This is a genomic window from Vreelandella songnenensis (genome assembly GCF_003002925.1).
Lineage (GTDB): Bacteria > Pseudomonadota > Gammaproteobacteria > Pseudomonadales > Halomonadaceae > Vreelandella > Vreelandella songnenensis.
In genome coordinates, this window is sequence record NZ_PVTK01000002.1 from 346,029 (window position 1) to 403,699 (window position 57,671).

Annotated in this window: 48 protein-coding genes (2 of these 48 cut by a window edge); 25 read left to right on the forward strand and 23 right to left on the reverse strand. The window is 58.9% G+C overall.

The window, feature by feature from the left end; translation table 11 throughout:
* The 5 genes from B0H98_RS06155 to B0H98_RS06175 form a co-directional block, all read left to right on the forward strand.
* Window positions 1-1,539, forward strand: the 3' portion of a protein-coding gene (locus B0H98_RS06155) for a proline--tRNA ligase (protein WP_106374179.1). 180 nt of this gene lie to the left of the window's left edge; 1,539 of the gene's 1,719 nt are visible here — the last part of the coding sequence; the start codon falls outside the window, past its left edge; the stop codon is at window positions 1,537-1,539.
* A gap of 322 nt (window positions 1,540-1,861) precedes the next feature.
* The gene (locus B0H98_RS06160) at window positions 1,862-2,488 is read left to right on the forward strand and encodes a methylamine utilization protein (protein ID WP_244182978.1); all 627 of its coding nucleotides are present in this window, start codon (window positions 1,862-1,864) and stop codon (window positions 2,486-2,488) included.
* A gap of 46 nt (window positions 2,489-2,534) precedes the next feature.
* Window positions 2,535-4,904, forward strand: coding sequence for a putative bifunctional diguanylate cyclase/phosphodiesterase (locus tag B0H98_RS06165; protein ID WP_106374181.1), 2,370 nt, complete (start codon window positions 2,535-2,537; stop codon window positions 4,902-4,904).
* Complete coding sequence (locus B0H98_RS06170) at window positions 4,901-5,797, forward strand: DUF3034 family protein (protein WP_244182979.1); 897 nt, start codon at window positions 4,901-4,903, stop codon at window positions 5,795-5,797. Before B0H98_RS06165 ends, B0H98_RS06170 begins: the two co-directional genes overlap by 4 nt.
* Before the next feature lie 53 nt (window positions 5,798-5,850).
* On the forward strand, window positions 5,851-6,279 hold the full coding sequence (locus B0H98_RS06175) for a group I truncated hemoglobin (protein WP_244182981.1): 429 nt from the start codon (window positions 5,851-5,853) through the stop codon (window positions 6,277-6,279).
* Window positions 6,280-6,534: 255 nt separating this feature from the next.
* On the opposite strand, the gene B0H98_RS06180 is transcribed toward B0H98_RS06175, so the two are convergent.
* Complete coding sequence (locus B0H98_RS06180; protein ID WP_106374183.1) at window positions 6,535-7,053, reverse strand: FKBP-type peptidyl-prolyl cis-trans isomerase; 519 nt, start codon at window positions 7,051-7,053, stop codon at window positions 6,535-6,537.
* 95 nt (window positions 7,054-7,148) lie between these two features.
* On the opposite strand from B0H98_RS06180, the gene B0H98_RS06185 reads away from it, so the two are divergent.
* Complete coding sequence (locus B0H98_RS06185) at window positions 7,149-8,510, forward strand: AmpG family muropeptide MFS transporter (RefSeq protein WP_106374184.1); 1,362 nt, start codon at window positions 7,149-7,151, stop codon at window positions 8,508-8,510.
* 19 nt (window positions 8,511-8,529) lie between these two features.
* On the opposite strand, the gene B0H98_RS06190 is transcribed toward B0H98_RS06185, so the two are convergent.
* Together B0H98_RS06190 and B0H98_RS06195 are read right to left on the reverse strand one after the other, a co-directional pair.
* Entirely contained in the window at window positions 8,530-10,347 is a 1,818-nt protein-coding gene (locus B0H98_RS06190) for an SEC-C domain-containing protein (RefSeq protein WP_106374185.1), read from the reverse strand.
* Window positions 10,348-10,459: 112 nt separating this feature from the next.
* Window positions 10,460-11,692, reverse strand: coding sequence for an ABC1 kinase family protein (locus B0H98_RS06195; RefSeq protein WP_106374186.1), 1,233 nt, complete (start codon window positions 11,690-11,692; stop codon window positions 10,460-10,462).
* A gap of 308 nt (window positions 11,693-12,000) precedes the next feature.
* Here B0H98_RS06195 and B0H98_RS06200 point away from each other — a divergent pair, with 308 nt between their 5' ends.
* The 9 genes from B0H98_RS06200 (at window position 12,001) to B0H98_RS06240 (ending at window position 23,217) form a co-directional block, all read left to right on the forward strand.
* Entirely contained in the window at window positions 12,001-13,806 is a 1,806-nt protein-coding gene (locus B0H98_RS06200; RefSeq protein ID WP_106374187.1) for an ABC transporter permease, read from the forward strand.
* A 2-nt stretch (window positions 13,807-13,808) separates the two neighbouring features.
* Entirely contained in the window at window positions 13,809-14,900 is a 1,092-nt protein-coding gene (locus tag B0H98_RS06205; RefSeq protein WP_106374188.1) for an ABC transporter ATP-binding protein, read from the forward strand.
* A gap of 12 nt (window positions 14,901-14,912) precedes the next feature.
* The gene (locus tag B0H98_RS06210) at window positions 14,913-16,016 is read left to right on the forward strand and encodes an ABC transporter substrate-binding protein (RefSeq protein ID WP_106374189.1); all 1,104 of its coding nucleotides are present in this window, start codon (window positions 14,913-14,915) and stop codon (window positions 16,014-16,016) included.
* An 81-nt stretch (window positions 16,017-16,097) separates the two neighbouring features.
* Window positions 16,098-16,922 (forward strand): inositol monophosphatase family protein, encoded by an 825-nt coding sequence (locus tag B0H98_RS06215; protein ID WP_106374190.1) that lies wholly within the window; start codon window positions 16,098-16,100, stop codon window positions 16,920-16,922.
* On the forward strand, window positions 16,919-17,542 hold the full coding sequence (locus B0H98_RS06220) for a dual specificity protein phosphatase family protein (RefSeq protein ID WP_106374191.1): 624 nt from the start codon (window positions 16,919-16,921) through the stop codon (window positions 17,540-17,542). Before B0H98_RS06215 ends, B0H98_RS06220 begins: the two co-directional genes overlap by 4 nt.
* Window positions 17,517-18,518, forward strand: coding sequence for a LacI family DNA-binding transcriptional regulator (locus B0H98_RS06225; protein ID WP_106374192.1), 1,002 nt, complete (start codon window positions 17,517-17,519; stop codon window positions 18,516-18,518). Before B0H98_RS06220 ends, B0H98_RS06225 begins: the two co-directional genes overlap by 26 nt.
* A gap of 135 nt (window positions 18,519-18,653) precedes the next feature.
* Complete coding sequence (locus B0H98_RS06230; RefSeq protein WP_106374193.1) at window positions 18,654-20,066, forward strand: histidine-type phosphatase; 1,413 nt, start codon at window positions 18,654-18,656, stop codon at window positions 20,064-20,066.
* Window positions 20,067-20,175: 109 nt separating this feature from the next.
* A complete protein-coding gene (locus B0H98_RS06235; protein WP_106374194.1) occupies window positions 20,176-21,216 on the forward strand; it encodes a porin in 1,041 nt (346 codons plus the stop codon).
* Window positions 21,217-21,300: 84 nt separating this feature from the next.
* Window positions 21,301-23,217: a DNA topoisomerase III gene (locus tag B0H98_RS06240; RefSeq protein WP_106374195.1), complete on the forward strand. Its 1,917-nt coding sequence runs from the start codon at window positions 21,301-21,303 to the stop codon at window positions 23,215-23,217.
* Window positions 23,218-23,328: 111 nt separating this feature from the next.
* On the opposite strand, the gene B0H98_RS06245 is transcribed toward B0H98_RS06240, so the two are convergent.
* On the reverse strand, window positions 23,329-24,234 hold the full coding sequence (locus B0H98_RS06245; RefSeq protein WP_106374196.1) for a LysR substrate-binding domain-containing protein: 906 nt from the start codon (window positions 24,232-24,234) through the stop codon (window positions 23,329-23,331).
* A gap of 115 nt (window positions 24,235-24,349) precedes the next feature.
* On the opposite strand from B0H98_RS06245, the gene B0H98_RS06250 reads away from it, so the two are divergent.
* A complete protein-coding gene (locus B0H98_RS06250) occupies window positions 24,350-25,048 on the forward strand; it encodes an FMN-dependent NADH-azoreductase (RefSeq protein WP_106374197.1) in 699 nt (232 codons plus the stop codon).
* Window positions 25,049-25,201: 153 nt separating this feature from the next.
* Here the strand turns inward: B0H98_RS06250 and B0H98_RS06255 are convergent, their stop codons facing one another.
* The 5 genes from B0H98_RS06255 to B0H98_RS06275 form a co-directional block, all read right to left on the reverse strand.
* Window positions 25,202-27,139 (reverse strand): M48 family metallopeptidase, encoded by a 1,938-nt coding sequence (locus tag B0H98_RS06255; protein WP_106374198.1) that lies wholly within the window; start codon window positions 27,137-27,139, stop codon window positions 25,202-25,204.
* 29 nt (window positions 27,140-27,168) lie between these two features.
* A complete protein-coding gene (locus B0H98_RS06260) occupies window positions 27,169-27,762 on the reverse strand; it encodes a LemA family protein (protein WP_106374199.1) in 594 nt (197 codons plus the stop codon).
* A gap of 108 nt (window positions 27,763-27,870) precedes the next feature.
* On the reverse strand, window positions 27,871-28,566 hold the full coding sequence (locus tag B0H98_RS06265; protein WP_106374200.1) for a DUF3592 domain-containing protein: 696 nt from the start codon (window positions 28,564-28,566) through the stop codon (window positions 27,871-27,873).
* Between the two features lie 97 nt (window positions 28,567-28,663).
* Window positions 28,664-29,950: a DUF945 family protein gene (locus B0H98_RS06270; protein WP_167392648.1), complete on the reverse strand. Its 1,287-nt coding sequence runs from the start codon at window positions 29,948-29,950 to the stop codon at window positions 28,664-28,666.
* A 151-nt stretch (window positions 29,951-30,101) separates the two neighbouring features.
* Window positions 30,102-30,617, reverse strand: coding sequence for an MgtC/SapB family protein (locus B0H98_RS06275; RefSeq protein ID WP_106374202.1), 516 nt, complete (start codon window positions 30,615-30,617; stop codon window positions 30,102-30,104).
* A 368-nt stretch (window positions 30,618-30,985) separates the two neighbouring features.
* Here B0H98_RS06275 and B0H98_RS06280 point away from each other — a divergent pair, with 368 nt between their 5' ends.
* Complete coding sequence (locus B0H98_RS06280) at window positions 30,986-32,419, forward strand: YfcC family protein (protein WP_106374203.1); 1,434 nt, start codon at window positions 30,986-30,988, stop codon at window positions 32,417-32,419.
* A 25-nt stretch (window positions 32,420-32,444) separates the two neighbouring features.
* On the opposite strand, the gene B0H98_RS06285 is transcribed toward B0H98_RS06280, so the two are convergent.
* Window positions 32,445-33,347 carry a LysR family transcriptional regulator gene (locus B0H98_RS06285; RefSeq protein ID WP_106374204.1) on the reverse strand — a complete coding sequence of 301 codons (903 nt, stop codon included), beginning with the start codon at window positions 33,345-33,347 and terminating at the stop codon, window positions 32,445-32,447.
* 182 nt (window positions 33,348-33,529) lie between these two features.
* On the opposite strand from B0H98_RS06285, the gene B0H98_RS06290 reads away from it, so the two are divergent.
* From B0H98_RS06290 to B0H98_RS06305, 4 genes are read left to right on the forward strand one after another with little or no spacing between them, the layout of a single operon-like run.
* On the forward strand, window positions 33,530-34,951 hold the full coding sequence (locus B0H98_RS06290) for a M20 family metallopeptidase (protein WP_106374205.1): 1,422 nt from the start codon (window positions 33,530-33,532) through the stop codon (window positions 34,949-34,951).
* Window position 34,952: 1 nt separating this feature from the next.
* Window positions 34,953-35,783, forward strand: a complete 831-nt coding sequence (gene kynA, locus B0H98_RS06295; RefSeq protein WP_106374206.1) for a tryptophan 2,3-dioxygenase — start codon at window positions 34,953-34,955, stop codon at window positions 35,781-35,783.
* 51 nt (window positions 35,784-35,834) lie between these two features.
* Window positions 35,835-37,079, forward strand: coding sequence for a kynureninase (gene kynU / locus B0H98_RS06300; protein WP_106374207.1), 1,245 nt, complete (start codon window positions 35,835-35,837; stop codon window positions 37,077-37,079).
* Window positions 37,080-37,088: 9 nt separating this feature from the next.
* Entirely contained in the window at window positions 37,089-37,844 is a 756-nt protein-coding gene (locus B0H98_RS06305) for an alpha/beta hydrolase (protein ID WP_106374208.1), read from the forward strand.
* Window positions 37,845-37,893: 49 nt separating this feature from the next.
* On the opposite strand, the gene B0H98_RS06310 is transcribed toward B0H98_RS06305, so the two are convergent.
* Together B0H98_RS06310 and B0H98_RS06315 are read right to left on the reverse strand one after the other, a co-directional pair.
* Window positions 37,894-38,133, reverse strand: a complete 240-nt coding sequence (locus tag B0H98_RS06310; RefSeq protein WP_106374209.1) for a hypothetical protein — start codon at window positions 38,131-38,133, stop codon at window positions 37,894-37,896.
* A 63-nt stretch (window positions 38,134-38,196) separates the two neighbouring features.
* Window positions 38,197-39,510 (reverse strand): S8 family serine peptidase, encoded by a 1,314-nt coding sequence (locus tag B0H98_RS06315; RefSeq protein ID WP_106374250.1) that lies wholly within the window; start codon window positions 39,508-39,510, stop codon window positions 38,197-38,199.
* A 402-nt stretch (window positions 39,511-39,912) separates the two neighbouring features.
* Here B0H98_RS06315 and B0H98_RS06320 point away from each other — a divergent pair, with 402 nt between their 5' ends.
* Window positions 39,913-41,667, forward strand: coding sequence for a putative bifunctional diguanylate cyclase/phosphodiesterase (locus B0H98_RS06320; protein WP_106374210.1), 1,755 nt, complete (start codon window positions 39,913-39,915; stop codon window positions 41,665-41,667).
* A 76-nt stretch (window positions 41,668-41,743) separates the two neighbouring features.
* On the opposite strand, the gene B0H98_RS06325 is transcribed toward B0H98_RS06320, so the two are convergent.
* The 11 genes from B0H98_RS06325 to B0H98_RS06375 all read right to left on the reverse strand — a co-directional run bounded on the left by B0H98_RS06325 (window position 41,744) and on the right by B0H98_RS06375 (window position 55,148).
* Window positions 41,744-42,457 (reverse strand): hypothetical protein, encoded by a 714-nt coding sequence (locus B0H98_RS06325; RefSeq protein WP_106374211.1) that lies wholly within the window; start codon window positions 42,455-42,457, stop codon window positions 41,744-41,746.
* A 600-nt stretch (window positions 42,458-43,057) separates the two neighbouring features.
* Window positions 43,058-45,304 (reverse strand): sensor domain-containing protein, encoded by a 2,247-nt coding sequence (locus B0H98_RS06330; RefSeq protein ID WP_106374212.1) that lies wholly within the window; start codon window positions 45,302-45,304, stop codon window positions 43,058-43,060.
* A gap of 707 nt (window positions 45,305-46,011) precedes the next feature.
* Window positions 46,012-46,638, reverse strand: coding sequence for a glutathione S-transferase family protein (locus B0H98_RS06335; RefSeq protein ID WP_106374213.1), 627 nt, complete (start codon window positions 46,636-46,638; stop codon window positions 46,012-46,014).
* A 105-nt stretch (window positions 46,639-46,743) separates the two neighbouring features.
* A complete protein-coding gene (gene mmsB / locus B0H98_RS06340; protein WP_106374214.1) occupies window positions 46,744-47,643 on the reverse strand; it encodes a 3-hydroxyisobutyrate dehydrogenase in 900 nt (299 codons plus the stop codon).
* Window positions 47,644-47,708: 65 nt separating this feature from the next.
* Entirely contained in the window at window positions 47,709-48,827 is a 1,119-nt protein-coding gene (locus B0H98_RS06345; RefSeq protein WP_106374215.1) for an enoyl-CoA hydratase/isomerase family protein, read from the reverse strand.
* A 70-nt stretch (window positions 48,828-48,897) separates the two neighbouring features.
* Window positions 48,898-50,052: an acyl-CoA dehydrogenase family protein gene (locus B0H98_RS06350; RefSeq protein WP_106374216.1), complete on the reverse strand. Its 1,155-nt coding sequence runs from the start codon at window positions 50,050-50,052 to the stop codon at window positions 48,898-48,900.
* 219 nt (window positions 50,053-50,271) lie between these two features.
* Window positions 50,272-51,264: a branched-chain amino acid ABC transporter permease gene (locus B0H98_RS06355; RefSeq protein ID WP_106374217.1), complete on the reverse strand. Its 993-nt coding sequence runs from the start codon at window positions 51,262-51,264 to the stop codon at window positions 50,272-50,274.
* A 2-nt stretch (window positions 51,265-51,266) separates the two neighbouring features.
* Entirely contained in the window at window positions 51,267-52,154 is an 888-nt protein-coding gene (locus B0H98_RS06360) for a branched-chain amino acid ABC transporter permease (protein WP_106374218.1), read from the reverse strand.
* Between the two features lie 72 nt (window positions 52,155-52,226).
* Window positions 52,227-53,450 (reverse strand): ABC transporter substrate-binding protein, encoded by a 1,224-nt coding sequence (locus tag B0H98_RS06365; protein WP_106374219.1) that lies wholly within the window; start codon window positions 53,448-53,450, stop codon window positions 52,227-52,229.
* A gap of 139 nt (window positions 53,451-53,589) precedes the next feature.
* Window positions 53,590-54,345: an ABC transporter ATP-binding protein gene (locus B0H98_RS06370; protein ID WP_106374251.1), complete on the reverse strand. Its 756-nt coding sequence runs from the start codon at window positions 54,343-54,345 to the stop codon at window positions 53,590-53,592.
* The gene (locus B0H98_RS06375; RefSeq protein ID WP_106374220.1) at window positions 54,345-55,148 is read right to left on the reverse strand and encodes an ABC transporter ATP-binding protein; all 804 of its coding nucleotides are present in this window, start codon (window positions 55,146-55,148) and stop codon (window positions 54,345-54,347) included. Before B0H98_RS06375 ends, B0H98_RS06370 begins: the two co-directional genes overlap by 1 nt.
* A gap of 361 nt (window positions 55,149-55,509) precedes the next feature.
* On the opposite strand from B0H98_RS06375, the gene B0H98_RS06380 reads away from it, so the two are divergent.
* The 3 genes from B0H98_RS06380 to B0H98_RS06390 form a co-directional block, all read left to right on the forward strand.
* On the forward strand, window positions 55,510-55,938 hold the full coding sequence (locus B0H98_RS06380) for a MerR family transcriptional regulator (RefSeq protein ID WP_106374221.1): 429 nt from the start codon (window positions 55,510-55,512) through the stop codon (window positions 55,936-55,938).
* 84 nt (window positions 55,939-56,022) lie between these two features.
* Window positions 56,023-57,192 (forward strand): isovaleryl-CoA dehydrogenase, encoded by a 1,170-nt coding sequence (locus B0H98_RS06385; RefSeq protein WP_106374222.1) that lies wholly within the window; start codon window positions 56,023-56,025, stop codon window positions 57,190-57,192.
* 9 nt (window positions 57,193-57,201) lie between these two features.
* On the forward strand, window positions 57,202-57,671 hold the beginning of the coding sequence (locus B0H98_RS06390) for a carboxyl transferase domain-containing protein (RefSeq protein WP_106374223.1). It continues 1,138 nt past the right edge of the window; only the first 470 of its 1,608 coding nucleotides appear in the window; it begins with the start codon at window positions 57,202-57,204; its stop codon lies off the right edge, out of view.

The following is a 57,671-nucleotide window of genomic DNA, read 5'->3' on the forward strand; positions in this document are numbered from 1 at the left end:
ATGAACAGCGCCGGTGCCCAGGAAGTATTGATGCCTGCGGTTCAGCCCGCAGAACTTTGGCAGGAGTCCGGCCGCTGGGAGCAGTACGGCCCTGAACTCTTGCGCGTCAAGGACCGTCACGAACGTGACTACTGCGTTGGCCCGACCCATGAAGAGGTCATCACCGACCTGGTGCGCAAGGAAATTGCCAGCTACAAGCAGCTGCCGGTCAACTTCTACCAGATCCAGACCAAGTTCCGTGATGAGATCCGCCCGCGCTTTGGCGTGATGCGTTCGCGCGAATTCATCATGAAAGACGCCTACTCCTTCCACCTGGATGAGGACTCTCTAAAAGAGACCTACCAGGGCATGTATGATGCCTACACGCGTATCTTCACCCGCCTGGGCCTGGATTTTCGCCCGGTCATCGCCGACAACGGTTCCATCGGCGGTACCGGCTCCCACGAGTTCCACGTGCTGGCAAGCTCGGGTGAAGACGATATCGTGTTCTCCAACGCCTCCGACTACGCGGCGAACATGGAAAAGGCCGAAGCTCTGCCCGCGCCCCTGGGTAGTGACGCCAAGCGTGAAGCGCCCACCCAGGAGATGCATCTGGTCGATACGCCGGACGCCAAGACCATCGCTGCTCTGGTCGAGCAGCACGGTCTGCCCATCGAAAAAACCGTCAAGACGCTGATCGTCAAAGGTGCCGAAGGCGGCCTGGTGGCACTTCTGGTACGCGGCGATCATGAGCTTAATGAGGTCAAGGCGGAAAACCTGCCCCAGGTAGCGGCCCCCTTGACCATGGGCAGTGAAGAGGAAATTCGCGCAGCCGCCGGAGCAGGCTTTGGCTCGCTGGGGCCGGTGAATCTGGATATGCCGATCATCGCTGACCGCAGCGTCGCGCTGATGAGCGATTTTGGCGCGGGTGCCAATATCGAAGGCAAGCACTACTTCGGCATCAACTGGGAGCGCGATGTAGCCCTGCCGGAAGTGGCCGATCTGCGCAAGGTCGTGGAAGGCGACCCCTCGCCGGATGGCAAGGGCACGCTGTCCATCAAGCGGGGCATCGAAGTGGGCCACGTGTTCCAGCTGGGCCAGAAATATTCCCAAGCCATGAACGCCAGCGTCCTGGGCGACAGCGGTAAAACCAGCCACCCGTGGATGGGCTGCTACGGTATTGGCATCACCCGCGTGGTGGCCGCCGCGATCGAGCAGAACCACGACGACGCCGGCATTATCTGGCCCAACGCCATTGCGCCTTTCCAGGTAGCACTGGTACCCATGAACGCCCACAAGTCTCAGCGCGTACGCGAAGAGTCCGAGCGTCTGTACAACGCGTTGACCGCCGCTGGCCTGGACGTTCTGCTGGATGACCGCGATACCCGCCCCGGCGTCAAGTTTGCCGACCTGGAGCTGATGGGCGTGCCGCATCGCCTGGTAATTGGCGATCGCAGCCTGGATAACGGTGAGCTTGAATACAAGGGCCGCCGTGACAGCGAAGCCACGATGGTCGCAGCCGACCAGATCGTCGACTTTCTGCTCGAAAAAGCGCGCTGATACGTAGAGTCATTCATCGCTACCGCGCTCATGCGGTAGCGATGTATCATCTCCTGCTCTGACGCCCTCCCTGTACCACGCCGTCTAGTACTTCTAGCTGTCAGAAACGATATCAATCGAACACCACCCGCTTGATCAATGTATGGAATAAGCGAGAGTTTTGCGTTAAGTCAAAAGCATGACTTTCCCGCGTAATCCATACACTATTAGTAGTGCCGTGTTTCTACTCACACGTTTTGTCAGCTATTCGTGGAATCCCATGCGAACACAACCTCGGTCCTCTTTGGCCAACCTGTCCTGCGTTTTCAAGACCTGTTTAGGTATGCTGACGCTATATGCACTGCTGGTAGCGTTGCCAGCCAGTGCCGCATCCATAACGGTGAGCAGTGCTGATGGGCAGCCTCTTGAAGATGCCGTAGTAGAGATTTATTACGAGCCTTCAACCCCCGCCATTGCAGCCCAGGAGCAGACCGTCTTTCAACGTGACGCAGCTTTTCACCCGCATGTAACCGCCATACCCACCGGCAGCTACGTCGCCTTTCCCAATCAGGATACGACGCGCCATAACGTCTACTCATTTTCGCCCGCGAAAACCTTTACCCTGAATCTTTACTTGCAGGAGACGCCTGAACCGCTGCTCTTTGATCAGCCGGGGGTTGTCGTACTGGGGTGTAATATTCACGACAACATGCAGGCGTTTATCGTGGTCAGTGATGCCCCCTTCGCGGCCAAAACGGACGCTTCGGGCATGCTTGCCCTGCCTTCGTTACCGGCCGGGGAGCATCGGATACGCGTCTGGCATCCGCGCCTTGATGATAGCCAGCAGGTCTGGTGGGAAGGTAACGTCACGGCCGATACCTCCTTGAGTATCCGTCTTGAACTCAAGGCCGTTTCCCCCGCCAAGCCACCGCTATCGCCCCTTCAACAGCGCTTTAAAGACGCTAGCTGAGCATGGCCGTGGCAATACACCGTGACGGGTCTTTTTTGAGGTTGCTATGCGCTTTCGAACGCGCCTGATGCTGGTTCTACTTGCCGTGGTGGTGGTTTCTCAATTCGCCACGGGGATCGCGTTTCTTCGCGCAACGCAAAACGACATCATCGCCAAAGGCTCCCAGCGCCTGGAACTGGGCGCCAAGGTGCTCGATCAGCTACTGAACGTGCGCGGCGAGCAGCTAAGCAACAACGTGGCCATTCTTGCCGACGACTTCGGTTTTAAAAGTGCTGTATCGACCAAGGATACCAGTACCCTGTATTCGGCATTGGCCAACTACGGCGACCGCGCCAAGGCGGATATCGTATTTTTAAGCAGTCTTGAAGGCCATATTCTGGCAAGTAGCCACCACGCGCAGAATACTCCCATGCCCTTCCCGCAGCTGTTCGAACACGCCCGTCAGGAAGGCAGCGCCGCCGGCGTCGTCATTGCCCAGGGGCAGCCTTATGAAGTGGCTTTGTTGCCCGTTCGCGCGCCTAACCTGATTGGCTGGGTTGGCATGGGATTTCTGATCAATGACACCCTGATCAACGAAGTCAATGCGCTCACCGGCCTGGATATCAGCGTCATCAATTACGCTGATGACGTGGATATCAGCTATCTGGCAAGCACCCATGAAAAAACGCTGGCTCAACAGCTGATGGGCAGTAAAAGCATCGAACTGCTTACCCAAGGTGGGCGCACTGTGCGCAATGAAATGACGCACGATGACGAGTACCTCTCTTACGCAAGCCTGCTCTACGCAGATGAGATCAATCAGACCTACGCCCTGTTGCAGATTTCCCGTGGCGAACTGCTGGGTGCCTATCGTTCCTTGCAGTGGCAGTTGCTGGGCATTATTGCCCTTATTCTGCTGTTTACCGTATTAGTGGCCGCGTGGAGCGCACGCAGTATAAGCGAACCATTGAGAGCACTGTCTCAAGCAGCGCAGCGTATCGGCCGGGGGGAGCGCGTTCTTGAGCTTCCCATGCGCGGCAAGCACAGTGAAACAGGGCTGCTGGCCACGACGCTTTTGACCATGCAGGAAGGCATTGCAGAGCGTGAAGCAACGCTGCGTCATCAGTCGCGCCACGACCTGTTGACCGACCTGCCGAACCGTATCAGCGCTCAGGAAGATATCGACCTTGCCATTCAACACGGCGAACCCTTCACCCTGCTGCGGCTGAAAAGCGATAACTACCGAGATATCAACGACACGTTTGGCTATGCGCTCGGCGATCATATGCTGGTCACACTGGCCAAGCGATTACGCGGCGTGGACACTCCACGCAGTAAAGCCTACCGGCTGGATAGTGATGAGCTTTTGCTGCTCACCAAGCTGCCGCAAAGCGATGCTGCCTGGCGCGCGCACCTCTTTGCTACCCTCGAGCAGCCCATCGACCTGAACAAGTCCCCCGTCACCCCCTTGATCTGTGCAGGCGAAACCAACTTCCCAGGCCATGGTGACAGCTCGCAGCTGCTGCTGCGTCGGGCCGATATCGCGCTGGACATGGCGCGCCGCCACCGCCATTCGCACCAGCAATATATCGAAGGCCAGGATGAGCAGCACCTGCGCCAACTGACGCTGATTCGCGATCTGCAGGATGCGGTGGCCAACGGCGAATTATGGGTAGCTTATCAACCCAAGATGGATTGCCGCACGGGTACAGTGACGCAGTGCGAGGCGCTGATGCGCTGGCGCCACCCATCGCTTGGCTTCGTACCTCCCGATGAATTCATAGGCCTGGCAGAGCGTTCGGGCAGCATTCGCATGTTGAGCCAATGGCTGCTCGAACACGTTTGTGCCCAGCTTGAGACATGGCAGAGGCAGGGACATTACCTGTCTGTGGCCATCAATCTCTCCGCCAGTGATGTGGTGGATCAACGCCTGGCGCTTCGCCTGGCAGAGCTTTTCGAGCGCTATCAGCTGGCGCCGGAAAGCCTGAGTATCGAAGTGACTGAAAGCGCAGTCATGCAGGACGTGGACGCCGCGATGGGTACACTGCTCGAGCTCCATCGGCTGGGTATACGCATTGCCATCGACGATTACGGCACCGGCTACTCCTCGCTGGCCCAGATCAAGCGTCTGCCCGTCGATGCGCTCAAGATCGATAAATCCTTCGTACAGGCGATAGATACACAAAAGGATGACCTGACGATTGTCCGCTCGACGATCGAAATGGGCCATAGCCTGGGCCTTGAAGTCGTTGCCGAAGGGGTCGAGAGCCGCACCAGCGCCGACCTGCTTAGCACGCTTGGCTGCGATTACCTGCAAGGCTATTGGCTTGCCAAACCCATGGGGTCGGAGCAGTTGACCGAATGGCTGGATAGCTTCACGCCCCTCTCTTTACCTCACCCCGCGTCATCGATAGAGACGCCCTGGAGGATGCCATGATGCCGTCACCTGCGACGCCCGCTTTGCCTGCTCACTTTTTTAAAGCCTGGACGCCACGCGTAGCGGCGTTTGCGGTTTTGGGTTTTACACTGTTAGCCCTTGCTGCCGCGCCTGCCCAGGCCGGCAGCCGGCTCCTGGCAACCGGCGCAGTCACCGCCATTGAAGGCGCGGCGGGAGGAGGCCTTTCTCCCTGGGCCGTGCTTTCAGGTACGCCAAGCGATGAGGAGGTGGGTGTCACGGCCACGGCTACCCGCGCCTGGGTGGACGATTATCAGCTCACCGTAACCGGCGCAAGCCTGAATGTGTACGATCGGCTCGAAGTTTCGGTTGCTCGTCAAACGCTTGATCTGGAAACGCTGGGTGGTGAACTGGAGCAGGACATTTACGCAGCGAAGCTGAGGCTATTTGGCGATGTGCTGTACCACCCTTTAGGGATCTGGAGTATCGGTGGGCAGCACAAGCGAGTAAGCGATGGCACCATTCCTGCAGCGCTTGGGGCTCAGCATACGCAGGGCAACGATGTTTATCTCAGCGGCAGCAAGCTGCTGTTCAGCGCCTTCGCAGGGCGCAACGTGCTCCTTAATGCCACCTTGCGCAACACCAGCGCAAACCAGGGCGGCCTGCTCGGTTTTGGCGGCGACCAGGGCGGCCGTTCCTGGGTAGCCGAAGGCGGTGTAGGTGTCTTTATCACTCCCCGATGGATAGTCGGCACCGAGTATCGCCAAAAACCCGATAACTTGAGTGCCGCCAGAGAGGATGACTGGCAAAGCCTTTACAGCGCCTACTTCTTCAACAAGCACCTTTCGTTGACCGCTGCCTGGCTGGACCTGGGCACGATTGCCGGCTTGCCCTCGCAACAGGGCGGATACCTTTCGCTGCAAACGGCTCTGTAAGTCGGCTTTTATCAGCGATGACCGATCAACAACCATTCATGAAGGGAGCCACGATGCGCCGCACTTTACTGGCCTTCACCTTAGCAGGCCTGGCAATGATGCTGACTGCCTGCGCGCAGCACCAGACGACGCTGTACGAGCGTCTTGGCGGGCAGACAAACATCGATGCCGTCGTCGAGAACTTCCTGTATCGCGTGGCCGATGACACCGAGCTGGTCGGCTTTTTTGCCAACACCAACATCGATAAGCTGGCCGCTTCGCTTGGAAGCATGATTTGCGACGTAAGCGATGGCCCCTGCCACTATGAAGGCCCGCCGATGGATCGGGCTCATCAGCATATGGGGCTGACGGACAGGCATTTTAACCGTCTGGTGGAACATCTTGATACGGCCATGCAGGCAGAAGAAGTACCGATAAGCGCCCGCAACGTGCTGCTTGGCCGACTTGCTCCCATGCACGCCGATGTCATGCGCTACCAGTAGGTGATGTGGTTTATCAAGGCAAAAAAAACCGGCCCAGTGGGCCGGTAATAAGAAAGCTTACTGGATTGAGTAAGCTCCCTCCCCTGACATCGGGCCGGGCAGATTACACCTCGATCTGCCCGCCATAAGCTCGTTACCCTCACACTTAAGCAGGACCCTGTAGGGTTGGCTGCTGTCACTCGGGTATGGCTTTACTGTAACGCGCCTAATGCAGGCAGTCGCTGACATGGATCAACTTTTGGACGATTCAGCCGTTTAAAGCACTTTTCGATCTTCGACCTTGCTGTGCTCAGTACCTGGCGGCAGTGGATGCCCCTTGGCAAGCTCGGCGCGGGTTGCATCGCGCACGTCCAAAATGGTGACCGCATAGCTGAGCGTGCGCCCGGCCAGCGGATGATTGGTGTCTACGGTGACGCGGTCCCCGGCGACGTCCACCACGGTGACGATCTGCGGGCCGGCTTCGCCTTCGGTTTGAAAACGGCTGCCGGGCGTCAGCTCCGCATTGCCAAACGAGCCGCGCCCCACCTCCTGAACCAGCGCTTCATTGCGCAGGCCATAGGCCTGTTCGGGGGCAAGCGTTACGCTTTTTCTGTCACCCACGCTCAAGCCGGCCAGCGCCTGCTCAAGGCCGGGCACGATATTGTCATGGCCGTGCAGGTACTCAAGGGGCTTGTCACGCGCCAGCGAGTCGTCCAGCGTGCGCAGGCTGTTATCGCTCAATACCTCAGTCAACACATAGTGCAGGGTCACGACCTGATGCGCCGTAATCGACATGGAAAACACCTCTCCGGTAAGCTGTCGGCTTTGTCGTAAAATATTGATGCAGTTTATCACTTGGCCTACGCCAACGTCTTTTGGAGTCGAACCATATGCCCACCCCGTTACCTCAGCGCAGCTGGCTTGCCGCGCTGGCGATCTATTGTCGGGCACCCGTCATTACCATGCTGTTTCTGGGATTCTCCGCCGGCCTGCCGTTTCTGCTGGTGTTCTCCACGCTTTCGGCCTGGCTAAGAAGCGACGGGGTTGACGTTGCCGCCATCGGCTTTTTTGCCTGGATCGGCATGCTCTACTCGATCAAGTTCTTCTGGGCGCCGGTGGTCGACCGGCTGGCCCTGCCGATACTTACCCGCGTCTTTGGGCAGCGCCGGGGCTGGATGCTGCTGGCCCAGGCTACCATTGCCACGGGGCTGGTCGGGCTTGCCGGCGTAAGCCCGGTGGGCAATCTTGGCCTGGTGGCGCTGTTTGCGCTGCTGATCGCGTTCGGCTCGGCCACGCAGGACATTGCCATAGACGCCTACCGCATCGAGTCGGCGGAAGATGACGTTCAGGCGGCCATGGCCTCTACCTATATCATCGGTTACCGGGGCGGGCTGCTGGCGGCCGGCGCAGGCGCGCTGTACATCGCCGCAGCGACCTCCTGGGATCTGGCGTACCTGACCATGGCGGCGCTGGTGGGCGTCGGGTTCATTACCGTGCTGGTTCGTCCGGAACCCAAGCGCGCCTCGCTCAGCGTTCAACTGATCCATGAGCCCAAGGTGCGGGCGTTCATTCGTGCAAGCCAAGGCAGGCCCAAGGTGCTGCGCCGCCTGGGCGCCTGGACGATTGGCGCCATTGTCTGCCCCTTCACCGACTTCTTCAGCCGTTACGGCGTCAAGGCGCTGTGGATTCTGGTGTTCATCGCGGTATTTCGCGTAAGCGACCTGGCCATGGCCTCAATGGCCAACCCGCTGTATATCGACGTCGGCTTTTCGCTGGCCACCATTGCCAACGTCACCAATATCTTTGGTATCGCGATGAGCATTCTGGGCGGGTTGCTGGGCGGGCTTCTGGTGGCACGCTACGGGATCGGCCCGCTGCTGATCTTTGGTGCGGGCTTTGTGATGCTGACCAATCTGCTGTTTGCCGCCCTTGCGCTGATCGGCAACCAGGTGCCCATGCTGGTGATCACCATCATCGGCGACAACCTGGCCAACGGCCTGGCAAGTGCGGTGTTTATCGCCTTTTTATCCAGCCTGACGTCGCGGGCCTATACGGCAACCCAGTACGCACTTTTCTCGTCATTGATGACGCTACCGGGGAAGTTTCTAAGCGGCTTTGGAGGATTGGTGGTCACGGCGCAGGGCTATGCCACCTTCTTTGTGATTGCCACGCTACTCGGCCTGCCGGCCATCGTGCTGGCGATCTGGATCAGCCGTGACAAGCAGCTGGTGCCCGCCCCCAAGCCGCGTTGAGCAGCCTGGGGGCCAAGTGCTAGCGGTGTTCGTTCAGCCACTCGAGCGCACCCGGTGTGGTGCGCCACTGATCGCGCATCAGCGTGCGGTACTGCCACGCTTCGGCCCGTGAGCCGGGGTCGACCTGGCCATCGGCGTGAGGCATGGCCGGGCGCGGTTTCTCGGCGCAGATCATCTCAATTGCGTGGCGGCTGTGGGCCATCACCTCACCCAGCGCCTTTTCGGCTTCCTCCTGCTGGCCCAGACGGTAAAGCGCAAGCGTCCGGCCCATCAGCAGGCCCAGCACCAGCGAACCATCGTCGTTCTGCTGATCGGAAAGCGCCAGTGCTTCCTGGTTGCGGTCATCGCGCAGCAGTTGATCCAGCACCAGCTCCTTGAGACCCAGGCTGTCTTCCTTGTCAATTGCCAGCAGCTCTTCGGCAAGTTCGCGGGAGCGCTGGCGTGCGCCGCGCTCCATGCCTACCACCAGCGCCAGACCGGTACGCAGCAGCATGGCATTATCGGCATCGTCCCAGCACAGGCTGCCTTCGCCTTCGGCACGTGCCTGCTCAAGCCAGCGCGAAAGGCGTAGCGCCAAAGGCTCCAGCAGGCTCGGCGCCATCCACGGCAGGCTGCCAAAGCGGCTGGTAAGCGCAAGTGTCAGGTCTTGCACGACCTGCGGCGCATCCAGCCACTCGGGGTGGGCGCACAGTGCCGACATCCACTCTACCGCGTTGCCCCAGGGGTCATCGCGAAAGCCAAGGGCCACGTCTTCATCTACCATGACCTGAAACTGCTCGTGCCAGGCGGCAAACAGCGTGGCCTCTCGGGCCGAGGTAGCGTAGAGCAGATGACCGCTCTTGGCGTCCACCGTGATATCCAGCTTCGGCGCGGTGGGCAATGCCGCCAGCAGCGCCTGCAGGGAAACCAGCGGGGTGGCCAGGTCTTCCTCGGCGCTCAGCAGCTGGTCGGCAAGGGTCGCGCCGGGGTTTTCGGCCAGGGCCGCCAGAAAATCCAGCTGCTCCTCGTCCAGACCGCCCTGACGCACCAAGCGCCGGTACCAGAAGTTGGCGCGCTCCTTGGCTTCCTCTTCGTGGCCTTCGTGCAGCAGCAGCATGGCTTCGATGTAGGCAAGCGTCGGCGAATCCGGCAGCGCCTGCTGGGCTTTGACAAAGGCCGCCCGGGCGCTGTCCAGGTCATCGTTATCCAGGTGCATCAGACAAAGACGTTCAAGGGCCACGCCGCGCAGGAACAGCGGCCCGCGCTCCATCACGTCATCCAGCAGGTCGGCCCGCTTGCGGGTAAAACCGCGCTCCTGGTAGATATCCAGCAGGATCTCGAAGGCGGGCTCAGCCTGCTCGGGCAGCCGCGACCAGTCGCTGCCGTCGAACAGCGATTCGAGAATCTGCATCGCCCGGCCGGTCTGACCACCTTCGGCGGCAATCAGGCCTGCCTCCAGCAGCGCCTGCGGCGGCGCCTGACGGCTTTCCAGGGCGGCCTTCAGCGTGGCGCCCTTCCATTCGCGCAGTGAGAGCATCCACATCATCTGCTCGGGGATATCCGTCGGGAAATCGACCCGGTAGCAGCACTGCTTGTACTTGCGCCCGGAGTCGCACCAACAGGGTTCGTTGCGCCCCGGGGTGGCCAGCGACTCGCTGGCAAAATCCAGCCGCTCAAGCGGCGTCTGCGACCATAAGATGGGGGCCAGCGCCTGGGCGGTGGCGACATCGCCATTAAATGATGTCGCGCCTTCGGCCCGTACCCAGGTCATGAAATCGGGATAATGTTCTTGCTGCCTGATTGCCGAGAGTGCCCCAGAGGCAAATCCCAGCAGCTGATCGACCCATACCGCTAGCATTGCCGTCTCCACTGTCTTTGAAAAGCGTGTTTAAAAAGCGCCATAGTCTATCACGCAGGACGGCGCTCCCGCAGCGGCAATCTGTTGCGTTGTGGGTCGGACACGTTGTTGGTCAGGCTAGAAGCGGTTGAACGCGCTCATGCATATCCAGGCGCGCTTTCAGACGTACCAGGTTCCAGTAATGGCCGTTCAGCGCCCGGGAAAGCAGCAGCGTATCCGCGGGCGGCTGCAGGCGGTCCATCGCTGCCCATACCTTGGGCGAAAGTTCACGCAGCTGGCGGTGGACGCGCACATCGCTGAAGTCCTGCTCGCCGGGTTCGAACAGCGGCGCAATGCTGTCGGCGGCCTCGCGGTAGAGCGAAAGCGGCGCGCCCTGCCCCTGGCGTCCGCCCATTTGAACCATGGCATCGTCCATGGCCATGGGGTCCCGCGCGAGGGTGGCTTCCAGCAGCTTCATCATGGCATCAAGCCGGGCTGCGGGTACGGGAATCACCGCGCCGAAATCGTAGATCACGAGCCGCCCCTGCGCATCTGCGGCAAAGTTGCCCGCGTGGGGGTCGGCGTGCAGCTCACCAAAGGTGAACAGCTCTTGGGTAATCCAGTCAGCCAGGGTCTGGGCCAGCTGTTGACGCGTGGCGTCATCGGCGCTTTCCAGCTCGCGCAGCGGCGTACCATCCACAAAGCGCATGGCCAGCACGTGGGGCCCGCAAAGCGCCATGAGCGGCTCGGGAATCACCAGCCGTGGCTCATCTGCGTAGCGCTCGCGGTAGCGGGCAAGTGCCCGAGCTTCGGCCTGGTAATCCAGCTCGTCGCGAAGCCCGGCGGCCAGCTCCTCGAACATCGCATCCAGACGCGCCTGGGGCACCTTGAACCAGCGCCCCAGGCGCATGATTCGCCGCACCTGGGCCAGGTCGCTCTCCAGCACATCGGCAAGCCCCGGGTACTGGACCTTGAGCACGACCGTTTCGCCTTCAAGCGTTACCGCCTTGTGCACCTGACCCATGGAGGCACTGGCAAACGGGCGCTCTTCGATCTCGCTGAAGTGCGCGTCAAGCTCGCCGTACTGCAGCACAAGCGCTTCGCGAATGCGCGGCCAAGGCATGGGTTCGGCCTGACGCTGCAGACGGGAAAGCTCCTCGGCCAGGTCCGGGGGCAGCAGGTCATCCCATTGCGACATCATCTGGGCCATCTTCATGGCCGGGCCCTTGAGTTCGGAAAGGCCCTCGAACAAGGCCTCGCCCAACGCTCGCCAATCCGCCTGGCCGCCCAGCCGGGTCTTGAGCATCGCCCCGCCGGTGCGTGCGCCCAGGCCCATTAACCTGCGTGTTCTGCCGCGTTCGCGCATGTGAAGATCCTTTTCGGTAACTGCCGGGTACAAAAACCTCTGTTAGCTCCTTAGCGTAGCCTATACAACCCGTGGCACGGTCAAGTAGTACATCGCCCTGGCTGTAATTAAGTGCAATAAAATTCTTGTACGCGAATAGCATCAAACTTATAAAAAAAGCTAATTAATTGTTTTTTATTAAAATATTGTCAATATTAAGTTTTTGCACGTATGTGCAAAACGTAAACGTTCTGTCATTTTTCCTCTCTAGAATACTTATCAATTCAGCCGATGCCATCGGCCACTTGATGCGTTAATGAGGAAAACCAATGATTGGGTGGATCTTTACAGCACTCCCCACGAAACGGGGGCTACAGCTCAGTCTTAAAGACCCGGCGACGCTATTGGGCATTGGCCTGCTTATCACGTTCAGCTATCTCATCCTGGCGCCGGTCATCTCCATTCTCATGGACGCCGTCAACGTCAATTTTGGAGATTCAAACCGGATTGGCACGCCCCAGGGCAACTTCACGCTCTATTATCTTGAGCGCGTGTTCACCTCCCCCATTTCACAACGCCTCTTCTGGCAGCCGCTGTTCAATACGCTTAGCGTGGCGCTCGGTGCCATGTGCATCGCCATGGTGATCGGCGGGGTCATGGCCTGGCTTCTAAGCCGTACCAACCTCTGGGGCCGGGGCTGGTTCGCCACGGCGCTGATCGTGCCGTTCATGCTCCCCACGTGGACCTTTGCGCTTGCCTGGACCACGCTGTTCAAGAACCGCTCGATGGGCGGGCAGCCGGGGTGGCTTGAATCAATGGGCTACTCTTCGCCCGACTGGCTGGCCTATGGGCCGGTGCCCATGGTCCTTATTCTGGCGCTTCACTACATTCCGCTGGTCATACTGCTGTTCGGCAACGCCCTGCGTCGACTGGACTCCCAGCTTGAAGACTCGGCGCGCATTCTGGGCGCCAGCCGCTCCACCGTTGCCTTTCGCATCATCCTGCCGCTGATGCGCCCGGCGCTGATGTCGGCCATGGTGCTGATCCTGGCCGATGCCCTGGGCGAGTTTGCCGTTCCCTACATCCTTGGCTTACCCGTTCAGTACGATACGCTCTCCACCTCGCTGTTCAGGGCGATCTCATCGCGCCAGACCGGCGTTGCCTCGGTACTGGCCGGCGCCATCATGGTGCTGGGCTGTATCACATTGACCATCGACCTGTACCTGATGCGCGAAGCGCGCCGCTTCGTCACGCTGGGTGGCAAGGGCGCCATGGAGCGTCGGCGCCCACTTGGCGTTTGGCGTCTGCCCGCCACGCTGCTGGCCGCTAGCCTGTTTGTAGTGGGCGTGGTGCTTCCGCTCATGACGCTCTTTCTATCCACCGTCATGCGTATCCCGGGGCGCTTTAACCTCTCCAACTTCACGCTCGATTACTGGATCGGCACCAATCTCGACACGATCGCGCTCTCGAACGGCATTCTATTGACGCCGGAGTTCTGGTCGGCCACCTGGAACAGCCTGCGCATCGTGGGCACCGCGTCCATCTGTGCTGGGTTGCTCGGGCTACTGGTGGGCTACGTCGTCACGCGCACGCCCTGGCGGTGGCTGGCAAGCACGCTGCGCCAACTCACCTTCATGCCTTATCTCGTGCCGGGTATTGCCTTCGCTGCAGCCACTCTGTCGCTGTTTGCCGTACAGCGCGGCCCGGTGCCCGCCCTTTATGGCACCTCGTTGATCCTGATGCTGGCGCTGATTGCCGATCAGATGCCCTTTGCCTCACGGGCAGGCATATCGGCCATGACGCAGCTGGGTAAAGAGCCCGAAGAAGCTGCCCAGATATCGGGCGCCTCATGGCTCAAGCGTATGGTCAGCATCATCGTGCCCATTCAGAAAGGCGCGCTGGTGGTGGGTATCGTGCTGCCCTTTATCTCCGGCATCAAAGGCGTGAGCCTTTTCATCATCCTGGCGGTACCGGCCACCGAAGTGCTGACCACCTACTCACTGCGCCTGGTGGATTACAACTACACCCAGGCGGCCAACGCCGTTGTGCTGATGATTGCCCTGCTCGCCTGGGGCGGCACGGTGCTGACCCAGAAATTAACCAAGACGGGCCTCGCCCAAGGCCTGGAGAGCTAGTCATGCCTACCATCACGTTAGACGCCATTTCCAAGCAGTACAGCCAACAGGCAACCGCGGTTCAGAATGTCGACCTGCATATTCCAAGCGGTGACTTCATGTGCCTGCTGGGCCCGTCAGGCTGCGGCAAGACCACGATGCTACGCATGATTGCAGGCCTCGAGCACCTGAGCCACGGGCGGCTTTACATCGGCGACCAGCTGGTTGATTCACCGCAGAGCGGCTGTTTCGTGGCGCCGGAAAAGCGCGGCCTGGGCCTGGTATTTCAGAGCTACGCGCTATGGCCGCACATGACGGTCGAGCAGAACATCGAGTTTGGTCTGCGGCTGCGCAAGCTTTCCGAGCGCGAACGCCGCGCCCGCACCGGGGAGGTGATGGAGAAACTGGGCATAGCCGGTTACGCCAAGCGCTACCCTTCACAGCTTTCCGGCGGACAGCAGCAGCGCGTAGCCCTCGCCCGCATGATGGTATTGAAACCGAAGGTACTGCTGCTCGATGAGCCACTCTCCAACCTTGATGCCTCCTTGCGCCTGGAGATGCGTGCTGAACTCAAACGGCTACACCAAGCGTTTGATACCACCATTCTGTTTGTCACCCACGACCAGTGGGAAGCCATGACCCTGGCCACCAACATTGCCGTCATGAGCAAGGGCCAGTTGCAGCAGGTAGGCAGCCCGGACGATATCTACGCGCGTCCGGCCAACCGCTTCGTGGCCGAGTTTATCGGCAACCCGCCGATCAATCAGGTAGCAGCGGATACCGCGCTGGGAGGCCGACTCGCCCGCCAGCCGAATACGCACATGCTGGGAATTCGCCCGGAAGATATCCACCTGGCGCCTGACGCCACTGCCCATACGCTGCCTGCCAAGGTGCGGGGCATCATGCCGACCGGCGGAAGCTGGGTGCTGGATATGGAAATAGAGGGCCAGTGTCTGCAGCTCTCGACCCAGATCAGGCCCCAGGTACAGGCGGGTGAACATACCTACTGCCAGATTCAGCCCCAGCATGTGCACCTGTTCGACGCAGCCGGCAGCCGCCTTGAGCATACGGCTTATCACAACGCCGTCCCCACTTCCTTCATGCATGCCGTTTAAAAGGGTTTATCCATGCGTTCTCTATCACGACTTGCCATTGCCATCAGCCTAGCCTCAGCACCCGCGGCGTGGGCTGGCGAATCCAGCGCGATCGATGAGCTGATCGAAGCTGCCCGCCAGGAGCCCGCGATCACGGTCTACGACTCCACCGGCAAGATCATCGAGCAGGCCGAAGGCTTTACACGCAAGTACGGCGTTCAGGCAGAAGGGGTGAAATCGAAGGCGCCGCACACGCTGGAACGCATCATTCGCGAGGCCCAGGCGGGCAACATCCAAACCGATGTGGCAATACTGGCCGATGCGCCGGCGGCGGTCGCCCAACTGCTGGATACCGGCTTTGCGGTCAACTGGTTTCCCGAAGCGCTGGCCGACACTATCAGCGAGCGCTATCGCGACCCGCTGGCCATCGTCATGGCGCCCAACGTATGGACCTACAGCACCGCGCTTCACGACAGCTGCCCTATCGCCAACCTTTGGGAGTTGACCGAGCCCGAGTGGGCGCGTCGCGTTGCCATGCAGGATCCGCTGGGCAAGCCCTCCTACGTGGACTGGTTCAACCAGATGGCCCAGCACGGCGATGAGGCAATGGCGGCCGCCTTTGAAGCACGCTATGGCCACCCGCTCGACGATTCCGAGGAGAGTGCCACTGCGGCCTGGGTAAAGGCCTTGGCCGCCAACGCGCCACTGCTGACCGACTCGGATTCCAACGCCGCAGAAGCCGTGGCCTCCCCGGATCAGCAGGACAGTTTTATCGGCTTAACCAGCACCGCCAAGTTTCGTGACAATGCCAACGGCATGACGCTTGGCATCTGCGAAGGCCTCGACCCCTGGCTTGGCTGGACCTACCCCTCCATTGGCCTTATTGCCAGTGGCACCCAAAGCCCCAATGCTGCCAAGCTCTTCTTGTATTACCTGTTGACCGAAGAAGGCATCGCCCCCCAGGCGCAGGACGGGAAAATTTCGACCCGCTCCAACATTGCGCTACCGGCCAGCGAGCCTTCCGGCATTGGGGCGCTTAAAGCGCAGCTGTTTGATTACTCCCCGGATACGGCCATCGATGACTGGGAAAACCGCCAGGATTGGCAGGAACTCTGGATGCTGAACTATCGCCGTTGACCCATCGCCATTAACTATCACCATTAACCATCGCCGTTAACAACAATACCTGCGTTCACGCTGCACTCTATAAGGATAGCTATGCCGATTCTGCCCCATGAGCTTGAGGCCCGCGCGGAGTTCTTGAAGGACATGATTCACCGCACTGGCCTGAAAGCACGCCATCTTTTCGAAACGCGTACGCCGGGGCTCTACACGCTCAAGGGCCACCAGGATTTCCTGACCGAGGCCGATACCTTCATCGAGCAAGAGATCAAGGCCGCCATTGCACAGCACTTTCCCAGCGATGCCTTCATGGGCGAGGAAAGTAGCGGCGAGCAGTGCGGCGGGCAGGTCAACGGCAACGCCACCTGGATCGTCGACCCGATCGATGGCACGGCCAACTACGCCAGAGGCATTCCTCACTTCTGTGTCTGCATCGCGTTTATCGACCGCGGCAAGACCCAGCTGGGCGCCATTTTCAACCCGTGCACTGAGGAGCTCTATTTCACCCAGCGCGGCAAGGGCGCCTATAAAAACGCCGAGGCCATTCAGGTAGCCGCCACCCGCGACTTCACCACCGCGACCATTGAAATGGGCTGGTCCACTCGAACCGCGCTGCAGACCTACCTCAATGCCCAGGCGGCACTTTTATCCCATGGTGCCAACGTTCGCCGCGGCGCCTCCGGCGCGCTGGCCCTGGCCTGGGTGGCCGAAGGCCGCATCGACGGTTATCTCGAGCATCATATGCATCCCTGGGACAGCCTGGCCGGGCTTTTACTGGTGCGTGAAGCGGGTGGCGTGACACGCCCCTACCTTTCCCTTTCCGGCACTCTGAGCACGGGCGGCGCGGTGCTAGCGGCGGCGCCGCACATCGCGGATTCCCTTACCCATTACAGCCAACTTGAAGAGCTTGACATCGCATGACCAAACATCACTATCCGCGCCCGCCCATGAGTCTGATCGAGCCCAACCTGCCCGGGCGTAACGTGGCGCTCTATATCGGCGATAGCCAGGCCGCCAGCAGCCCGGCACTGCTTGAAGAAAATGGTATTACCACGGTGATCAACTGCGCCGTCAATCTGGATATCAACCTGGTGGACACGAGTATTCCTCCTACGCCCAACGGCTTGATTCAAGGGCCTGGCAGGTTTCGGTATTACAAGATCGGCATGATCGACGGCCCGGGTAACCCGCACGAACAGATGCTGGCCGCCTATTTCATTCTCAGAGCCGCGCTTGACCAGGTCATGCCGGACAAGCCCTCCTACCCATTGCGCGAAAAAGGCAATGTGATGGTGCATTGTCGCGGCGGGCGCAGCCGCTCGGTCACGCTGGTATCGTTGTTTCTGCATCTGGAACTGCCCAACCGCTACCCAACGCTTGAAAGCGCCGTGGCCCATGTGCGCCAGGAGCGCCAGCTGCATCCGGATGAGTGGTTTGAAACTCCCAAACCGGAGCTGTTCGATGCCGCCCGCATCGCGGCCCGGCAGATAAAGCAATTACTCCAAGAGGCACCCGATGAGCAGCTCACGCAAGTTTGCTAGTGCTGAAGAGGTCGCACGCCTGGCCGGCGTGTCGCGTTCGGCGGTATCACGCACCTTTACCGACGGTGCCAGCGTCTCGGAAGAGACGCGTCGCAAGGTGCTTGCAGCGGCAGCCGAGCTCAACTACCACGTCAATCACCTGGCCCGCGGCCTCTCCCAGGAGAGCTCGCGCCCGGTCTGCCTGGTAGGCGATCACCTCTCATCGCCGTTTCTCTCGAGCTTGCTGGAAGCGGTCAGCCGGCACATCCAGGCGCTGGGCCGGGCCGTCATGTTGATCAACACGTCCGGCGAGCCCGAAGCCGTGGAAGGCGCCCTGCATCAGGCATTGAAGTACCGGGCGAGCGCCATCGTGGTGTTATCCGGCGCGCCTGCAGAATCTCTGGTGCAAACCTGTATTCAAAGCGGGCTGCGGGTGGTGCTGGTCAACCGCGGTCACGAATTCAGCGGCCCGGTGCATATCACACTCGACCACGAATCCGCCATGCAGGAAGCCTTCGAGCTGTTTTACCGGGTGGGATGCCGCTCTTTTGGACTGGTAACCTCCACCGCCTGCACGCCAAGCCTGCTAGCCCGGGAACAGGCTTTTACCCGAGCGGTGAATGAAGCGGGGCTTTCGATAACCACCGTGCGGGAAGGTCCCACCCAGTACGCCACGGGCCAGGCCGCCGCTAGAGCGCTGCTTGCCCGTTCACAGCGGCCGGATGCCGTGCTCTGCACCACCGACCTGCTGGCGTGTGGTTTTCTGGACACCGCGCGCCAGTCGTTCAAGCTCGATATTCCGCAAGACCTGTGCGTCATGGGCTTCGATAACATCGAGCAGGCCAGCTGGCAAAGCTATGAACTGACCACCTTTCATCACCCGGTGGAGGAAATCGCGGCATGCATTGTCAAGCAGCTGGCAGATGAGGATGTCATCAGCCAGATGATTCAGCTGCCTGCCCAGCCCGTGTGGCGGAGCACCATTCGCCCGGGCTGAAACCTCACCCGCTAACGCGCCTGATACAGCAACACTCTGATTTTATTCGCCCTACTTCGGGCGAAGGGGCCTCTTTGTGCCTTTTAAACGTGCCTTTTGACGCGAACTGACCAACTTTCCACCAGGAGAACACCAATGCAAGCCACGACGAACCGCTACCTTGGCGCTGTCGCTTTCGCCGCCGCCGGCTGGCTGGCCGCCACGCCAGCCCTGGCCACGGACGCCAGCGCGCCGGACGCTACGCACTACAGCACAAAAACGCCCTATCGCTACGTTCCTACCGAGTTCACGCCCGCCCCGCCGGGATATCGCCCGGTGCTGGTCCAGTACGTGGGCCGACACGGTTCGCGCCATCTTTCCAGCGCCAAGTACGACAAGACGCTTTTCGAGCTGCTGAGCATTGCCGAGGCGCGCGGTCAGCTCACCGACGCCGGGTACACATTGAAGCAGGAAGTAGCCCAGCTGATCGCGGTTCAGGAAGACGTCTACGGCGAGCTTTCGATGCTCGGTGGCGAGGAGCTTCACGCTATCGGCGAGCGCCTGGCCGAGCGCTTCCCCGAGGCCTTCGAGGACGGCCAGCCGATCATCGCCCACGCCACCTACAAGGACCGCACACCTCAAAGCCGCGACCACTTTTTAAGTGGCTTGCAAAGTGCGCTGGGCGAGGCGACGCCGCCCATCGACGCCCGCCAGTACGCCAAGGGCCGCGACCCTTATCTGCGCCCTTACGACCTGGCCGCCCGCTATGGCGACTACAAGAGCGACGGCGAGTGGCAGGCGGTCATCAACGCCTTCCTTGACGCGCAAAGTGAAACCGCCACCTTCGCCCGAGATATCGTCACCCAGTTCATTGATGACGAACTCTACGCCGAGCTCGAGCGCGGCGAGCTGGCACTTGAGGACGCCAAGGGGCGCGTCGCTCTCGCCACGCCCACGGACGCCGCCAACAACCTTTACCAGCTCTATATCATTTCGCCCAACATCGTGCGCGAGGGGGAGTTCGATTTCGGCCGCTACTTCAGCGAAGAGCAGCTGGCCTGGTATGAAGACCTCGACTTGATGGAGACCTTCTACGCCAAGGGCCCTTCGCTTACGAGCAGCGACCTGCCCCGGGAAATCGCAGCCCCCATGGTCAAGGAACTGATCACCTCGACCGACGAAGCACTTAAGAAGGATAGCGTAAGCGGCATCTTCAACTTCACTCATGCGGAGTTGATCATGCCTCTTGCCGCGTACCTGCAGATCGAAGGTGCCGATGAGAGCCAGGACGACCCGGCCCAGGTCAGCGCCAGCTGGGCCGGCAAGGACATCACGGCAATGGCCGCCAACATTCAGTGGATTCTTTTCGAGAACGACAACGGCGGCGACCCCCTGGTCAAGATGCTGCATAACGAGCGCGAGATAGCCTTCCCTCTCCCGACCGAGCAATACCCCTACTACGACTGGGAAAGCGTCAAGGCGTACTACATCGCCAAGGTCAATGACAGCGGCATTGCGTTGAGCAACACGCTGGATGAAGACATCGAGGCGCTCGAAAACGACTTCTAGGTCGTAAACGCCCTTCACTTTTTTAACACATTGAAAACACACCCTCTTTTAATCCTGCGATTAAAGGAGCGGCCAGTGACTGCCTGAACTTTTTGTAAGGATCGAAGAAATGAAGAAATTGATGCTTGTTACCGCGCTTTCCATGGCCGCTTTTCAAACGGCGCAAGCCGCCGCCGTGTTTGAAAACGAGGAAGTGCGGATCGACCTGACCGGCAAGCTTCAGTACGAAGCGGGCGCGTTTAAATATGATAAACAGAACCCGGCTCAACGCCTCAACTTCGGCGGTGACGGCAAGGCACGCTTGGGAACCCAGTTTCGCTACCACTTCACCGATGAAATCGACCTGCTGGGTAAGCTTGAGTGGCAGCTCAATGCCGAAGACGAAAATGATGCCAAGACCGATAGCCTCGACGTGCGCTACGCCTGGCTCGGGTTTCGTTACCTGGACCAGCTGGAAATGGCCATTGGCCGCACCAAGAGCTCGACCAGTCAACTGGTGGATGTCACCGATATCTTCGAGCTGTTTGGCTCCTCCGCCAACGACAACAAGATCAATGGCATCAAGCCCTTCGATAGCAAGAAGGATGACCAGCTGACCATCGGCTACGATATCGGCAACTGGGACCTGCGCGGAAGCTACGTCTTCGAAGATGAGCGCCGCCCGCGCGAAACCAGCGCCGGCGACCGCGACTACCAGTACAGCTTCTCGGCACGCTATACCACCGAGTCGGAGATCGATTTCGTGGGGGCCTACGAACGCCAGAGCTTTCAAGGCAGCACCGACACGCTGGGCGACATGACCAGCTGGGGGCTGGGGGTGGGATGGCGCTTCGATCCGTTCTACGTGGGCGCCATCAACGGCTACAAGCGCATGACGGCCGCCGACGATCAGGAGTTTTCCTCGCACTTCTATGAACTGGCCGCCGCCTACGAGCTAGGCAGAGCGCTTTTCATGGTGGGTTACAACAATGAAAAAGGCGAAGACGACCTGGCCGATGAGGGCACTCGGGTCGATGAAGTCGTCTTCGGAGTATCCTATCAACTGATGCCGCGAGCCAAGGTATACGCCGAGTACAACGTTGATCGCCTGCGCGTGGATGGCCAGCGCCGGGACGACCTATACGGCATGGGGATCGAGGTCAAGTTCTAGACGCCCGCGTGGCCTGACTTCTGATGCCCGGCACGGCTCTGCTACTATAGGGCATCTCGAACAGACGTTAAGGCCACGCTGCGCATGCGCTTGATTATCGCCGAAAAACCCAGCCTTGCCCGGGCCATTGCCGAAGCGCTGCCGGGCAGCCCCAGACGCCAGGAAGGTGCCATCGTGTGCGGTGATACCACCGTGACCTGGTGTCTGGGCCATCTGCTCGAACAGTCCCCACCGGAAGCCTACGACCCCGCCGACAAGCAGTGGCGCCTCGACCGCCTGCCCATCGTGCCCGGCACCTGGAAACTGGCCCCGCGCCCCAAGGCGCGCGGCCAGCTGGCCGTCATTCGCAAGCTGATCAAGCAGGCGACCAGCGTAGTGCATGCCGGCGACCCGGACCGCGAAGGCCAGCTCCTGGTGCAGGAAGTGATCGAGCACCTCAAGTACCGCGGCCCGGTTCAACGCCTGCTGATCAGCGATCTCAACCGCCCCGCCGTTACCCGAGCGCTCGCCCAGCTACGCCCCAACGCCGAATTTCAGCCGCTGTTTCAAGCTGCACAAGCGCGCTCACGAGCCGACTGGCTGTACGGGATCAATCTGACCCGCGCCTGGACGCTGACCGGCCGCCAGGCGGGCTTTGACGGCGTGCTTTCCGTGGGCCGGGTGCAAACCCCGGTGCTGGGGCTGATCGTGCGCCGCGATAACGCCATTCGCGATTTCAAGCCGCACCCGTTTTACCCGCTCTGGGTGGATCTCAAGGTAGCCAACGGCCAGCTGCGCGCCTGGTGGGCACCCAGGGAAAATCAGCCCCTGGATGATCAGGGCCGTCTGATCGACCGCGCCCCCGCCGACGCCCTGGCGGCAAGTCTGCCCGGCGCTTCAGGCCAGTTGACGACCCTCGAACAGCAGGAAAAACGCCAGGCGCCGCCGCTGCCCTACTCCCTATCGGCGCTTCAGGTAGACGCCGCCCGCCGCCATGGACTATCCGCGCAGATGGTGCTGGATATCTGCCAGCGCCTTTACGAGCAGCACAAGCTGATTACCTACCCGCGCTCGGACTGCCGCTATCTGCCCGAAGAGCATCTTCAGCTTGCCAGGCAGAGTCTTAGCGGCGCCTGCCAGAATGACGCCACGCTCAGGCAGTGGCTGCAAGGCGCTGATTTCACGCTGCGTTCCAAAGCCTGGAACGACAAGCAGGTAGGCGCCCACCATGCGCTGGCACCTACCGGCAAACCGGCGGATTTCAGCCAGCTCTCGGCCACCGAGGGCCACGTCTTTCGATTGGTGGTACGCAACGTGATGGCGCAGTTCTACCGCCCCTTGCGCACTTTTGAAGTCAAGGCTGAGTTCACCCTGCTGAACGAGGCCTTCCGCGCCCGCGGCCAGAGCATTCTGGACCCGGGCTGGAAGCCGCTGTTCACTACCAGAGAAGAAACCCCGCCCCTGCCCACGCTTACCCAGCATGAGCCCTGCCAGGCACTGGGCGCCGGGGTGGAAGAGAAAGAGACTCGCCCGCCAGAGCCGTTTACCGATGCAAGCCTCATCAAGGCAATGATGAACATCGGCCGCTATGTGGACGACCCTAACGTGCGACGCACCCTGCGCGACACCGACGGCCTGGGCACCGAAGCCACGCGCGCCGGTATCATCGAAACCCTGGTGCAACGCGGGTACCTGGTGCGCCAGCAAAAAGCCCTGCGCGCCACCAAGCTCGGCTGCGCGCTGATCGCTGCCTTGCCCAGCGCAGTCAGCACGCCGGAGCGCACCGCGCTATGGGAGCAGCGCCTGCGCGCCATCTCCGAGCAGCAGGATCACCCGGGCGCCTTTCAGCAGGCCTTGCTGGAAGATCTTCGCGCTCTGCTTGGCCAAAGCGATGCGGACAAGCTCAGGCGAAGCCTGCAAACCGCCGAGGGCGCAGCCGCAGGCCCGGCCAAGCGTGCGGCCAAGCCGAAAAAGCGCTATACGAAAAAGAGAACGTCGACTGCAAGGAAAACCAGAAGCTGAGACCGAGCAGTACGCAATATGCTCTACGCATTTCTCTCTAACAATTGTAAGGCCACCACTGTTGGGTAATTGCTCTACACTGAATACAAGATAACGGTATAAATAGGCAAGTTATTCCGAAGGAGCTGATAGCCTTCCAGGCACTGCCCTTACCCAGTCTCGGATGGCCAGAACCGTTGAATCATCACGCCGGCTTTTTGGGTAAACCAGAAAGAAGGCGTGGTCTTCAAGCTCAGGGCCAAAAGGATGTACCAAGCGCCCATCGGCTAATTCATCCTCGACCAATTGGCGGCTCATCAGCATGACCCCCTGCCCAGCCACCGCCGCTGCGATGGCATGGCTTTCATCGGAGAACGCCAGTCCGGCCCCGACATTCAATCCTGGAATCTGGGCAATCTTCTGGTAACCCGGCCAATCCGTGGGCGATATGAATACCCCCTGCGGTCGAAAATGGATCAACGGGTACCTGCATGGATCCTTGCCAGCTTGTTGAACAAGCTGCGGGCTGCAGACGGGAATCAAGGTGGTATCAAAAAGCTTCTCGGCAGAAAGGCCCGGCCAGCGGCCATCACCGTGGCGGATGGCCATGTCCGCCGTGACGCCATCCAGCGCCACCGGCTCATGGGTAGCATGAATACGCAGGTCGATGTCGGTATAGGCCTCCCGCAGCTGGTAAACCCAGGGCAGTAGCCAGCGTACCGCCACCACCGGTGTGGTCGTAAGTGTCACACTCTGCCGTTCGGGCAAGGCGCTCAATCGCGCAATGGTACTACTGATGCTGTCGAAAGAGACTTCCAGCACCCGCGCCAGCTCACGCCCTTGCGGCGTCAACTCAAGCCGCCTGGGTCGGCGCAAGAACAGCGCCACGCCCAGCGCCGCTTCAAGCCCGCGAATCTGATGGCTGATGGCCGTGGCCGTCACCGAGAGCTCCAGCGCCGCCTGCTTGGCACTTTCATGGCGAGCAGCCGCTTCAAACGCGCGAAGGGCTGAAAGCGAGGGTAAGCGTCGCGAAGTCATAAGTGAGTTTTACTCATCTATACCGGCAAAAAAGATCGTTTGTCGCGCTATTTACATGGCCCTAAGCTGAAGCCGTTGTCAAGCATAGATGAATTCAGCTTAAAGGAGACGCTTCATGTCACGTATTCTGCATATCGATGCCAGCGCCCGCCCCGGACTCGCGGGAACGGATCACCACGGCTCGCACAGCCGTTACCTGTCCCAGCACTTTGTCCGTCAGTGGCAGTCAAGCCGCCCGCAGGACGCCGTCACTTATCGCGATATAGGCCAGTGCCCACCTTCGTTCATTAGCCACGACTGGATCGCTTCGGCTTTTACACCGGAAGACAAACGCGCGCCGTGGATGAAAGAAGCGCTCGCGGAAAGCGATGCACTGGTCGATGAGCTGATAGCGTCCACTATCCTGGTGATTGGAACGCCGCTCTACAACTTTGGCATGCCCGCCAGCCTCAAGGCGTGGGTCGATCAGATCATCAGGGCCGAGCGAACGGTCGGGGTCGACAAGAGCAATCTGCATGACCCTTATGCTCCAAAACTCACGGAGCGAGAACGGCATGCCGTCATTCTCGTTGCCAGAGGCGGCATGAATATGGGCCCGGGGGAAGCCATGGCGCATATGAACCATCTGGAGCCCAATCTTGTCGCCGCGCTCGGGTTCGTCGGGATCACCCGGATTCATACCATCGCGATCGAGGGACAGGAAGTAGGAGGCAAGGTGCTGAAAGAATCGATTGCGCGCGCGCGGCGTAAGGTGACACAGCTGGTAGATGAGTTGCAGAGGGCACTAGGTACTGCTGGCAGCGAGCCGGCATGACGGCACTTCTGCTCTAGAGAGCCATCGCGAGAGGTGCGAAATCCCTAATCCTGGGATATTCGCGCCTCGATACTTACTTGAGCCCTGCTTGAACTTGGTCAATGAGTGCTAGGGATCAGCACTCAAGGAAAGCGTCCGTAATGATGTGATCCATCACTGTTCCACCAACAAAGGCGGCACCGGACAATCCAGCATGTCGGCGGTGGCGCGAAACAGCTCGGCTTCTGCGGGCTTTATCTGCCCGCTGTGCTCGATGCAGCGGGCCATGGCCTGCAGCAGCGTATGCTTATGCTGGGGCAACAAGCGGCGTAATTTACTGACTGCTTGGCCTAGCGCCTGCATATCGCCGATGGCAATGGGTTGTGCATTCAACTCAAAGGGCAACTCTCTAGCAGCCGCTTTCAACGCAGCGCTCACTTCAACAGGGTCATCTTGCCCTGCGTTAGCCAACACGTTTAGCAGTACTTGGCACTCCTGCTGAAGCACCTTGAGTCTGCGTGTCGCCGGGACTTGCTCCTTGCGCGCCAGCCCCAGGTGGTGGACAAGCCAGTGATACAGCGTCCATTCGAACAGGCTGACCTGACCATCGGCATTGATCAGTTGCTTCAGGCACTGGCGAAAGTGCACTGCCTCATCCGTCGTGAGGTTTTTTAACGCGGGCAAGGCAAGCTCTACCAAGGGTAAACGAAACTGCTCTTTCAACATCAGCACCTCACCGGCATAGCTCATGACAGCTGGATATACCCCGTGCATGGCCGACTGTTCAAGTGATGCCAACTGATGCTTACGCACCTGTGTGTCCTGGCTAAGCAACAGCCCGTACATCAAAGCGCGCACGGCTTGATAATCTTGCGCGGCGTTCTTGAGTCGTCTGGGCAACGCCTCAAGGGTGGATTGAGCCTGTGCCAGATGACGAGGCCCTGGCTGCCCCATCGAAGCAATAGCCGCTCGTGCCGACACTCCGGTCAGCGCGGCAGCGCCCGTGGTGGTAAATTCGTTGCCCGTGAAAGATGCCTTGGATGCCCTATCTACCTTAGCGGTATCGCCTTGAGGTTTTCGGTCAAGCCGCGCTGCATCAAACTGGCCGTTCCAGCCCGGCATGACACGCCTGATACGATCCTTCAACGGCGGGTGGGTGGCCATGAAGTTCTGACGCATGGCCTGACTAAAGTACAAGTGACTGAACTGGCTTGCCTGCGGAGCTTCAAGACGTGACCCCTCGGCATTGAGGCCAATCCTGATCAAGGCATTGCCGATTCCTTCAGGATGGCGAGTAAACTGCACAGCCGATGCATCGGCCAGGTACTCCCGCTGCCGGCTGACAGCAGCCTTGATCCAGTTGCCGAAGAACGTGCCCGCAAAGCCGATCAACATCAGCGCCGCTGCCAGAAAAACAATCACTGCCCCCGGGTTCTTGCCTTTGCTGGTTTTAATACGCGGGCCGTAACGCATGCTTCGCATTAGCCCGTTACCCAGAAGACCAATCACAAGAACGCCATGCAACACGCTCACCAAACGCAAATTCAAGCGCATGTCACCGTGAAGGATATGGCTAAACTCATGGGCTATCACGCCCTGAAGCTCATCGCGTGAAAGGTGCTTAATGGCGCCTTGCGTAATACCAATGACCGCATCGCCAGTATTGTGGCCAGCCGCAAAGGCATTGATACCAGGCTCATCCAAAAGATAGACAGGCGGCACCGGCATACCCGCAGCAATCGCCATTTCCTCCACTACGTTTAGGATACGACGTTCATCGTCAAGCTTGGAATCCGGCGCGATCTCACGACCGCCAAGCGACGTGGCCACCACCTTGCCGCCACGACTCAGTTGCAACTGTTTATACAGCCCTCCCAGCACCACAAGCGCCAGCACGAAGGCGGCAATCCAGGGCCCAAAGAGTGGTATCCCTCCCGAGAGCACCGCTATGAGCGAAACATCGTGGTTCAAGGTAAGGTCGAACAGAAAATAGAGGGCAATGACAAACGCCAGCGTCGTTACGATAATCAAGGCCAGCACGGCCAGAATCAGCAAAACGACGAGGAGCCCTGTTCGGCGACGAGCATTGTCTTGAGCAGTAAAAAAATCCATGCGCCTCTCCCTGCGAGTTCAGCGTCGGTTCAGAAAGAGATTTTCGGCGCTGACTGAATCTGCGCACTGTCCTCGAACTCCAGGAAAGAGGCATCCTCGCCATGACCTACCATTGACGCTATTGCAACCGGCGGGAAGCTTTGGCGGTAAGTGTTGTAACGCATGACAGCATCATTAAATGCCTGACGGGCAAAGGCTACCTTGTTCTCGGTGCTGGAAAGCTCTTCTGAGAGCTGCTGCATGTTCTGAGCAGCTTTCAGATCCGGATAGGCTTCCATCACCACATTCAGCCGCCCCATCGCCTGGGTAAGTGCACCTTCAGCACCACCAAGTTCTGCCATCGCCTTGGCGCTACCCGGGTTAGCCGCCGCTGCCTTGAGCCCTGACGCTGCCGAGTTGCGTGCCTGAATGACCGCTTCCAGGGTTTCACGCTCATGAGACAAGTACCCTTTCGCGGTTTCGACCAGATTGGGAATCAAGTCGTGGCGACGTTTGAGCTGCACTTCAGTCTGAGCGAAGGCGTTCTGGAAGCGGTTGCGTAGTGATACAAGACGGTTATAAACACCAATAATATAAAAAGCGATAATCGCGATTACCGCGACAATAACGATAGTCAGAACCATGGTCATTCCTCAGTCGGGTTATATAAGCTAGGATCAATAATCAACACGTACTGCTTACAACTGCGTATCACGCTCTGGCGGTATTGCCGGCAGAGGGCGACTTTCTTATCAGGCAAGTTTGGGCAGGAAACTTAAATCAACATGATGCTTCTTGAAGTTACCGGGCTCGACGAAAACCGCAATCGTATCCGTATTGATATAAGAAGAAGGGTCAAACCAGATATTCTGGCTCTTGAACACATGCACCTGGTTGGTAGAGGGATTTAGCCATTGGGCTACCACCTGATAAGGATATTTACCATTGATGGAAAATGCCGTATTACGTTCGACACCCTGAAACTGGGTATCGATACGCAGGCCATTTTCCATTAGCGATTGATTGCTACGGTGTGCCAACCGTGAAAATACAAAAGCGCCAGCGCCTGATATGAAACATAAAGCGCCTAGCCCTGCCAGAATCAATGGTGCTCCCCACAAAGAGAAAAAGCTTTTTATTCGAGCATTAGCAGGATTTGCGGGGTCATACAGCACTTCAATGCGCTGGCCTCGCGAATAATTGGGGGGATTACTGCCAGCCGATGAAGTGAACTCCAGCATGGAACCATTCTCTGGCGTATATTGGACAACGGGTCGATAAGTGATCGAGTCCTCAGAGCGCGACTCCATTAACCCCACTACCGTACCTTCAGTACTGGCAGCCTTATCGACAAATGTCTGTGAATTTTGATAAAGAAAAAAAGCGACGACTAAAAGACCCGCCCCCACCATGATGATGAAATATTTGGCAATAGACATTACGCGCATACTTAATCCCTTGAACAAGACTACTCCATAAACCACAACAACAACGGGCACTACATAAGTCAATCTAATGAAGTGCCCGCGAAAACATCACTCTGGCTTACATTACCTGCTCACCATTGACGGTTAAACTGCCTTCGTGCCAGATCACCTGCTGAGTTTCCTGCTCAGGATCCATCATCATCGAAAACGGCAGGGGAATGAGCGAAAGCACCAGCGGCGGCGGTGTCGTGACGCTGATATCCAGACTCAGACGGTTGGCAAGGTACTCCTGGGCTTCGGCCGGACTCATGATGCCCTCACTCTCTAGCTGCTCGGGCAACTGCAAACGATTGTCCCACCAAGCACGGTATAAAGCGTCCTTTGAAAGGCCTTCGCCATTGAAGCTGATATCTGCAGTCAAGCGTGGCTTGAAATCTACATCCAGCATCGGAAGAACAACATGAGCTTCAAGGGGCTGCAGGGCAATCGACGGGTTGGCAATCAGAAACTCGTAACCACTTTCAATGGCTTGAATCAGCAGATCACGCTCTTGCTGCTCGTCACCGGGAACGCCCTGCTCTTGCTGAGCCAGACGCATCTCTGCCAAGGGCGCGTAGGCTTCCTGAAAGGCCTGAAATGCAGGCATGTCCCAGTTTCTTGCATCCATATCGAAATACAGGCTGCCTATCGACGTATCGTCGGCGCCGATATCGGCCACCTTGAAATGCCCGCCTGAATTGACGATTCGGCGTTCATCGATAGATTCAGATTCGGCTTCAAATTCGATGCCGTCCAGGTATACATTGATCCCCTGGGCCAGGAACTCGACGCGAGGTATTTCAAGATACTGCTGTATGAGGCGGGAGGCTTCCTCAGAGTGGTTTTCAAAGCGCGGTGATACGATACGCACCGAGTCACTCTCATTGTTGATGACGATCTCACGAGCCTGGCCGTCTATACGCCAGATGTCTCGATCTTCAAGATCCAGATCCACCACCAGCGCCTGCAACGTGGCGTCCAGTTCCACGCCGCTTAATGAGTCTGCCGTCAGCTGGCCTGTCACGGCGCTTCGTGTAGCCACCAGATCAACATCGATATCTCCGCGCAGAAACTGCTCGTTGGGATGAATCGTGCCGGTGGTCGGGCTTCTGAGAACGCCGTGGTTTACCTGCAGGTTTACCTGGGCATCGGCATTTTCAGCCCCCACCACGCCGATGGTGGCACTTACTGACGTCGTGAACAGCGATTTATCGATGACGACATCGCGTGCATACCAGGAAAGCGTATCGTCGAGTTGTGCAAAGCTTTGGGTAAGCGCTTTTTCAACTTCGTTTCCGACCACTGCCTGAGCGCCGAGATATCCGCCTGCACCAATAACCGCGATACCGGCGGCCGTAATAACCAATGTTTTAGCCTTGACAGCCATAATGCATCTCTTGATCCGAATGATTATTAATTATCACTTATTTAACACTGAAAACCTATCGTTCGTTAAGCGCGAAGACGTGAGCCGGTAAAGCTCGATTCGTAATGAATTGACCCATATCGGCCGCTCTTTAATTGTCAGTACCGTCTTCATCGGGTGCTGGGCGTCTCGGCTTTTGCCCGGTAATTGACCGCGAAAATAAGGGCACTACATAAAGTACTGTCCACGCCAGCACAGCACATACAAATGCCGTCTGTTCACGCCCAAGGCCCACGGCAACACCGATGGCAGCGGTAAACCAGATACCGGCGGCGGTGGTAAGGCCCGTTGCGAACAGGTCGTTCTTGCGAGTGATAATACTGCCGGCACATAAAAAACCGATTCCGCTGATCACTCCCTGAATAACCCGGCTCATCTCGGCATCGGTAATGCCGGTTTGTTCGGGGATCAATATAAATAGCGCCGCCCCCATGCACACCAGCATATGAGTGCGTATTCCTGCCGGTTTACCGCTCAGCTCGCGCTCTAGCCCTAAAAGGCCGCCAAGAAATGCCGCCATCAGCAAACGAATGATCAAGATGATGAATTCACTGACATCATTGAAATCGGAAAACTCTGAAATAATGGTAGTGCGGATCAACTCCATCGCATGAACCCTGTTATTCAACTTATTGAAAACTCGCCGATGAGATTTCCCAAGCGGCGCCACCTTCTGTATAGACGCTGATATACCGCTTGGCTATACGGTAGCCATTCTGCCCTGTTTGATAGCCGTGTGCCGGGGTGATATAGAGCGCCACTCCTTGCCGAAAATAGAAAGCAGGTTTGTTTTATTTACAATTGTCCGCTTTTAGCTTCCTTGGTAGGTTGATTTTCAAACAACGATACGGTTTTCAACCACGATGCGCCCATGAAAGCGCCCGGCGCGAAGTCAACGGCGGCGCGCCTCGAGTACGCCTCTCTACGCACGCTTTACCCATTAAAACGATAATCCTCTGAAAGTGGAGACTCCTCATGCCCTTAAAGACCACCCCCGGTGAGGCAGGCGCCGCGGCGCCCAGGAAGAAAAAGCTGCCCATGCCGGATGTCTTCATCATCCTGTTCGGCTTCATGATTCTGGTCTTGCTGGCGTCCTATATCATTCCCGCCGGCACCTATGAGCGCAGTACCGCCAACGGCCTGACCCAGGTGGCGACCGACAGCTTTCGCTATATCGAAGCCGCACCGCTTAACGTGATGGATCTGTTCACCGCCATCCATAACGGGCTGGTGGCCGCATCAACGCTGGTCTTTCTTATTCTGATCGTGGGTGGCGTGCTGAAGGTCATCGAGTCGACCGGGGCCATCAGCGCCGGTATCTACCGCCTGCTCAATCTGGCGCAAGGCCGCCAGAATCTGCTTATCTTCGTCTACTGCGCCACCTTCGCAACGCTTGCCTCGGTGGGCGTGGGGGCTAACCTCGCCATCGCCTTCATTCCTATCGGCTTGATTCTGGCCCGTTCGATGAAGCTCGACCCGATCGTCGGCGTTGCGATCATCTTTCTGGGTTCCTACGCCGGTTTTGGCGCCGGCGTGTTCGATCCTACCGTGACCATTACGGGGCAAACCATCGCCGAGCTTCCGCTGTTTTCAGGTTTCATGTTCCGCGGGGCGATCTTTGTGGTCTTTCTGGCGATTACCGCCGCCTATATCTGCCGCTACGCCACACGGATCAAGCACAACCCCCACTTGAGCGTGATGGGCGCCGAGGCGTTCGAAAGCGCAGGCCAGAATAGCCAGCCGGATGCCCACCCCGCCTTTACCCTGACCCATAAGCTCGTGCTGGCACTGTTCCCCCTGGCCATCGGCTTGTTCCTGTTCGGCGCCTTCAACCGCGATTGGGGCATTCCTCAGCTTTCCGCCACCTTCCTGATGCTGGGTATCGCGACGGCCTTCATCGGGCGGATCTCTCCCAACGACTTTGTCAAACGCCTGATGAACGGTGCGGGTGAAGTGATGTACGGCGCGCTGGTGGTCGGCGTGGCGGCTGCGGTCATCGTGCTGCTGAAGCAGGCCCAGCTTATCGATACGCTGGTACACAGTGTGGCTACGTCACTGGATGGCCACGGCAAGATCGTCGCGATGGAGCTTCTCTATGCGTTCAACCTGGTCTTCAACGGGCTGATCACCTCCGGCACCGGCCAGGCGGCAATCGTCATGCCGATCATGGTACCCATTGGCGATATGCTTGACGTTACCCGCCAGGCAACGTTCATCACCTTCAAGCTGGGCGATGCGGTCACCAACATCATTACCCCGCTTTCCGGCACGCTGATGGCCTGCCTTGCCATCGCACGTATCTCCTACGTCGAGTGGTTCAAGTTCGCCCTGCCCCTGGTCGCGATCTGGATCGTGACCGGCGGCGTGTTCGTGGCGGTGGCCGTGGCTATCAACTACGGCCCATTCTGATCTACCCACGGCGGGCGGCGTGCCCTTACCGGCAGGCCGCCTTCAGCCGCGCTTCCAGAAAGGTTAAAAAAGCGTCGATATGCCCAGGCATATGCCGCTCGGCCATGACCTGCACCTGCAGGCTTCGAAGCGCCAGCTGCGGCTCCTGAAGCAGCTTGAATACCAGGCCTTCGCTTTCGGTCTTGCCGCTCACCGCGACGGCGCTGCACAGACCGATCATGTTCGGGTGCTCGCTCACCATGGTATAGGTGGCCCCGAGTGAATCGCAGACAAAACTTGGCTGCACCGTGACGCCGGCCAGGCTGCACGCCACGTCGAAAAGATAGCGCACGGTCGAGCCGTTGAGTGACATGGTCACGGGATACTGGCTCAGCGCTTTTACCGAAAGCGTGGCGCACTCGGCCAACGGGTGTTGCCGGGACATCAGCGCGCCAATCGCCGCACTGTGGCTTGACACCACTTGAATGCCGATATCCGGCGACAGGCTGAACGTCAGAGCGATATCCGCCGCGCCCTCTTGCACAAGCTTTGAGGCACGTACGGAATCCACCACCTGCAGATCGAACCGGGTGTCCGGATACTGGAGGATAAACGCCGAAATCACGCTGGGCAGAAAGTGCCAGGCCATGCCGTCCGGGCAGGCCACGTTGATTCTTTTCTGCTGGCGGGTGGTGACCTCCTTCATCTGAGTGATCACGCTTTCCACCTCCAACTGATTGCGCAGTGCATACGCCTGGAGCAGCCTGCCCGCCTCGTTCAGCTGCATGCCGCGCGGCTGGCGATCGAAAAGCTTCAAGCCCAGGCGCTGCTCCAGGTTGGTGATCTGGCGGCTTACCGCCGAGACGGCGACGTGCAGCTCTTCCGCAGCGGCGGAAAGCGAGCCGGTCTTGGCCACGCTGTGAAAATAGCGCAAGTTGAGCTCCAGCATATCGCCTCCAAATGTACGGGCAACCGGCAGGCGTTTGTGCTGGTTGGGAATAACCGTGGTTTTACAGAATTAGAAAGAATGCTTGAGATATTAATGATGGTCGCAAAGCACGGCAAGATTTAGGCTCTAGGTCAACGATTACCCGCACCGCTTCTCTGCAAGGACAACGACAAGGGCAGTTTATGGATCAATCACTTTCAGGACGCGCACGCGCCCTCACGCTTGCCACTGACACGCTGACGGATGGCACCTTTTACGACACCCTGGCGCGCCGGGTGGCCATGCAAACGGTCAGCCAGGACCCCGCTCGCCAATCCACGCTGCACGATTATCTGACTCAGGAAATGGTGCCACTTCTGAGCCGACTGGGCTTTGGCTGCGAAATCATCGATAACCCCTTGCCCGGCCGCCCCCCGCTGCTGATCGGTCAGCGCATCGAAGACCCGGGCCTTGCAACGCTTCTGCTGTACGGCCACGGCGACGTGACCGACGGCCAGGAAGATACCTGGGCCGACGGTATCGATCCCTGGGCGCTGACCTTTATCGATGGCCGCGTTTACGGGCGCGGCACTGCGGATAACAAGGGCCAGCACAGCGTCAACCTGACCGCGCTCGAAGCGGTGATCAAGGCACGTGAGGGCCAGCTTGGCTACAACGTCAAGATCCTGTTCGAGATGAGCGAAGAGATAGGCTCGCCGGGACTTGAAGAGACCTGCCGCGCCTATCAGGAAACGCTTACGGCGGATCTGTTTCTCGCCTCCGACGGCCCGCGCATCCGTGCCGATATGCCCACGCTGTTTCTGGGCTCGCGCGGCGTGGTGCAGTTCAAGCTTTCACTCAACCCCGGCAACGGTGGCCGCCACTCCGGCAACTGGGGAGGCGTCATCACCAATCCGGCGGTCGTGCTGTGCAATGCCATCGCCACGCTGCTATCCAGCGAAGGCCGCCTTCAGGTCGATTTTCTCCGGGCACCGGCCATGACCGAGGCGCTCTCCGCGCTGATTCGCGATCTGCCGGTAGGCGGTGGACGCTCTGACCCCGCTATCAACGAGTGCTGGGGCGAAAAAGCGCTGACCAACGGCGAACGCCTGTACGGCGCCAATACCCTGGAAGTGCTGGGCATGAGCGCAGGCCGCACGGACAAGCCCGTCGGCGCCATTCCAGCAAGCGCTGAGGCCGTCATGCAGCTGCGCTTCGTGAAAGGCACCGACTGGCAGGCGGTGGAAGAGAACCTGCGTGCGCATCTGAATGCCCACGGCTTTGAGGCCATCGAGCTCGAAATGCTGGGCGGTTACGCCGCTACCCGGCTGGACCCCGGCCACCCCTGGGTCGGTTTCGTGGCTCAGTCGGCGCAGCAAAGCCTGGGTGAACCCGCGCACATTCTTCCCAACCTGGGCGGCACCATTCCCAACCACTGCTTTTCCGATGCGCTCGGCCTGCCCACGGTATGGCTGCCCCACTCCTACCCATCCTGCAATCAGCACGCGCCTGATGAGCATCTGCTGGAAAGCATTCTCGAACAGGGATTAAAGATGGCCGCTGGCGTATTCTGGGATCTCGGCGAGCCTGATGCGCAAACTCACCTGCCAAGAGGCGGACACTAGCATGATCACTAAAAACAGCGTCGATAACGAAGCCATCCATTGGGACCAGGACATCAGCTACGGCCAATACCTGGATCTCGAGCCCTTGCTCGCCTGCCAGAACCCGGCATCAAGCGAGCACGACGAGCTGCTGTTCATCGTCATCCACCAGGTGTCCGAGCTCTGGATCAAGCTCTGCCTGCACGAAGCCCACGGGGCGGCACAGCATATCCAGAACGACAACCTCTCCCCGGCGTTCAAGATGCTCAGCCGGGTGTCGCGAATTCAGGAACAGCTGATCAAGGCCTGGGAAGTACTGGTCACCATGACCCCGGCGGACTACGCAAGCTTTCGCGATAGCCTGGGCCAGAGTTCAGGCTTTCAGTCCTACCAGTACCGCGAAATCGAATTTCTGCTGGGCAACAAGAACGCCAAGCTGATCGAAGCCCACCGCGCCAAGCCCAAGCACTACCAGAAACTTCAGGCATGCCTGAACGCGCCGAGTCTCTACGACATCGTGCTGCAACTGCTGGCCCGTCGCGGGTTCAACATTCCCCATGACAAGGTCGAACGCGACTGGAGCGTACCCTATACGGCAAGCCCCGACGTCGAAGCGGCCTGGACCGACATCTACCGCAACAGCGAACAATACTGGGATCTGTATGAGCTTGCCGAAAAGCTGGTGGACGTGGAGTTCAACTTCCAGCGCTGGCGGTTCAACCACATGAAAACCGTGGAGCGCATCATCGGCTACCGGCGTGGCACTGGCGGCACGGCAGGCGTCAACTACCTGGTCAAGGCGCTGGACCTGCAGTTCTTCCCGGAGCTTTGGAGCGTGCGCACCACCATCTAGGTGCCTATGGTATTGCAAAGCAGCGGCATTCGATTTTCTGGAGTAGCGGATATGACGCAAGGTTTGAACGGTATCACCCTGGAAAGCGTTCAAGAGCGCGACCAAAAGGATCCCTTGGCTGGCTTCAAGGCGCATTTCTCTCTGCCTGAAGGCGTGCTTTATCTCGACGGCAATTCCCTCGGCGCCCAGCCCACCGCAGCAAGGCAGGCGGTTAACGCGACGCTGGATCAGTGGCGCGACGAGCTGATCAAGGGCTGGAACCAGGGCTGGTTCGACTCCCCCGAGCGGCTGGGTGACCTGTTGGCCCCGGTCATCGGCGCGGGCCAGGGTGAGGTCTGCGTAACCGACAACATCACGCTCAATATCTTCAAGCTGTTGGGCTACATCACCCAGCAGGCTCCGACTGAGCGCCGTGCGGTGCTTTCCGAGGGCGGCAACTTCCCCACCGACGGCTACATTGCCCAGGGCTTTTGTCAGGTCAGCGGTTTCGAGCACCGCTTTCTGCCGGAAGGCGCCGAGCTTGCCGAGCATCTGGACGGCGTGGCGGTGGTCGTGCTCAGCCAGGTGAACTACCGCACCGGCGCGCTTCGCGACATGGCCGCCATTACCCAGCTTGTTCACGACCACGGCGTCGAGGTGATCTGGGATCTTGCCCACTCCGCGGGCGCACTGCCGGTTCACCTGAACGAAAGCGGGGCGCGCTTTGCGGTGGGCTGTACCTACAAGTACCTGAACGGCGGCCCCGGGGCGCCTGCGTTTCTGTACGTTCATCAGCGCGTTCAGGACGGCGGCTGGCAGCCCCTTTCCGGCTGGCACGGCCACGCCGCGCCCTTCGCGTTCGATGCCGACTACGCCCCCGCCAGCGATATCTCGCGCTTTCGCACCGGCACCCATTCGGCACTGGCCTACACCGCGCTCGAAGCTTCGCTTGCGCTGTGGAGCGAGGTGGACATGCAGGCCCTGCGCGAGAAAAGCCTCGCCCTGACGGATCTTTTCCGCGACTGTCTGAGCGACCTGTTCAACACCCACGGCATCGAGGACATCACCCCATCCGCCAACCAGCGCGGCAGCCAGGTATCGCTGATCGATGGTGAGAACGGCTACGCCATCGTGCAGGCATTGATTGCCCGCGGGGTGATCGGAGACTATCGCGAGCCGGGGCTGATGCGCTTTGGCTTCACCCCGCTGTATCTCAGTTTCGAGGACGTGTGGCAGGCGGCCCGGCACTTTCGCGAGGTAGTGGAAAGCGGCGAGTTCAAGGACCCGCAGTTTCATGTCCGCGGCGCGGTGACCTGAGAGATTGCCATGACGGAAACGCCAAAGGATATCGCCTACTCGCCCAGCCGCTTCGCGCGAGATCATGAAGCCACGCTCGCCCGTCAGAGTGAAGCCGGGGGCGCCCTGGCCGAACGCCACCCCCCGGTGGCGGTCAACCCAGGCGAGGCGGACAGTTTCAACCTGTTCATACCCGAAGGCGAAGGCCCATGGCCGCTGATGGTGTTCATCCACGGCGGCTACTGGCAGGCGCTGGACCACACCGCCACGGACTTTCTGGCCGAACGCTACCTGGCCCGCGGCATGGCCTTTGCTTCGCTCGAGTATGGGCTGGCCCCTGAGACCTCGATCAAGACGATGATCGAGCAGTGCCAGCTAGGCCTCGAGGCGGCCTGCCACGCCTTGAATCATCACGGTGGGGCGTGGGGGATTCATTTGGGCGGACACAGCGCCGGCGCTCAGCTGGCGTACTGGGTCGCCGCCCGCGGTACGGTGCCAATAGACAAACTGCTGCTGGTCAGCGGCGTGTTCGATCTCACGCCGCTGGTGGATACCTACGTCAACCAGCCGCTGGGCCTGAGCTCCACCCAGGCGCAGGCACTCAGCCCCCGGTTTGGCCGGCTCGACCAGCTTCCCCCCTGCCAGGTGGTGGTGGCGGAAAACGACCCGCCCGCGTTTCGAGAGCAGAGCCACGACTTTGTCACGGCCCTTCGCGATGCCCAAGTGCAGGCGGAGCTTCTGGATGTGCCGGGGTGTGATCACTTCGACGTACTGGATTATCTCTAACGCTTGTTCCTGCCCGAACAACCAGGCCGCACCATCCATCCGCCTGGCGTTACCAGGCCTGGTTGGAATCGGGCGGGCCAAGATCGATAGGCATATCCGGGGCGATATCCACCACGCCGTCAATGTGTTTCAGGCGCTCGGCCGTGGCGTTGTCCGCCTCGCCGGTAATACAGCCAATATCTTCCAGCAAATCACAGATCGTCAGGCCTTCAGCTTTGAGTCGCGCCGCGATATCGGTGATCGACCGGTCACTTGAAATGGTAATGATCCACAGCTCAATCTTCTGCATCGCCTTGTCTCCAAGATAAGTGCCCTGGGCAGCCAACCCGCTTACCCAGGGATTATCAGCGTATCAAGGCGCCTGTACCAGCCCCGCGCCCACGCGAGCCTCCGGATAGGGCAAATTCTGGGCGGAATCCACCAGCCGCCGCCAAAGATTCATGCCCCTTAGCGAGGCATCCGACTGCGCCCAGAGCGCGGCGCAGCCCGCCACATGGGGCGTGGCCATACTGGTGCCACTGATCGTGCGGTAATTGACCGGCCGCGGCCAGGATGAAAGCACATCGCGCCCTGGGGCTGCGATCTCTACTTTGCCGTAATTGGAGAAATTGGAAGGCCGCAAATTAGGGTCCAGCGAAGCTACCGACATGATGGTGGGCGAGTTGGCTGGCGAGCCGGTATTGAGCCCCTCGTTGCCCGAGGCGGCAATGGCAAGGCAACCGTTGCGTAGCGCCGCCGCGCCCGCGTTGGTGAACGCCGCCTGCACCGGGCTTTGGCCACCCAGCGACATCGAGATCACCTCGCACCGATTGGCAACCGCCCAGTTCATTCCCGACAGCACACTTGCGCCCGCGCTACCGCCTGCGTTGGTAAGCACCTTACCCACCAATATCTGCGCCTGAGAAGCCACGCCGTAGCCGGGTATGCGGCCCGACGCCGTTCTTGGCCCACAGGCAGTACCGATGCAGTGCGTACCGTGACCATGAAGATCCTGAACGGGCTGGCCCACAAAAGAGCGGCTATCCATTGAACGGCCGGTAAAATCCGGGTGGCCCAGATCCATACCGGAGTCGAGTACAGCGACTTTAATACCCGCGCCGGTCCAGAAGCTCTGTGGCACTCGGCACTGGGCAAGCCCCCAGGTCACCTCATCGGCGCTCGTTTTTAAACGCCCTTCTCCGTTGTCATCGAGCTTACCAAGGTCTTCGGCAATCGTGCTCGCGGCGCGCAAGAACCCTCGCAAATACTCAGCACTTTCTGCAAACATGAAATACTCGGGCTCGATACACTCGATAGCACTTTGGGCAAAAAGCTTATCGTCTGTGCGCATTCCACGCAGCTCCAAGGCGTCTCCGCCGAGTAGCGCCACACCCAGTTCCGGAAACACCATTACTTCGGCGTCTCCTGCCTCTTCCAGATCGGCGGCCTGGGCGGTAAAGTCACGCGCATCGGCTACGCGAAACTGCTGGTCCTTGAGCGCCTTTACCCCCTCATCCAACATGCCATCCCGGTAGCTAACCAGATAGCGCCCGGTCTCCGTACAGTTGCCGCCTCGCTCCAGTGCGGCCAATAAAAGCCGCTCCGGCCCGCAGGCGATCGAGTTGATGGGGGAGTTCGCATTAGAAGACTTACCGCCGCTACCGTTACCTTTTGGTTTCGTCGCCATGGTGATTGCCTCTTGGTTGCGCTTTTGCATGTTGGCCACTCGGGAGGATTCAAGTGGCCGAGGAAATAGGCTGATTAACGTTGCAAGTTGATGCCAAAAAGATTGAGGCATAAGAACCAGCTAATGCTTTCAGCCTAATGCATGCATCAGGCTGTGCCAGATTAAATTAAGTTTTTTTAATTATAAAATTAGGGCTATTGATTCAGATCAAAGGCAGGGCTCTTCATCGAACGCCGTCAGCCAAACTCAGCAATCAGGCGCAGAGTATAGAGGGCTTCGCTGACGTCTGATTCACAAGTATCGAGACGACTCGATGCGTCTTTGCTCGTCAACTTTTCAGAAAGCGCCTACTATGGACATTTCTCAAGGATCAATATTTTTCATAGGGTAGTAGAACGCATAATGAGTACCCAGGAACAGGATCGTCTATTTGCACTCCGCCAGTTGAACCTGTTGGATACCTCGCCCAGTGAAAGCTTTGACCGCATCACACGGATGGCCAGCCAGCTCTTCGATTTGCCGATCGCAGCCGTGTCGCTTACCGACGAGAACCGTCAGTGGTTCAAGTCTCGAGTAGGTGTTGATCACTGGGAGATACCGCGTGAAACGGCGCCCTGCGCGGATGTATGTGACTCCTCAAAACTTCTCGTCATTCCGGATCTTCTTGCCTCAAAAAACTACCGGAACAGCCATTTAGCGAACTCGGGCATTCGTTTCTATGCAGGCGCACCGCTGATCACACGCGAGGGCCATACCTTGGGCGCTATGTGCGTTCTGGGCACTCAGCCACGCGAGGTGTCCGAACAAGAGCAGGCGACACTTCAAGATCTGGCTACCATGGTAATGGCACAGATTGAATTGCAGCATGCTTTTGGCCGCATTGACCCGTTGACGGGCCTTTCCAACCGCCATCAGTTTGCCGAAGACTTGCAGGACATGCAGCGAGACGCACCCAATGGCCAAAGAGTGGCCTTGTTTACCCAAGTGGTCGATGCCAGCGAATTGGGTACGCTTCACCGCACCGTAGGGCCTGCTTTTCTCGATGACCTGGCACGTATTACCGCTCGCTGTCTGCAGCAGGCCATCGGCTCGAAATCGAAGCTCTATCACCTGGGCGGATGCCAATTTGTGCATCTTGTAGAGCACAAGAGTGATGCAGATCTGTTGGAAGAAGCGACTCGTTTACGCCTAGCGCTGCTCGCGCTTGAATCTGCCCAAGCCATACCCGTGTTGGTACGCCCTACCATGGGCATCGCGCCATTTCGCCTGAGTGACGTCACGGCCGAAGATGTCTTGCGAACCGCTCACGCCGCTTGCCTGGATGCTCATCAGGCAGGAAAAGCGGCCGGGCTCTTTTCATTGGACCTAGATGCCCATTACCAACGACGCTTTAGCCTATTGGGCGATATCGGCCCGGCACTTGAAAGTGCGGATGAGCTGTACCTGCTCTTCCAGCCGCGAGTCTCTCTTGCCACCGGCGAGTGTTTGGGGGCGGAAGCGCTGTTGCGTTGGCAACACCCCACTCTGGGTGAAGTATCACCTAACGAATTTATTCCATTGATCGAAAACACGCCCATGGTAAAACCGCTAACGCAGTGGGTGTTGCATCATGTTGTTCAACAAGCAGCCGCTTGGCACCGGGCGGGAAAAACACTTCAGATTTCGGTCAATGTATCCGCCACCAACCTTGAGGAGGAGGATTTTGCCCTAAGGCTGCTGGATTTAATGGCGCGCATGGGCCTACCCAGTACCGCTATCGAAGTGGAACTGACCGAAAGCGCCATGATTAGCCAAGGGGAAGTGGCAACTACCCAATTGAAGGCGCTAATAGCAGCAGGCCTGCGGGTCGCTATCGACGATTTTGGTACCGGTTACAGCAGTCTCGCTTATTTACATGAAATCCCGGCACACACCGTAAAAATCGATCGCAGCTTTATCACCGAGCTTGGTGAAGATGCACGCACCGAGACGCTGGTCAATTCGATGATTTCAATGGCCCATGACCTGGGCTACCGCGTGGTGGCTGAAGGAATTGAAAACGACACTTCCTACCGTCGCCTCATGGAATTAGGCTGCGACGAGGCCCAGGGGTATTTTATCGCTAAACCGCTACTGCCTACGGCATTCGAAACGTGGCTGCAGAACAGAGCCATTTAATGGCAGACGACCTCCCCGCTTGATTACCGGGAAGGTACGTCTATCTCGATTTACTGCATGAATTGAATGTACTGCGTCAGGGCGTCTGTGCCCGGTTGCGCATTACGTTAAGCGCAGTGTTTTCAATGGTGAGAGCCTTGTGCGTTTCTTCCAATGCCTTTACTTCTTCAACAATGGCATCGCGTTGGCTACTGGCCTCGGCAAGCTGGTTATTCGCCTGTTCAATGTCCGCGTTGAGTGCCTCAAGGTCCGATTCCGCCTGGTTACGAGCCTCCTCAGCCTCTTGACGCGACTGCTGAGCGTCATCGCGGGCAGCTTCGGCCTCGTCTAGCTCTCTTTCCAACTCGGCACTGGACCCGTTGAGTTCATCAAGACGGCTCTGCCTTTGATCTATCTGCTCGTTGAGGCTCTGCATCTCTTTTTCACGGGTTTCACGCTCTCCGCGTAATGCGGTCAAATCTTCTTGGGCATGGGCAATGTCTGCCCGCGTTGAAGCAAGCGCCGCCTCTGCTTCTGCCTGCTCGACCTCAACGGCGTTCGTTCGCTGTTGCAAGGTGGCAAGATCAAGCTCGGCGGCTTCTACTTCCGACATCTGTGCCTGAATCTGTTGATGCTCACGCTCGGTTTCGGTCAGTCTCGTCTCGAGTGCTTCAAGGCGGTCTTGTCGCGAGCTTGCAATGATGTGCGCCACCACGGCCCAGGCCACCGCAACAAGTACGAGAACCAGAAGTACCTTTACCCGGTTATCGCTCAAGAATCCTGCCGATGATGATTTCTGTGTCCCTGTCATTGATGAATCCCTCTCGCTCGATCTGTCGCTCATTATCATTGCCACCGGTTGTACATCAGCGGCGCTTCATCTGGCCCACTGTTAATATGGAGGAAAGTTCCTGTTTCGGCTAGGAAAGGTCATTCACCACCTACCCAAATGGCTGCCAGTGCTGCTGCATGCGGACTGAGGCCGGATACACAACCCCACGACTGAAACCCAGGCTCAGTATCCTTGCTTTCAGCAAGTCAATTAATGCTTGCCGTTATCTATAAATATTTTTCCCAATCAACATGAGTATGCTTTTTATCTCAGCACTCTCTTCGAAAAATACAAGCCTTTAAAGTAAAACTGCTTTCAAACCCCTATTTTTATAGCCAAATGATTATATAAAAGGCGCACTGGCGCTTTGTGTACTACTATCAAGTTTAATAATCTGGTTTTTTATCAATCGAGCAGCAATAATAAATCTCTACAGGAAATTATCATGAGCAAAGGAAAGGACAGTAAAAAAGATAGTAAAAAGAAGCCCCTTCTAACGGCTAAGGAAAAGAAAGCTGCAAAATCAACGAAGAAAGCCGAGACGAATATTCTGGGTCGCTAAGTGATCAATTAATCCTGTCAGGTTGCCTGTAGCTGTAAAAGAGTCACGATTTTTCCGGCGTTTACTGGCCGGCTTAACAGATAACCCTGAACAAACGGGCATTCCATTTCTCTCAAGCGCTGTAATTGAGGCTGATTTTCGACACCCTCAGCGGTGATATCGATACTCAGCGCACGGCCCAGAGACAAGATACTTCTGACAATCGCGTCACTGCGCTGAAACGTCATCATCCTGGATACAAAGGACTGGTCGATCTTGATGGCGTCAATGGGATAGCGGTCAATATAGCCAAGGGCGCTGTATCCGGTGCCGAAGTCATCCAGCGCTATACGGACCCCAAGCTCACGAATGCTCTCTAATATCTGTGCTATTTTATCCGGCTGATGAAGAAAAACAGATTCCGTAATTTCAACCTGAAGATCATGGGCCTCTATCCCCGTCTGAGCGAGAATAAGCCTAATCTGGTTTACATACCCTGAGCGATTAAGCTCAACGCCCGATACATTCACGTTCAGATGCAATTTCAGCTTGGGAAATCGAGCCTTCCAGCGTTGCAATTCTGTACACGCTGTTTGCATGACCCAGCGACCTAGCTCATGCATGACCCCGATATCTTCAGCAACGGGAATGAAGCGCTCTGGTGACACTCGACCAAGCACTGAATGACGCCATCTGACTAAAGCTTCCACCCCGGATACTTCACCAGTAAAGATGCTGTAAATTGGCTGATAGACAACAGAAAATTCATTATTCGCTAGAGCCCGTTTGAGAGCATTCTGCATCGCCAGCGCATCGATCGCCGCCTCGCGCATGGATACATCAAACAACGCCCATCGCCCTCGGCCCTGCTTTTTGGCAACATACATGGCAATATCGGCGTCTCTAAGCAGGTCTTCTGGCGAGGCATGCGTCGCATCGGCGGTCACAATGCCTATACTGCAAGAGGTGAAAATATCATGCCCGTTAATGATGATCGGCACATTCAATTGATCGACAATTCGCTGAGCAAGCTCGATTGACCGCGATGATTGATCCTCACCTTCAAGCAGCATCGCAAACTCATCACCACCCACCCTGGCCAAGACGTGTTCTTCACTAATACAGTTTTCGAGTCGGCGTGCGACCACTTCGAGAAGCATGTCGCCTGCCCCATGGCCCAGGCTATCGTTTACAAATTTAAAGCGATCAAGATCCAGGAAAAGCACTGTGGCGGCAGGTATCTGGCGGGGGCCACTATTATTAAAAATATCCAATAAGAACGCCATCAGATATGCCCGGTTATGCAACGCCGTCAAGCTGTCATGGTAAGCGGCATACGAAAGCTCTTCTTCAATCCGCTCTCGTTCCTTCAAACGGCTTTCCAGTGCAACCTTGGCTTCTCGATCTGCAAGCGCCTGTAAAGCTAAATGCTCGGACTTCTTGCGCTCACTGATATCACGCTGCACGGATACCCAATGTGTAAACCAGCCTTTCTCGTTGGCAACGGGGACAATGCTCAGCTCGACCCAGAATTGGCTGCCGTCGCGGCGGGTATTGATAAGTTCGACTTCTATGGGTTGCCAGCTTGAAAGCGCTTTCCGGATGAGATCCAGCGTTGTACGGCTGGTGTCATCGCATTGAAGTATTCGCGGTGTCTGACCGATGACTTCAGCTGACGTATATCCTGTCGTCGTCAAAAAAGCCGGATTGCAATACACGATCCGCGGCCCGGGCGGGTCAATGGGCTCCGCCTCTGTGATTAGAATGGCGTCTTTCGCATTAACCACCACTGATTCCAGCAGGCGAAGGCGCTCCATGAACGTTTTTTGCTTGGGAATGAATAGCCCGGTCTGAAACTGAAGGGTTTGGCCAATCAGCGCAGCATGCGTCTGCAAGGCATAAAACTGCGCAGTGCTCAAGCGTTGCTGTGGTGAGGGGCTGCTTACAAAGACGACCCCTTTCATTTCCTCTGCTTCATTCCCGATAGCGACGCCAACGACAAATTTATGCCCAAGGCCACGTAACTGATGAAAATAAACGGGAAGCGATTGGCCCAATGCATCATCAATGATGACGGGCTGACTATTAGTCAGGTTTGATTGAAGCCATCGTTCAATAGAGGTATCAAACGCAACCGGAGGCTCTCCTCCGTAGCTTGCCAGAAGACTCCAGTCCCCCTCTGCACCGCCTATCAGAAAGCCGTTCGGGCAATCTGCCGAGTAAGCTGCCGCCTTGACTAGCAAATCCAGAGCATTTTGATGCGATTCGTTAAGTACGGAAGCCATTTTAATTGCCTATTTAAAGCGCTTTATTAATAAACATTAAGAAATTTTCGACAACATTTTATCATCCTAATCTTTATTATGCAGGAATAGTATTGGAGGGGCAGATGCCAACTTTAGAAAAATTGAATATTATTAGTAACGTAGTCTTAATCAAGGCAGAGTTTTTATATACATGGAGATAAACAATTAAAAATTTGATGGGCAAAATAAATTAACTAATTTTTTTCAGTCCTTTTCATAGAAGATTTATACCCTGATCCAACAGATCGTTGGTGGCTCGGAAGTAAAACACGAATAATGAGATATCGAACTTGGCCACCACTAATAGCCGCTCTCTCAGATGCCAATATGCCTGACGATGCTCTTATTCGACTTGAATATACCGGCAACTTGCATCGCGGTTAGCCTGGCCGCCCTCACTGTCTCTAAATCTCGCTGTTACTGAAGGCGCTTATTTAAAGACTAATGATGAGGTGTTAAACGATGAACGCAGGTATACGTTTATCAGGTGTTTGAATAGCCGACCCCCTGAGCCAGCAGAAGAATTTGCGGCAATGCGAACCCGGGCCTGGCTGGCCGAGCGGAAGGCGTTTGGGATTTTATCGGGCTTCGGGCAACTGGGCGCTGCCCTTTCGCGGGTGCCTCGCCAGCGCTCGTTACCGCGCGTGACGTGTTGATCCTGCCTTGAGACTCTGAGTGCATCTACATCAGGTGACGGGGATCATCACCACTTTCTGGAACGCGGGGCGCTCAGCCAGTTGCTGGTACCAGCGCTCAAGATGGGGCCGCGGCTGCCAGGTCAGGCCAACGTTCCATAGGTTGTAGACGAAGGGGGCGACGGCTATATCGCCAAGGCCGAAGGCCTCGCCGGAGAAGTGGGCTTGCTTGGCGAGGGTTTCATCCAGTAATGCAAAAAGCTTCTCGCAGGCTTGCATGCCGGCGTCGATGGCGGCGGCGTCGCGCTCGGCTTCGGGGGTTCTGACGTAGCCCATCAGAATGACCCGGTGCGCAGGTGAAAGTGTGCTGTTGGCCCAGTCCATCCACTTTTCCGCCTGGGCGCGCTTGGCGGGCGCTTCAATCCACAGCGTGCCTTTGCCGTACTGCGCGGCCAGGTAGCGGATGATGGTGTTGGATTCCCACAGCAGGGCCTCAAAAGCGTCGTCCTTTAAAAGCGGCACCAGGCCATTGGGGTTCATGGCCTTGTATTCCGGCGTATTGTTCACGCCGTGCTGAAGGCCCGCCTGAATCTGCTCGAACGGCAGCTCGAGCTCCTCCAGTACCCACAGCACCTTCTTGACGTTGGTAGAGTTGTTGCGGCCCCAAAGCGTAATCATGGCAATCCTTGTTTTGATGGTGACAGAGTCCTGGGTGACAGAGCCCTGAGTGTGACTTGGGCATGGCTGGGTGACAAGGCGACCTTCGGCTGCCGCACTTCAGTGCTACTGCCCTTTCTTCCCCTGATAGAACGTCATCAGGCTGGAGAAATCCAGCCGGCCGTGACCCTCTGCCTTGTGCAGGGTAAACAGCGCCCGGGCGGCGGAGCCCATGGGCACGGGCGCGGCGCTTTGCTGGCTGATATCCATGGCAAGCCCCAGGTCCTTGATCATCAAGTCGGTCAGAAAACCGCCTTGATAGCCTTTCGAGGCCGGGGCGTTTTCCATCACGCCGGGGTACGGGTTGTAGACGTTGAGCGCCCAGTTGCCGCCGGAGCTTTGCTTCATGATGTCGGAAAGCACCGCGGGGTCCAGGCCATTTTTCACCCCCATGTTGATCGCCTCGCAGGTGCCCGCCATCAGAATGGCCAGCAGCATGTTGTTGCACGCCTTGGCCACCTGCCCGGCGCCGTGATCGCCGGCGTGGAAGATGTTCTTGCCCATGACCTCAAGTAGCGGCCGGGCCTGCTCGTACTGTTCCGCGCTTGCGCCCACGATAAACGTCAAGGTGCCCGCCTGGGCGCCGCCTACCCCGCCGGATACCGGCGCATCGATGAAACCGATGCCCTTTTCCGCCCCGACGGCGGCCACGCTGCGCGCGGTGTCGGCGTCGATGGTGGAGGAGTCGATGACCAGCGCGCCCTTCTTGATCACTTCGAACAGCGGCGTCTCGCCATCCACGAACAGCCCGCGCACATGCTGGCCGGCGGGCAGCATGGAGATGATGACATCCGCATCCTTGGCCGCATCAACCGCCGAGGCAGCGACTTCGCAGCCGTGAGATCTGGCGGCGTCCAGCGCGTCACGTGAGAGATCGAAGGCGCGCACGTTGAAGCCAGCCCTGGAGAGGTTGGCGGCCATGGGGCCGCCCATATTGCCCAGGCCGATAAAGGCGATCGTGGTCATGGTGTTATCCTTGTTATATGAAACGCTATGTAAACCAGTTATTTAAACCTGCTTAAACCGAGTGCTTAGCCAAGCGCTTCCAACGGGTTTTGCTCCCAGGGTGAGGCCAGCAGCTCGTCGATGAAGAACGGCTCGACCGAGGCCACGTCCGGGTAGGTCCAGGCCGGGCTGCCGTCCTTGTCGACCAGCAGCGCGCGCACGCCTTCGGGGAACTCACGGTGGCGGCAGCACTGCACGGAAAGCGAAAGCTCCGAGCGGAACACCTCGGCAAGCGACATGTACTTGGCACGTTTGAGCTGCTCGTCGATCAACGTGATGGAAACCGGGCTTCCATGGGCCAGGGTTTTCTGAGCGCGAGTGAACCAGCTGTCGTCGCTTTCGACCGCCAGCACGGCGGCCACGGTCTGCTCGGTGGTGTCGTGATCCATCAGCTCACGGATCAGCGGCGTTGCGTTGAGCACGGGGGTGTCGAGTTCGGCAAAACGGCTTCTTGAGGCCTGCTCCAGCTCGCGCAGGGTGCGGTTGACCACGCCGTGGGCGTCGATGGTGCCGCTCTCCTGCCAGCGGGCCTGGGTGAGCGAGTGCATCAGCGCCTCGCGCTGACCGCTTTCGATGCAGCGATCCGCCAGGCCCAGGTGCACCGCATCGAGCGCGTTCACGGGGCTACCGGTCATGGCCAGAAAGCGCCCGGTACCTACAGGCAGGCGGTTCAGAAACCAGCTTGCGCCTACATCCGGGTAGAGGCCGATGGTGACCTCCGGCATGGCCAGACGCGAGGTTTCCGTCACCACGCGGTGGCTGCAGGCGCTGAGCAGCCCCATGCCGCCGCCCATCACGATGCCGCTGCCCCAGCAGATGATGGGCTTGGAGTAGGTGTGCAGCTCGTAATCCAGGCGGTACTCCTGGGTAAAAAAGCGCTCGGGGAAATCCGGGTCGCCCTGCTCACCGGTGATCGATTTATACAGGCTGACCACGTCACCGCCGGCGCAGAAGGCCTTTTCGCCGGCGCTATCCAGCACCACGGCCACGATGCGCGTATCCTCCTGCCACGCCTTCAACTGCGGGCGGATCGCATCGATCATCGCAAGCGTCAGGGCGTTGAGCGAGCGCTCGGCGTTGAGGACGATTTCGCCGATGGTATGGCCGTCGCCGGTGGCGTGCTCGTTGAACAGTACGCTACTCATGCAGGCATCCTTGTGGTAGAAAAATCTGGCAAGAAGAGTCCAGTGCTCGTTTTCTAAAGCGCTGCGTTCACTATAGCTCGCCGGCGCCTTCGGCCAACACCCGGCGGGAGATGATCAGGCGCATGATCTCGTTGGTACCTTCCAGAATGCGGTGCACTCGAGTGTCACGCACGTAGCGCTCCATGGGGTACTCCTTGATATAGCCGTTGCCGCCGTAAAGCTGCAGCGCTTCGTCGCACACCTTGAAGCCGACATCGGTGGCGAAGCGCTTGGCCATGGCGCAGTAGGTGGTGGCGTCCACATGGCCGGCGTCCAGCTTGGTGGCGGCCATGCGCACCAGTTGGCGGGCGGCGACCAGCTCCGTGACCATATCCGCCAGGCGGAACTGCAGCGCCTGAAACTCCGCCAGGCGCTTGCCGAACTGCTTGCGCTCCTGCATGTACTCGCAGGCCTTGTTGATCGCCTGCTGGGCGGTGCCGATGGAGCAGGTGGCGATATTGATGCGCCCGCCATCGAGGCCTTTCATGGCGATCTTGAAGCCGTCGCCCTCCTTGCCCAGCAGGTGGCTTTCGGGTACGCGCACGTCTTCAAAGGTCACCATGCGCGTGGGCTGGCTGTTCCAGCCCATCTTCTCCTCCTTGCGCCCGTAGCTGATCCCTTGCGTACCGGCATCCACGGCAAACGCCGAGACGCCGCCCGCGCCTTCGCCACCGGTGCGCGCCATCACCACCAGAAAATCGGTACTGCCCGCGCCGGAAATGAACATCTTGCTGCCGTTGAGCAGGTAGTCGTCACCGTCGCGCTTGGCGGTGGTTTTTAAGGAGGCGGCATCCGAACCCGCGCCGGGTTCGGTCAGGCAGTAGGAACCCAACAGCTCGCCGGTCGCAAGCCGGGCGCCCCACTGCTCGACCGCTTCTGGGGTGCCGAAATCCGCGAGCATCCAGGTCACCATGTTGTGAATGGTGAGGTACGCCGTCGTGGAGGTGCAGCCCATGGAGAGCTGCTCGAAGATGATGCTGGCATCCAGCCGCGAAAGGCCAAGCCCGCCCACGCTCTCCGGGGCGTAGAGCGAGCAGAATCCCAGTTCGCCCGCCCTCTTGATCACATCCACCGGGAAGATGGCCTCGGCGTCCCATCGGGCAGCGTGGGGTGCAAGCTCGTTCTGGGCGAATGCCCTGGCCATATCGGCGTAGGCGACCTGGTCTTCACTCAGCTCGAAGTTCATGGCGAATCTCCATTCAAAGCCGTCGCTGTGCCGCTGGCTGACGAGTGGCAAGGGGCTTTTGTGTTGTCATTATTGAAGGGTCAAGGCTAATTGACGTTTACGTTAACTTATCGCCTAAACCGTTACCGCGCAACGGCGTACCCCCTCTACCTTGGGCGTAGGCGTACGCCGTCGACATAAAAAAGGCGCCCTGAGGCGCCCAACACCGAAACAGGCGGCTTACTTGAAGTTCTTGCGGTAGATGGCCCCCAGCTCACCGATGATGCCGCTTCGAAAACTCAAGACACACACCACAAAGATGGCGCCCAGAATCACGCTGACCCAGTTGCCCAGCGGCGACTGTGCCAGCAGATGCTGAAGGCTGACCACCAGCCCCGCGCCCATCAGCGGGCCCAGTAGCGTGCCCACCCCGCCCAGCAGCGTCATCAGGATCACCTCGCCGGACATGTGCCAGTGCGCGTCCGTCAGCGAGGCCAGCTGAAACACCACGGTCTTGGTGGAGCCCGCAAGCCCTGCAAGCCCTGCCGAGATCACGAAGGCCACCAGCTTGTAGGCGTCCACGTTGTAGCCAAGCGAAATCGCCCGCGGCTCGTTTTCGCGAATGGCTTTCAGCACCTGGCCGAAAGGCGAATGCACGGTACGCTGAATCAACGCATAGCCGAGCAGGAAGATCGCGAACACGAAGTAGTACATCGCCAGGTTGCTGCGCAGGCTGATCACCCCGAACAGCTCGCCGCGGGGCACGCCGTGCAGCCCGTCCTCCCCGCCGGTGAACGGCGCCTGGATGAACACGAAGAACATCAGCTGCGCCAGCGCCAGCGTCACCATGGCAAAATAGATGCCCTGGCGGCGAATGGAGAGCACGCCAAACAGCACGCCTAAAAGGGTGGCCATCAGCGTACCGGCCAGAATGCCCAGCTCCGGCGTAAGCCCGGGGTAGCTTGCCAGCAGATAGCCCGTGGCGTAGCCGCCGGTGGCCAGAAACGCGGCGTGGCCAAAGGACAAGAGCCCGGCATACCCCAGCAGCAGGTTGAAGGCGCAGGCGAACAGCGCAAAGCAGAGTATCTTCATCAGAAACACGGGGTAGGCGATAAAGGGCGCGACCAGCCCCACCCCGACCAGCGCGATATAGAAGGCATTCCGGCGCAGGTTCGCCCGGCGCTGGCGTTGGGCCACGGCGGTTGGCGCCTTGAGTACGGTTGATGCGGGCATGGCTATGCCTCCTTTCCGAACAGCCCGGCCGGGCGCAGCATGAGAACCAGGATCATGACCAGAAAGATCACCGTGTTGGCGGCTTCCGGGTAGTACACCTTGGTCAGTCCTTCGATGATGCCCATGCCAAGCCCGGTAAGAATCGCGCCCAGGATCGAGCCCATACCCCCAATCACCACCACCGCGAATACCACGATCAAAAGACTCGACCCCATGGTGGGCGATACCGGGTAAAGCGGTGCAGCAAGCACGCCGGCAAAGGCGGCAAGGCCCACGCCGAACCCGTAGGTCAGGGTGATCAACAGCGGCACGTTCACCCCGAAGGCCTGCATCAACTGGGAGTTTTCAGTGCCTGCTCGCAGGTAGGCGCCCAGGCGAGTGCGCTCGATCATGAACCAGGTGAACAGGCACATGGCAAGGGCGGCCACCAGCACCCAGGCGCGGTAGGTGGGCAGGAACATGAACCCCAGGTTGAGCCCGCCCTGTAGAATCTCCGGCGTGGCGTAGCGCGCCCCAGAAACCCCGAACAGATTGACCAGCGTGCCCTCGAAAATCAGCGCCAGGCCAAAGGTCAATAGAAGCCCGTAAAGGTGGTCCAGGTGGGCGATGCGGCGCAGCAGGAAGCGCTCCAGCAGCATGCCAAGCCCGCCGATCACCAATGGCACCAGAATCAGCGCCAGCCAGTAGTTGATGCCCAGGTAGCGAAAGCCGAGAAGCGCAGCAAACGCTCCCAGCATGTACTGGGCGCCGTGGGCGAAGTTGACGATCTTCAACAGCCCGAAGATGACCGCCAGACCCAGGCTCAGAAGCGCATAGAAGGCGCCGTTCACCAGCCCCAGCGTCAGCTGACCCATGAACACCGCCATGGGCACACCGAATATCATCGTCATGTACGACCCTCCTCGCCCCCGCGGGCAGGCGTTTTACCGGCTGCCCGCGGGAAGTGCTCAACGGTTATCGGCTCAGTTCTGCACCAGGCTGCACTGGCTTTCCGAGAGCGGACGATAGGCCTCTTCAGCAGGAATGGTGCTGAGAATTTCGTAAAGGTCCCACTCGCCGGTGGACGCTTCCGGGGTTTTCACCTGGGCCAGATACATGTCGTGCACCATGCGGCCATCTTCACGGATACGCCCGTTGCGGGCAAAGAAGTCGTTGATGGGCTCGGATGCCATCTGCTCGCGCACGGCCTGGGCCTCGTCGGTGCCCGCCGCTTCCACGGCCTTCAGGTAGTGCATGGTGCTGGAGTAGATACCTGCCTGCACCATGGTGGGCATGCGGCCTACCTCGTCAAAATAGCGCTGCGCCCACTCCCGGGACTGCTCATCCATATCCCAGTACCAGCCGGTGGTCAGCAGCAGATTCTGGGTCGCCTCCAGGCCCAGGGCATGCACGTCGTTCAGAAAGATTAGAAGCCCTGCCAGCTGCTGGCCGGACTGGGTGATACCGAACTGACTGGCAGTGGTGATCGCATTGACCGTATCCGCCCCGGCATTGGCAAGCCCCACGATCTTCGCACCGGACCCCTGGGCCTGAAGAATGTAGGAGGAGAAGTCGCTGGTCGGGAACGGGTGACGCACCCCACCCACAATCTCTCCGCCGTTGGCTTCCACCACGCTGGTCACGTCCGCTTCCAGCGCGTGGCCGAAGGCGTAGTCCGCGGTGAGCAGAAACCAGGTATCGCCGCCCTGCTCCACCACCGCCTTGGCGGTACCGTTGGCCAGCGGATAGGTATCGTAGACCCAGTGAATATGGTTCGGCGTGCAGTGCTCGTTGGTCACGCTGGAAGCCGCGGAGCCAGACACCAGCCCCAGACGGTTGTTTTCCGCCAGCACCTTGGTGACCGCGATGGTGACCGAAGACGCCACCAGACCCGCGACCATATCGACGTTGCGCTGGTCGATCCACTCGCGCACGGTGTTGGCGCCCACGTCGGCGCTGTTGCGGTCATCGGCGCTGAACACCACGATGGGCGCGCCGTTGACGCTGCCGCCGAAGTCCGCCACCGCCATTTCGAGCGCGGTCAGCCCGCCGGGGCCGGCAAGGTCACGATAGGTGCCGGACATATCCGCCAGGTAGCCGATGCGCACCTCGTCATCGCTTATCTCGGCCTGAGCGGTGGTGGCCACCACCGCGGTCGCGGCAGCCATGGCGATGCTTGCCGCGAGTCGCTTCTTGATTAACGTCATGTTCGTCTCCTGGCCTCTGGCCATTGTTGTTGTCATGTGGCGCTGTTGTGATGTGACGCTGTTGTGATACGACGTTGCTGGGATGTGAAGTCGTCAGGATGTGAAGTAGTGGTGATGTGCCTTCTCAGGGTGTTGCGCTTTATACGCCAAGCATCGTGTTGAGATGCTCGCGCCGCGCGGGCAGCTCAGAAGCGGTGATCTCCTCGACGATCTGGCCGTGGTCCATCACGAAGTGGCGGTCGGCCAAGGGGGCCGCAAAACGAAAGTTCTGCTCGACCAGCACGATGGTCATGCCGCGTGCTTTCAGCTGCACCAGCACTTCACCGAGTTTCTGCACGATGACCGGGGCCAGGCCTTCGGTAATTTCGTCGAGCAGCAGAATGCGCGCCCCGGTACGCAGGATGCGCGCCATGGCCAGCATCTGCTGTTCGCCGCCGGAAAGCCGGGTGCCCTGGCTTCTGCGCCGCTCGAACAGGTTCGGGAACATGGTGTAGATATCGTCCAGGCTCATGCCGCCGGAGCTGACTGTGGGCGGCAGCAGCAGGTTTTCGTGGACATCCAGGCTTGCAAAGATGCCGCGCTCCTCGGGGCAGTAGCCGATGCCCAGGCGCGGGATATGGTGCGGCTTCATGGAAAGCGTCTGCTGGCCGCTGATCACGATGGAGCCGGTACGCCGCCCGACCATGTTCATCATGGCTTTCAGGGTGGTACTGCGTCCGGCGCCGTTGCGGCCCAGGAGCGTGACCAGCTCGCCCTGCTTCACGTCGAAACTGACCCCGTGAAGAATGTGCGACTCGCCATAGAAGGCGTGCAGGTCCTTCACCCGAATCATTTCCCGGGCGGAGTGGTTAGCGGTTGGCGCAGTCGCCGGGGCTGAGTTTATCGTACTGTTCATCATGCGCTGGCTCTCGCTTTCTCGGCGTCGTTTTCGGCGCTTCCCATGTAGGCCTCGCGCACCCGCGGGTCGTTCGAGACGCTGGCGTAGTCTCCTTCGGCCAGCACCGCCCCCCGGGCCAGCACCGTGATGCGGTCACAAAGCCGACTGACCACGCTCAGGTTGTGCTCCACCATCAGTACCGTGCGCCCTTTCGATACCCGCTTGATCAGCGCCACGATGCGATCCACGTCTTCCGCGCCCATGCCTTGAGTGGGTTCGTCAAGCAGCAGCATCACCGGGTCGAGTGCAAGCGTGGTGGCCACTTCAAGCGCCCGCTTGCGCCCGTAGGGCATCTCGACGGTCAGGGTATCGGCGTACTCGCTCAGGCCTACCTCGTCAAGCAGCGCCATGGCGCGCTCGTTCAAGTGATCCAGGGTTTTTTCCGATTTCCAGAAGTGAAACGAGGTGCCCAAGCGTAGTTGAAGCGCCACGCGAACGTTTTCGAGCGCAGTCATGTGAGCGAACACCGCCGATATCTGGAACGAGCGTACCAGCCCCAGCCGGGCAATCTGGTTGGCCTTGAGCGAGGTAATGGGCTTGCCCCGGTACAGGATCTCGCCCCGGGTGGGTGGCAAAAACTTGGTGAGCAGGTTGAAGACGGTGGTCTTGCCGGCGCCGTTGGGGCCGATCAGGGCGTGAATATGGCCTTCCTGCACACTCAGGTCGACGTCATCCACCGCCGTGAAGCCGCGAAAACTCTTGGTCAGGCCACGCGTTTCAAGCACCGCTGCAGAAGCGGGCGAAGTAGCGGTTGCACTCATGGTGTGCCAGTCCTCTGTTGTTCTTGTGTCGTATCGGGTGCGGGCTTGATACGAAGGCGAGGTTTCGGTTATCGAGCGTCTGCCCGGCAGTTATTTTTGTTAGCGGGCTGTGCATATTTACCTGAACGTAAAGTGCAGCTTCAAACTAGCAACCTCGGGTAGGCCATGACAATTACAACTTTGGTCTACCGCTATTCATATTAGCGTTCTATAAAACAACAACCTGCTATTTGACAACGGCTTACCGCATACAGGGCGTCTCTGCACACGCCCAATGACTGCTTTACGTTAACGTCAACTTGTTTTAGCCTCAATGGCAGTGTTCCATGGGAACAGACCCTTTCGACGAGAATCTTGAACAATGAGCAGAACCTACTCGATCAGCGAACTGGCCAACGAGTTTGATGTGACTACCCGCAGCATCCGGTTTTACGAAGACCAGGAGCTGCTGCGCCCGGCACGCCGCGGCCAGACGCGCATCTACAGCAGCAAGGACCGGGTGCGCCTGAAGCTCACCCTGCGCGGCAAGCGCCTGGGCCTGTCACTTGCCGAGATTCGCGAGCTCTTCGAGCTGTGGGACGAGACCCGCAGCGGCAGCGAAAAGCAGCTTCACCTGATGCTCGAAAAGATTACCGAGCGCCGGGCGGCGCTCGAACAGCAGATGAAAGACATCACCATGGTGCAGCTGGAGCTTGAAAGCGCCGAGATCCGCTGTCGCCAGGCGCTCGAGGAGCTCAGCGAGAAACGCAGCGACGACGTGCGCGTCAAGGCTTCGTCGTCCGCTTCCTGACGACGCGGTTCTCCCAGCGCATTACCTATTCAGCACTACCTATCCAGCATGACCTATCTAACAATATTCAACAGGTGATCGACCATGCACTCTCTCTACTCGGAACTCAATTTCGGCCTCGACGATGAAATGAACATGCTGCGCGAGCAGGTCAACGCCTTTGCTGCCAGCGAGATCGCCCCGCGTGCTGCACAAATCGACCGCAACAACGAGTTCCCCAACGACCTGTGGCAGAAGTTCGGCGACATGGGGCTTCTGGGCATTACCGTTTCAGAAGAGGATGGCGGCAGCGGCATGGGGTATCTGGCCCACTGTATCGCCATGGAAGAGATTTCCCGGGCCAGCGCCTCAGTTGCGCTTTCCTATGGCGCGCACTCCAACCTGTGCGTGAACCAGATCAAGCGCAACGCCTCCCCCATGCAAAAGGAGAAGTACCTGCCCAGGCTGATGAGCGGCGAGCACGTGGGCGCACTTGCCATGTCCGAGCCGGGTGCCGGCTCGGATGTCGTTTCCATGCAGCTGCGCGCCCGAAAGGACGGCGACCGTTACATCCTCAACGGCAACAAGATGTGGATCACCAACGGCCCGGATGCGGACGTGCTGGTGGTCTACGCCAAGACCGACCCGGACGCAGGCTCCAGAGGCATCACCACCTTCTTGATCGAAAAGGGCATGCCCGGATTTTCCACGGCGCAGAAGCTCGACAAGCTGGGCATGCGCGGCTCCAACACCTGCGAGCTGGTGTTTCAGGACTGCGAAGTGCCCGCGGAAAACGTGCTGGGCAACGTCGGCAAGGGCGTCAACGTCCTGATGAGCGGGCTGGATTACGAGCGTACCGTGCTGGCCGCGGGGCCTGTGGGCATCATGCAGGCCGCCATGGATGTGGTCGTGCCCTATATTCACGAGCGCCGTCAGTTCAATCAGTCGATCGGCGAGTTCCAGCTGGTGCAGGGCAAGGTGGCAGACATGTACACCACGCTCAACGCCTGCCGGGCGTATCTCTACGCCGTGGCGGCCGCCTGCGACCGGGGCCAGACCTCGCGCAAGGATGCCGCCGGAGTAATTCTCTACTGCGCCGAAAAGGCCACGCAAACCGCGCTGGACGCCATTCAGCTGCTGGGCGGCAACGGCTATATCAACGAGTACCCCACCGGGCGGCTTCTGCGCGATGCCAAGCTCTACGAGATCGGCGCAGGCACCAGCGAGATTCGGCGCATGCTGATTGGCCGTGAACTGTTTACCGAAAGCAAGTAGGGGCATGCCATGAGCACGATCACCACCCAGGTCAACCCCAGAAGCGAGCTTTACCTGGCCAACGCCGCCGCCATGCGCGCCGAGGTGGACAAACTTTGCGCGCTTAACACGACCATCGCCCAGGGCGGCGGCGCCCAGGCGCGCGAGCGCCACGAGAGTCGCGGCAAGCTGTTTGCCCGCGACCGCATCGACCACCTGCTGGATGAAGGCTCGCCGTTTCTGGAATTCTCGGCGCTGGCCGCCTATCAGGTCTATGAAACCGATGTGCCCGCGGCGGGCGTCATCACCGGCATCGGACGGGTGTCCGGGGTGGAGTGCGTGATCGTGGCCAACGACGCCACGGTCAAGGGCGGCACCTACTTCCCGCTCACCGTGAAAAAGCATCTGCGCGCCCAGGAGATCGCCCGCAAGCACCGCTTGCCGTGCCTCTACCTGGTGGATTCCGGCGGCGCCTTTCTGCCCCGCCAGGATGATGTATT

Excerpts from the sequence above, each read along its gene's own strand:
- B0H98_RS06275 (WP_106374202.1), bottom strand. The coding sequence starts at position 30,617 with ATGGAGTTGATCCGCACTACCATTATTTCAGAGTTTTCCGATTTCAAT.
- B0H98_RS06230 (WP_106374193.1), top strand. The coding sequence starts at position 18,654 with ATGCAAGCCACGACGAACCGCTACCTTGGCGCTGTCGCTTTCGCCGCC.
- B0H98_RS06170 (WP_244182979.1), top strand. The coding sequence starts at position 4,901 with ATGATGCCGTCACCTGCGACGCCCGCTTTGCCTGCTCACTTTTTTAAA.
- kynA (WP_106374206.1), top strand. The coding sequence starts at position 34,953 with ATGATCACTAAAAACAGCGTCGATAACGAAGCCATCCATTGGGACCAG.
- kynU (WP_106374207.1), top strand. The coding sequence starts at position 35,835 with ATGACGCAAGGTTTGAACGGTATCACCCTGGAAAGCGTTCAAGAGCGC.
- B0H98_RS06370 (WP_106374251.1), bottom strand. The coding sequence starts at position 54,345 with ATGAACAGTACGATAAACTCAGCCCCGGCGACTGCGCCAACCGCTAAC.
- B0H98_RS06205 (WP_106374188.1), top strand. The coding sequence starts at position 13,809 with ATGCCTACCATCACGTTAGACGCCATTTCCAAGCAGTACAGCCAACAG.
- B0H98_RS06260 (WP_106374199.1), bottom strand. The coding sequence starts at position 27,762 with ATGGTTCTGACTATCGTTATTGTCGCGGTAATCGCGATTATCGCTTTT.
- B0H98_RS06180 (WP_106374183.1), bottom strand. The coding sequence starts at position 7,053 with ATGTCGATTACGGCGCATCAGGTCGTGACCCTGCACTATGTGTTGACT.
- B0H98_RS06365 (WP_106374219.1), bottom strand. The coding sequence starts at position 53,450 with ATGACGTTAATCAAGAAGCGACTCGCGGCAAGCATCGCCATGGCTGCC.
- B0H98_RS06350 (WP_106374216.1), bottom strand. The coding sequence starts at position 50,052 with ATGAACTTCGAGCTGAGTGAAGACCAGGTCGCCTACGCCGATATGGCC.
- B0H98_RS06310 (WP_106374209.1), bottom strand. The coding sequence starts at position 38,133 with ATGCAGAAGATTGAGCTGTGGATCATTACCATTTCAAGTGACCGGTCG.
- B0H98_RS06345 (WP_106374215.1), bottom strand. The coding sequence starts at position 48,827 with ATGAGTAGCGTACTGTTCAACGAGCACGCCACCGGCGACGGCCATACC.
- B0H98_RS06330 (WP_106374212.1), bottom strand. The coding sequence starts at position 45,304 with ATGGCTTCCGTACTTAACGAATCGCATCAAAATGCTCTGGATTTGCTA.
- B0H98_RS06160 (WP_244182978.1), top strand. The coding sequence starts at position 1,862 with ATGCTGACGCTATATGCACTGCTGGTAGCGTTGCCAGCCAGTGCCGCA.
- B0H98_RS06380 (WP_106374221.1), top strand. The coding sequence starts at position 55,510 with ATGAGCAGAACCTACTCGATCAGCGAACTGGCCAACGAGTTTGATGTG.
- B0H98_RS06320 (WP_106374210.1), top strand. The coding sequence starts at position 39,913 with ATGAGTACCCAGGAACAGGATCGTCTATTTGCACTCCGCCAGTTGAAC.
- B0H98_RS06280 (WP_106374203.1), top strand. The coding sequence starts at position 30,986 with ATGCCCTTAAAGACCACCCCCGGTGAGGCAGGCGCCGCGGCGCCCAGG.
- B0H98_RS06325 (WP_106374211.1), bottom strand. The coding sequence starts at position 42,457 with ATGACAGGGACACAGAAATCATCATCGGCAGGATTCTTGAGCGATAAC.
- B0H98_RS06290 (WP_106374205.1), top strand. The coding sequence starts at position 33,530 with ATGGATCAATCACTTTCAGGACGCGCACGCGCCCTCACGCTTGCCACT.
- B0H98_RS06220 (WP_106374191.1), top strand. The coding sequence starts at position 16,919 with ATGACCAAACATCACTATCCGCGCCCGCCCATGAGTCTGATCGAGCCC.
- B0H98_RS06200 (WP_106374187.1), top strand. The coding sequence starts at position 12,001 with ATGATTGGGTGGATCTTTACAGCACTCCCCACGAAACGGGGGCTACAG.
- B0H98_RS06385 (WP_106374222.1), top strand. The coding sequence starts at position 56,023 with ATGCACTCTCTCTACTCGGAACTCAATTTCGGCCTCGACGATGAAATG.
- B0H98_RS06360 (WP_106374218.1), bottom strand. The coding sequence starts at position 52,154 with ATGACGATGATATTCGGTGTGCCCATGGCGGTGTTCATGGGTCAGCTG.
- B0H98_RS06240 (WP_106374195.1), top strand. The coding sequence starts at position 21,301 with ATGCGCTTGATTATCGCCGAAAAACCCAGCCTTGCCCGGGCCATTGCC.
- B0H98_RS06375 (WP_106374220.1), bottom strand. The coding sequence starts at position 55,148 with ATGAGTGCAACCGCTACTTCGCCCGCTTCTGCAGCGGTGCTTGAAACG.
- B0H98_RS06175 (WP_244182981.1), top strand. The coding sequence starts at position 5,851 with ATGCGCCGCACTTTACTGGCCTTCACCTTAGCAGGCCTGGCAATGATG.
- B0H98_RS06235 (WP_106374194.1), top strand. The coding sequence starts at position 20,176 with ATGAAGAAATTGATGCTTGTTACCGCGCTTTCCATGGCCGCTTTTCAA.
- B0H98_RS06215 (WP_106374190.1), top strand. The coding sequence starts at position 16,098 with ATGCCGATTCTGCCCCATGAGCTTGAGGCCCGCGCGGAGTTCTTGAAG.
- B0H98_RS06355 (WP_106374217.1), bottom strand. The coding sequence starts at position 51,264 with ATGCCCGCATCAACCGTACTCAAGGCGCCAACCGCCGTGGCCCAACGC.
- B0H98_RS06255 (WP_106374198.1), bottom strand. The coding sequence starts at position 27,139 with ATGGATTTTTTTACTGCTCAAGACAATGCTCGTCGCCGAACAGGGCTC.
- B0H98_RS06195 (WP_106374186.1), bottom strand. The coding sequence starts at position 11,692 with ATGCGCGAACGCGGCAGAACACGCAGGTTAATGGGCCTGGGCGCACGC.
- B0H98_RS06315 (WP_106374250.1), bottom strand. The coding sequence starts at position 39,510 with ATGGCGACGAAACCAAAAGGTAACGGTAGCGGCGGTAAGTCTTCTAAT.
- B0H98_RS06190 (WP_106374185.1), bottom strand. The coding sequence starts at position 10,347 with ATGCTAGCGGTATGGGTCGATCAGCTGCTGGGATTTGCCTCTGGGGCA.
- B0H98_RS06305 (WP_106374208.1), top strand. The coding sequence starts at position 37,089 with ATGACGGAAACGCCAAAGGATATCGCCTACTCGCCCAGCCGCTTCGCG.
- mmsB (WP_106374214.1), bottom strand. The coding sequence starts at position 47,643 with ATGACCACGATCGCCTTTATCGGCCTGGGCAATATGGGCGGCCCCATG.
- B0H98_RS06245 (WP_106374196.1), bottom strand. The coding sequence starts at position 24,234 with ATGACTTCGCGACGCTTACCCTCGCTTTCAGCCCTTCGCGCGTTTGAA.
- B0H98_RS06285 (WP_106374204.1), bottom strand. The coding sequence starts at position 33,347 with ATGCTGGAGCTCAACTTGCGCTATTTTCACAGCGTGGCCAAGACCGGC.
- B0H98_RS06250 (WP_106374197.1), top strand. The coding sequence starts at position 24,350 with ATGTCACGTATTCTGCATATCGATGCCAGCGCCCGCCCCGGACTCGCG.
- B0H98_RS06335 (WP_106374213.1), bottom strand. The coding sequence starts at position 46,638 with ATGATTACGCTTTGGGGCCGCAACAACTCTACCAACGTCAAGAAGGTG.
- B0H98_RS06165 (WP_106374181.1), top strand. The coding sequence starts at position 2,535 with ATGCGCTTTCGAACGCGCCTGATGCTGGTTCTACTTGCCGTGGTGGTG.
- B0H98_RS06185 (WP_106374184.1), top strand. The coding sequence starts at position 7,149 with ATGCCCACCCCGTTACCTCAGCGCAGCTGGCTTGCCGCGCTGGCGATC.
- B0H98_RS06265 (WP_106374200.1), bottom strand. The coding sequence starts at position 28,566 with ATGCGCGTAATGTCTATTGCCAAATATTTCATCATCATGGTGGGGGCG.
- B0H98_RS06225 (WP_106374192.1), top strand. The coding sequence starts at position 17,517 with ATGAGCAGCTCACGCAAGTTTGCTAGTGCTGAAGAGGTCGCACGCCTG.
- B0H98_RS06210 (WP_106374189.1), top strand. The coding sequence starts at position 14,913 with ATGCGTTCTCTATCACGACTTGCCATTGCCATCAGCCTAGCCTCAGCA.